The sequence below is a fragment of the Nocardioides gilvus genome (assembly GCF_003194605.1).
In the GTDB taxonomy this organism is placed as follows: Bacteria; Actinomycetota; Actinomycetes; order Propionibacteriales; family Nocardioidaceae; genus Nocardioides; species Nocardioides gilvus.
The window spans coordinates 854,035-908,905 of the sequence record NZ_QHKY01000001.1 but is presented as its reverse complement, the minus strand read 5'-3'; the positions used below and the strand labels follow the sequence as shown (position 1 = coordinate 908,905).

Annotated in this window: 56 protein-coding genes (1 of these 56 cut by a window edge); 32 read left to right on the top strand and 24 right to left on the bottom strand. The window is 69.9% G+C overall.

What is annotated here, in order from left to right; genetic code table 11:
• Positions 1 to 52: 52 nt before the first annotated feature.
• From DNK52_RS04420 to DNK52_RS04410, 3 genes are all read right to left on the bottom strand, one after another.
• On the bottom strand, positions 53 to 487 hold the full coding sequence (locus tag DNK52_RS04420) for a universal stress protein (protein WP_110239712.1): 435 nt from the start codon (positions 485 to 487) through the stop codon (positions 53 to 55).
• A 57-nt stretch (positions 488 to 544) separates the two neighbouring features.
• The gene (gene icmF, locus DNK52_RS04415) at positions 545 to 3,772 is read right to left on the bottom strand and encodes a fused isobutyryl-CoA mutase/GTPase IcmF (protein WP_110239711.1); all 3,228 of its coding nucleotides are present in this window, start codon (positions 3,770 to 3,772) and stop codon (positions 545 to 547) included.
• Between the two features lie 167 nt (positions 3,773 to 3,939).
• Positions 3,940 to 4,455, bottom strand: coding sequence for a MarR family winged helix-turn-helix transcriptional regulator (locus DNK52_RS04410; RefSeq protein ID WP_239455378.1), 516 nt, complete (start codon positions 4,453 to 4,455; stop codon positions 3,940 to 3,942).
• Between the two features lie 183 nt (positions 4,456 to 4,638).
• On the opposite strand from DNK52_RS04410, the gene DNK52_RS04405 reads away from it, so the two are divergent.
• A complete protein-coding gene (locus DNK52_RS04405; RefSeq protein WP_162598596.1) occupies positions 4,639 to 5,292 on the top strand; it encodes a hypothetical protein in 654 nt (217 codons plus the stop codon).
• A 52-nt stretch (positions 5,293 to 5,344) separates the two neighbouring features.
• Entirely contained in the window at positions 5,345 to 5,965 is a 621-nt protein-coding gene (locus tag DNK52_RS04400) for a rhomboid family intramembrane serine protease (protein WP_239455377.1), read from the top strand.
• Here the strand turns inward: DNK52_RS04400 and DNK52_RS04395 are convergent.
• Positions 5,959 to 6,657: a TetR/AcrR family transcriptional regulator gene (locus DNK52_RS04395; protein ID WP_110239708.1), complete on the bottom strand. Its 699-nt coding sequence runs from the start codon at positions 6,655 to 6,657 to the stop codon at positions 5,959 to 5,961. The genes DNK52_RS04400 and DNK52_RS04395 overlap by 7 nt on opposite strands.
• Positions 6,658 to 6,767: 110 nt before the next feature.
• Between DNK52_RS04395 and DNK52_RS04390 the strand changes: the two genes are divergently transcribed.
• The 4 genes from DNK52_RS04390 to DNK52_RS04375 all read left to right on the top strand — a co-directional run bounded on the left by DNK52_RS04390 (position 6,768) and on the right by DNK52_RS04375 (position 10,487).
• Positions 6,768 to 7,613 (top strand): 3-hydroxybutyryl-CoA dehydrogenase, encoded by an 846-nt coding sequence (locus DNK52_RS04390; RefSeq protein ID WP_110239707.1) that lies wholly within the window; start codon positions 6,768 to 6,770, stop codon positions 7,611 to 7,613.
• Positions 7,614 to 7,734: 121 nt separating this feature from the next.
• Positions 7,735 to 8,400, top strand: coding sequence for a nitroreductase (locus DNK52_RS04385; RefSeq protein WP_110239706.1), 666 nt, complete (start codon positions 7,735 to 7,737; stop codon positions 8,398 to 8,400).
• A 114-nt stretch (positions 8,401 to 8,514) separates the two neighbouring features.
• On the top strand, positions 8,515 to 9,693 hold the full coding sequence (locus DNK52_RS04380; protein ID WP_110239705.1) for a thiolase family protein: 1,179 nt from the start codon (positions 8,515 to 8,517) through the stop codon (positions 9,691 to 9,693).
• Positions 9,693 to 10,487, top strand: a complete 795-nt coding sequence (locus tag DNK52_RS04375; protein ID WP_110239704.1) for an enoyl-CoA hydratase/isomerase family protein — start codon at positions 9,693 to 9,695, stop codon at positions 10,485 to 10,487. The genes DNK52_RS04380 and DNK52_RS04375 overlap by 1 nt, the downstream gene beginning before the upstream one ends.
• 97 nt (positions 10,488 to 10,584) lie before the next feature.
• On the opposite strand, the gene DNK52_RS04370 is transcribed toward DNK52_RS04375, so the two are convergent.
• The gene (locus DNK52_RS04370) at positions 10,585 to 12,051 is read right to left on the bottom strand and encodes an HNH endonuclease signature motif containing protein (RefSeq protein WP_110239703.1); all 1,467 of its coding nucleotides are present in this window, start codon (positions 12,049 to 12,051) and stop codon (positions 10,585 to 10,587) included.
• Positions 12,052 to 12,181: 130 nt separating this feature from the next.
• Between DNK52_RS04370 and DNK52_RS04365 the strand changes: the two genes are divergently transcribed.
• Complete coding sequence (locus tag DNK52_RS04365; protein ID WP_110239702.1) at positions 12,182 to 13,273, top strand: winged helix DNA-binding domain-containing protein; 1,092 nt, start codon at positions 12,182 to 12,184, stop codon at positions 13,271 to 13,273.
• On the opposite strand, the gene DNK52_RS04360 is transcribed toward DNK52_RS04365, so the two are convergent.
• Genes DNK52_RS04360 through DNK52_RS04340 form a run of 5 tightly spaced genes read right to left on the bottom strand, consistent with a single transcriptional unit; the run spans position 13,252 to position 18,425 of the window.
• Complete coding sequence (locus DNK52_RS04360) at positions 13,252 to 13,935, bottom strand: ABC transporter ATP-binding protein (protein ID WP_110239701.1); 684 nt, start codon at positions 13,933 to 13,935, stop codon at positions 13,252 to 13,254. The two genes, DNK52_RS04365 and DNK52_RS04360, sit on opposite strands and share 22 nt — an antisense overlap.
• Complete coding sequence (locus DNK52_RS04355) at positions 13,929 to 14,810, bottom strand: ATP-binding cassette domain-containing protein (protein WP_239455376.1); 882 nt, start codon at positions 14,808 to 14,810, stop codon at positions 13,929 to 13,931. The genes DNK52_RS04360 and DNK52_RS04355 overlap by 7 nt, the downstream gene beginning before the upstream one ends.
• Positions 14,807 to 15,733 (bottom strand): ABC transporter permease, encoded by a 927-nt coding sequence (locus DNK52_RS04350; protein WP_110239700.1) that lies wholly within the window; start codon positions 15,731 to 15,733, stop codon positions 14,807 to 14,809. The genes DNK52_RS04355 and DNK52_RS04350 overlap by 4 nt, the downstream gene beginning before the upstream one ends.
• Positions 15,730 to 16,794, bottom strand: a complete 1,065-nt coding sequence (locus DNK52_RS04345; RefSeq protein ID WP_239455375.1) for an ABC transporter permease — start codon at positions 16,792 to 16,794, stop codon at positions 15,730 to 15,732. Before DNK52_RS04345 ends, DNK52_RS04350 begins: the two co-directional genes overlap by 4 nt.
• Positions 16,782 to 18,425, bottom strand: a complete 1,644-nt coding sequence (locus DNK52_RS04340; RefSeq protein ID WP_110239698.1) for an ABC transporter substrate-binding protein — start codon at positions 18,423 to 18,425, stop codon at positions 16,782 to 16,784. Before DNK52_RS04340 ends, DNK52_RS04345 begins: the two co-directional genes overlap by 13 nt.
• A gap of 148 nt (positions 18,426 to 18,573) precedes the next feature.
• On the opposite strand from DNK52_RS04340, the gene DNK52_RS04335 reads away from it, so the two are divergent.
• Positions 18,574 to 19,479, top strand: a complete 906-nt coding sequence (locus tag DNK52_RS04335; RefSeq protein WP_110239697.1) for a MerR family transcriptional regulator — start codon at positions 18,574 to 18,576, stop codon at positions 19,477 to 19,479.
• On the opposite strand, the gene DNK52_RS04330 is transcribed toward DNK52_RS04335, so the two are convergent.
• Both DNK52_RS04330 and DNK52_RS04325 read right to left on the bottom strand, forming a co-directional pair.
• On the bottom strand, positions 19,439 to 20,197 hold the full coding sequence (locus DNK52_RS04330) for an SDR family NAD(P)-dependent oxidoreductase (protein WP_110239696.1): 759 nt from the start codon (positions 20,195 to 20,197) through the stop codon (positions 19,439 to 19,441). The genes DNK52_RS04335 and DNK52_RS04330 overlap by 41 nt on opposite strands.
• Positions 20,198 to 20,258: 61 nt before the next feature.
• Complete coding sequence (locus DNK52_RS04325; RefSeq protein ID WP_110239976.1) at positions 20,259 to 21,428, bottom strand: acyl-CoA dehydrogenase family protein; 1,170 nt, start codon at positions 21,426 to 21,428, stop codon at positions 20,259 to 20,261.
• Between the two features lie 127 nt (positions 21,429 to 21,555).
• Here DNK52_RS04325 and npdG point away from each other — a divergent pair, with 127 nt between their 5' ends.
• From npdG to DNK52_RS04290, 7 genes are all read left to right on the top strand, one after another.
• Positions 21,556 to 22,221 (top strand): NADPH-dependent F420 reductase, encoded by a 666-nt coding sequence (gene npdG / locus DNK52_RS04320; protein ID WP_110239695.1) that lies wholly within the window; start codon positions 21,556 to 21,558, stop codon positions 22,219 to 22,221.
• 105 nt (positions 22,222 to 22,326) lie between these two features.
• Positions 22,327 to 22,998, top strand: coding sequence for a hypothetical protein (locus DNK52_RS04315; RefSeq protein WP_162598595.1), 672 nt, complete (start codon positions 22,327 to 22,329; stop codon positions 22,996 to 22,998).
• Positions 22,999 to 23,099: 101 nt separating this feature from the next.
• A complete protein-coding gene (locus tag DNK52_RS04310) occupies positions 23,100 to 23,477 on the top strand; it encodes a hypothetical protein (RefSeq protein ID WP_110239693.1) in 378 nt (125 codons plus the stop codon).
• Between the two features lie 138 nt (positions 23,478 to 23,615).
• Positions 23,616 to 25,874 (top strand): carbon starvation CstA family protein, encoded by a 2,259-nt coding sequence (locus DNK52_RS04305; protein ID WP_110239692.1) that lies wholly within the window; start codon positions 23,616 to 23,618, stop codon positions 25,872 to 25,874.
• Positions 25,871 to 26,074 carry a YbdD/YjiX family protein gene (locus DNK52_RS04300; RefSeq protein WP_110239691.1) on the top strand — a complete coding sequence of 68 codons (204 nt, stop codon included), beginning with the start codon at positions 25,871 to 25,873 and terminating at the stop codon, positions 26,072 to 26,074. The genes DNK52_RS04305 and DNK52_RS04300 overlap by 4 nt, the downstream gene beginning before the upstream one ends.
• A 43-nt stretch (positions 26,075 to 26,117) precedes the next feature.
• Positions 26,118 to 26,738, top strand: coding sequence for a class I SAM-dependent methyltransferase (locus DNK52_RS04295; RefSeq protein WP_110239690.1), 621 nt, complete (start codon positions 26,118 to 26,120; stop codon positions 26,736 to 26,738).
• Entirely contained in the window at positions 26,735 to 27,325 is a 591-nt protein-coding gene (locus DNK52_RS04290) for an MOSC domain-containing protein (protein ID WP_110239689.1), read from the top strand. Before DNK52_RS04295 ends, DNK52_RS04290 begins: the two co-directional genes overlap by 4 nt.
• A 5-nt stretch (positions 27,326 to 27,330) precedes the next feature.
• Here the strand turns inward: DNK52_RS04290 and DNK52_RS04285 are convergent, their stop codons facing one another.
• Positions 27,331 to 27,933 (bottom strand): TetR/AcrR family transcriptional regulator, encoded by a 603-nt coding sequence (locus DNK52_RS04285; protein ID WP_239455374.1) that lies wholly within the window; start codon positions 27,931 to 27,933, stop codon positions 27,331 to 27,333.
• Between the two features lie 101 nt (positions 27,934 to 28,034).
• Here DNK52_RS04285 and DNK52_RS04280 point away from each other — a divergent pair, with 101 nt between their 5' ends.
• Together DNK52_RS04280 and DNK52_RS04275 are read left to right on the top strand one after the other, a co-directional pair.
• Positions 28,035 to 28,586, top strand: a complete 552-nt coding sequence (locus DNK52_RS04280; RefSeq protein ID WP_110239687.1) for an NAD(P)H-dependent oxidoreductase — start codon at positions 28,035 to 28,037, stop codon at positions 28,584 to 28,586.
• A gap of 87 nt (positions 28,587 to 28,673) precedes the next feature.
• Entirely contained in the window at positions 28,674 to 29,627 is a 954-nt protein-coding gene (locus DNK52_RS04275; protein ID WP_110239686.1) for an ECF transporter S component family protein, read from the top strand.
• A 186-nt stretch (positions 29,628 to 29,813) separates the two neighbouring features.
• On the opposite strand, the gene typA is transcribed toward DNK52_RS04275, so the two are convergent.
• The gene (gene typA / locus DNK52_RS04270; RefSeq protein WP_110239685.1) at positions 29,814 to 31,706 is read right to left on the bottom strand and encodes a translational GTPase TypA; all 1,893 of its coding nucleotides are present in this window, start codon (positions 31,704 to 31,706) and stop codon (positions 29,814 to 29,816) included.
• A gap of 212 nt (positions 31,707 to 31,918) precedes the next feature.
• Between typA and DNK52_RS04265 the strand changes: the two genes are divergently transcribed.
• From DNK52_RS04265 to DNK52_RS04255, 3 genes are read left to right on the top strand one after another with little or no spacing between them, the layout of a single operon-like run.
• Positions 31,919 to 32,431: a ferritin gene (locus tag DNK52_RS04265; protein ID WP_110239684.1), complete on the top strand. Its 513-nt coding sequence runs from the start codon at positions 31,919 to 31,921 to the stop codon at positions 32,429 to 32,431.
• Positions 32,432 to 32,434: 3 nt separating this feature from the next.
• Positions 32,435 to 33,394 carry an MBL fold metallo-hydrolase gene (locus tag DNK52_RS04260; protein ID WP_110239683.1) on the top strand — a complete coding sequence of 320 codons (960 nt, stop codon included), beginning with the start codon at positions 32,435 to 32,437 and terminating at the stop codon, positions 33,392 to 33,394.
• 39 nt (positions 33,395 to 33,433) lie between these two features.
• Positions 33,434 to 34,057, top strand: a complete 624-nt coding sequence (locus DNK52_RS04255) for a DUF4126 domain-containing protein (protein ID WP_110239682.1) — start codon at positions 33,434 to 33,436, stop codon at positions 34,055 to 34,057.
• 21 nt (positions 34,058 to 34,078) lie between these two features.
• On the opposite strand, the gene DNK52_RS04250 is transcribed toward DNK52_RS04255, so the two are convergent.
• Together DNK52_RS04250 and DNK52_RS04245 are read right to left on the bottom strand one after the other, a co-directional pair.
• Positions 34,079 to 34,768 carry an aspartate/glutamate racemase family protein gene (locus tag DNK52_RS04250; RefSeq protein WP_110239681.1) on the bottom strand — a complete coding sequence of 230 codons (690 nt, stop codon included), beginning with the start codon at positions 34,766 to 34,768 and terminating at the stop codon, positions 34,079 to 34,081.
• A gap of 108 nt (positions 34,769 to 34,876) precedes the next feature.
• Positions 34,877 to 35,635 carry an SDR family oxidoreductase gene (locus tag DNK52_RS04245; RefSeq protein ID WP_110239975.1) on the bottom strand — a complete coding sequence of 253 codons (759 nt, stop codon included), beginning with the start codon at positions 35,633 to 35,635 and terminating at the stop codon, positions 34,877 to 34,879.
• Positions 35,636 to 35,675: 40 nt separating this feature from the next.
• Between DNK52_RS04245 and DNK52_RS04240 the strand changes: the two genes are divergently transcribed.
• From DNK52_RS04240 to DNK52_RS04225, 4 genes are all read left to right on the top strand, one after another.
• Positions 35,676 to 36,614 carry an RNase H family protein gene (locus tag DNK52_RS04240; protein WP_110239680.1) on the top strand — a complete coding sequence of 313 codons (939 nt, stop codon included), beginning with the start codon at positions 35,676 to 35,678 and terminating at the stop codon, positions 36,612 to 36,614.
• Between the two features lie 95 nt (positions 36,615 to 36,709).
• Positions 36,710 to 37,075, top strand: coding sequence for a hypothetical protein (locus tag DNK52_RS04235; RefSeq protein WP_110239679.1), 366 nt, complete (start codon positions 36,710 to 36,712; stop codon positions 37,073 to 37,075).
• 133 nt (positions 37,076 to 37,208) lie between these two features.
• Positions 37,209 to 38,450, top strand: a complete 1,242-nt coding sequence (gene mshA / locus DNK52_RS04230) for a D-inositol-3-phosphate glycosyltransferase (protein WP_110239678.1) — start codon at positions 37,209 to 37,211, stop codon at positions 38,448 to 38,450.
• Between the two features lie 44 nt (positions 38,451 to 38,494).
• Positions 38,495 to 39,049, top strand: a complete 555-nt coding sequence (locus tag DNK52_RS04225; protein ID WP_110239974.1) for a type III secretion system chaperone family protein — start codon at positions 38,495 to 38,497, stop codon at positions 39,047 to 39,049.
• A 3-nt stretch (positions 39,050 to 39,052) separates the two neighbouring features.
• Here DNK52_RS04225 and DNK52_RS04220 read toward each other — a convergent pair whose 3' ends face one another.
• Both DNK52_RS04220 and DNK52_RS04215 read right to left on the bottom strand, forming a co-directional pair.
• On the bottom strand, positions 39,053 to 39,730 hold the full coding sequence (locus tag DNK52_RS04220; RefSeq protein WP_110239677.1) for a response regulator transcription factor: 678 nt from the start codon (positions 39,728 to 39,730) through the stop codon (positions 39,053 to 39,055).
• Positions 39,727 to 40,863: a sensor histidine kinase gene (locus DNK52_RS04215; RefSeq protein WP_110239676.1), complete on the bottom strand. Its 1,137-nt coding sequence runs from the start codon at positions 40,861 to 40,863 to the stop codon at positions 39,727 to 39,729. The genes DNK52_RS04220 and DNK52_RS04215 overlap by 4 nt, the downstream gene beginning before the upstream one ends.
• Before the next feature lie 121 nt (positions 40,864 to 40,984).
• On the opposite strand from DNK52_RS04215, the gene phoU reads away from it, so the two are divergent.
• On the top strand, positions 40,985 to 41,635 hold the full coding sequence (phoU, locus tag DNK52_RS04210) for a phosphate signaling complex protein PhoU (protein ID WP_110239675.1): 651 nt from the start codon (positions 40,985 to 40,987) through the stop codon (positions 41,633 to 41,635).
• An 89-nt stretch (positions 41,636 to 41,724) separates the two neighbouring features.
• On the opposite strand, the gene DNK52_RS04205 is transcribed toward phoU, so the two are convergent.
• A complete protein-coding gene (locus DNK52_RS04205; RefSeq protein WP_110239674.1) occupies positions 41,725 to 42,468 on the bottom strand; it encodes a phosphoglyceromutase in 744 nt (247 codons plus the stop codon).
• A complete protein-coding gene (locus DNK52_RS04200; protein WP_110239673.1) occupies positions 42,468 to 43,004 on the bottom strand; it encodes a hypothetical protein in 537 nt (178 codons plus the stop codon). The genes DNK52_RS04205 and DNK52_RS04200 overlap by 1 nt, the downstream gene beginning before the upstream one ends.
• Positions 43,005 to 43,306: 302 nt before the next feature.
• Between DNK52_RS04200 and DNK52_RS04195 the strand changes: the two genes are divergently transcribed.
• Together DNK52_RS04195 and DNK52_RS04190 are read left to right on the top strand one after the other, a co-directional pair.
• Positions 43,307 to 43,792, top strand: a complete 486-nt coding sequence (locus DNK52_RS04195; RefSeq protein ID WP_110239672.1) for a CarD family transcriptional regulator — start codon at positions 43,307 to 43,309, stop codon at positions 43,790 to 43,792.
• A gap of 110 nt (positions 43,793 to 43,902) precedes the next feature.
• On the top strand, positions 43,903 to 44,475 hold the full coding sequence (locus DNK52_RS04190; RefSeq protein ID WP_110239671.1) for a 2-C-methyl-D-erythritol 4-phosphate cytidylyltransferase: 573 nt from the start codon (positions 43,903 to 43,905) through the stop codon (positions 44,473 to 44,475).
• Positions 44,476 to 44,569: 94 nt separating this feature from the next.
• Here the strand turns inward: DNK52_RS04190 and DNK52_RS04185 are convergent, their stop codons facing one another.
• Together DNK52_RS04185 and DNK52_RS04180 are read right to left on the bottom strand one after the other, a co-directional pair.
• Positions 44,570 to 46,216 carry a phospholipase D family protein gene (locus DNK52_RS04185; RefSeq protein ID WP_110239670.1) on the bottom strand — a complete coding sequence of 549 codons (1,647 nt, stop codon included), beginning with the start codon at positions 46,214 to 46,216 and terminating at the stop codon, positions 44,570 to 44,572.
• Complete coding sequence (locus tag DNK52_RS04180; RefSeq protein WP_239455373.1) at positions 46,213 to 47,001, bottom strand: IspD/TarI family cytidylyltransferase; 789 nt, start codon at positions 46,999 to 47,001, stop codon at positions 46,213 to 46,215. Before DNK52_RS04180 ends, DNK52_RS04185 begins: the two co-directional genes overlap by 4 nt.
• A 144-nt stretch (positions 47,002 to 47,145) precedes the next feature.
• Here DNK52_RS04180 and nirD point away from each other — a divergent pair, with 144 nt between their 5' ends.
• Positions 47,146 to 47,583, top strand: coding sequence for a nitrite reductase small subunit NirD (gene nirD, locus DNK52_RS04175; RefSeq protein ID WP_110239669.1), 438 nt, complete (start codon positions 47,146 to 47,148; stop codon positions 47,581 to 47,583).
• On the opposite strand, the gene ispF is transcribed toward nirD, so the two are convergent.
• Positions 47,504 to 47,941, bottom strand: coding sequence for a 2-C-methyl-D-erythritol 2,4-cyclodiphosphate synthase (gene ispF, locus DNK52_RS04170; protein WP_239455410.1), 438 nt, complete (start codon positions 47,939 to 47,941; stop codon positions 47,504 to 47,506). The two genes, nirD and ispF, sit on opposite strands and share 80 nt — an antisense overlap.
• Positions 47,942 to 48,063: 122 nt before the next feature.
• Between ispF and DNK52_RS04165 the strand changes: the two genes are divergently transcribed.
• Positions 48,064 to 49,590, top strand: coding sequence for a molybdopterin-dependent oxidoreductase (locus DNK52_RS04165; RefSeq protein ID WP_110239668.1), 1,527 nt, complete (start codon positions 48,064 to 48,066; stop codon positions 49,588 to 49,590).
• A 100-nt stretch (positions 49,591 to 49,690) separates the two neighbouring features.
• Here the strand turns inward: DNK52_RS04165 and DNK52_RS04160 are convergent, their stop codons facing one another.
• Positions 49,691 to 50,890 carry a peptidase C39 family protein gene (locus tag DNK52_RS04160; protein ID WP_110239667.1) on the bottom strand — a complete coding sequence of 400 codons (1,200 nt, stop codon included), beginning with the start codon at positions 50,888 to 50,890 and terminating at the stop codon, positions 49,691 to 49,693.
• Between the two features lie 151 nt (positions 50,891 to 51,041).
• On the opposite strand from DNK52_RS04160, the gene cysS reads away from it, so the two are divergent.
• The 3 genes in view from cysS to DNK52_RS04145 are tightly spaced (at most 29 nt apart) and all read left to right on the top strand, a layout consistent with a single transcriptional unit that may run on beyond the window.
• Entirely contained in the window at positions 51,042 to 52,502 is a 1,461-nt protein-coding gene (gene cysS / locus DNK52_RS04155; RefSeq protein ID WP_110239666.1) for a cysteine--tRNA ligase, read from the top strand.
• 7 nt (positions 52,503 to 52,509) lie between these two features.
• Positions 52,510 to 53,466 carry a 23S rRNA (guanosine(2251)-2'-O)-methyltransferase RlmB gene (gene rlmB / locus DNK52_RS04150; RefSeq protein ID WP_110239665.1) on the top strand — a complete coding sequence of 319 codons (957 nt, stop codon included), beginning with the start codon at positions 52,510 to 52,512 and terminating at the stop codon, positions 53,464 to 53,466.
• A 29-nt stretch (positions 53,467 to 53,495) separates the two neighbouring features.
• A protein-coding gene (locus DNK52_RS04145) for a metallophosphoesterase (RefSeq protein ID WP_239455372.1) crosses the window boundary here: on the top strand, positions 53,496 to 54,871 show its 5' portion. It continues 160 nt past the right edge of the window; 1,376 of the gene's 1,536 nt are visible here — the first part of the coding sequence; its start codon is at positions 53,496 to 53,498; the stop codon falls past the right edge of the window.

Here is a 54,871-nt window from a genome sequence, read left to right as displayed (position 1 = left end):
CACGATCAACAGCTCGGGGGCCGCCGGACGTCACACCGCTCGACGACGCGACTCAGCGTTCGTGGGTGTGGGCGACGTACACGTCGCACGGCGCGTGCCCCGCGACGTCGCGCGCGATGGAGCCGAGCATCCGGCCCAGACCCTGGACCCGCTTGTTGCCGACCACGATGAGGTCGGCGCCGATCTCCTCGGCGGCGGTGACCAGCGCGGCGGCAGGCTTGCCCTGCACGGACTCGGCACGGCTCGTCACTCCCGGGAACTCCTCGCGCACGATCGCGGCGCCCTGGGTGGCGGTCGTCAACGCCTCCTCCTCGGTGGAGAAGCGGAACTCCTCGTTGCCCGAGCGGACCGTGTCCACCTCCAACTTGGCGTAGGCGGAGACGACGACCAACTCTGCGCCCATTGCCTCTGCGAGCGCTGCTGCCTTGAGCGCAGCCGCCTCCGCGGTCTCGCTACCGTCGACTCCGACCACAATTTTCTTCGTCATGACCTCATGCTAAGTCGTCGTGATGTCAGGACCCGACCCCTCACCCCGGCCGACGCCTCAGACGTTCCTGCGGTACTGCCCACCCACCTCGAAGAACGCCTCGGTGACCTGCTGCAACGTGCACACCCGGGCCGCCTCCATCAGCACCGCGAAGACGTTCTCGCCGGCGACCGCAGCCTCCTTCAACCGGGTCAGCGCTTCTTGGGCCTCGCTTTGGTGGGCGGACTGGAAGGCGCGGACACGAGTGAGCTGCGACTGCTTCTCCTCCTCGGTGGCCCGGGCGAGCTCGATCTCCACCTGGTTGCGCCCGGCGCCCGGGTCGATGAAGGTGTTGACGCCGACGATCGGCAGCGAGCCGTCGTGCTTGCGGTGCTCGTAGCGCATCGACTCGTCCTGGATCCGGCCACGCTGGTAGCCGGTCTCCATCGCGCCCAGCACGCCGCCGCGTTCGTTGATCCGGTCGAACTCGGCCAGCACTGCCGCCTCCACCAGGTCGGTGAGCTCGTCGATGATGAACGAGCCCTGGTTCGGGTTCTCGTTCATCGCCATGCCCCACTCCTTGTTGATGATCAGCTGGATCGCCACCGCGCGGCGCACCGACTCCTCGGTCGGGGTGGTGACCGCTTCGTCGTACGCATTGGTGTGCAGGCTGTTGGCGTTGTCGTTGATCGCGATGAGCGCCTGCAGCGTGGTCCGGATGTCGTTGAAGTCCATCTCCTGGGCGTGCAGGGAGCGGCCCGACGTCTGGACGTGGTACTTCAGCTTCTGCGAGCGCTCCCCTGCGCCGTACTTCTCCTTCATCGCCACCGCCCAGATGCGGCGCGCGACCCGGCCGAGCACCGAGTACTCCGGGTCCATGCCGTTGGAGAAGAAGAAGGAGAGGTTGGGCGCGAAGTCGTCGATGTCCATGCCGCGAGCCAAGTAGGCCTCGACGTAGGTGAAGCCGTTGGCCAGCGTGAACGCGAGCTGGCTGATGGGGTTCGCCCCGGCCTCGGCGATGTGGTAGCCGGAGATCGAGACGGAGTAGAAGTTGCGGACGCCGCGCGAGATGAACCACTCCTGGATGTCGGCCATCATCCGCAGGCTGAACTCCGTGGAGAAGAGGCAGGTGTTCTGGCCCTGGTCCTCCTTGAGGATGTCGGCCTGCACGGTGCCGCGTACGTTCGCCAGCGCGTACGCCCGCAGTTCGGCGTGCTCGGCGGCGGACGGCTCGCGCCCCTCGCGCTCGCGGAACCTCTCGATCTGCTGGTCGATGACGGTGTTGAGGAAGAAGGCCAGCACGGTCGGCGCCGGGCCGTTGATCGTCATCGAGACCGAGGTCTTCGGGTCGACGAGGTCGAACCCGTCGTAGAGCGCCTTCATGTCCTCCAGCGTCGCCACCGAGACACCCGCGGTGCCGACCTTGCCGTAGACGTCGGGGCGCGGGTCGGGGTCGCGGCCGTAGAGGGTCACCGAGTCGAAGGCGGTGGAGAGCCGGGTGGCCTCGCCGTCGCCGGACAGCAGCTTGAAGCGCCGGTTCGTACGGAAGGGGTCACCCTCGCCGGCGAACATCCGGGCCGGGTCCTCACCGGCGCGCTTGAACGGGAAGACGCCGGCGGTGTAGGGGAAGTGGCCGGGCAGGTTCTCGTTGCGCCAGAACTTCACCAGCTCGCCGTGGTCGGTGTACCTCGGCAGCGCGACGCGCGGGATCAGGGTGCCCGAGAGCGACTCCCGCCTCAGCTGGGTGACGATCTCGCGGTCGCGCACCTTCGTGACCTGCTCCTCGCCGGCGTACGCCTCCACGACGGCCGGCCATCCGGCGATCTGCTCGGCGACCTCGTGCGGGACCTCCTGGCGGGCGGACTCCAGGAGAGCGGTGACGTTGGCGGCGTTCTCACCAGCCGCGACGAGTTCGCCGGCCACGAGGTCCAGGCGCTGCACCCGGCTGGCTGCCTGCGCGTACGCCTGGGTCGCCGCGTGGTAGCCGCGGACGGTCTCGGTGATCTCGGCCAGGTAGCGGACCCGCTCGGTCGGCACGACCTGGCGGATGGTCGACGAGTGGCGTACGTCGACGTGCGGCAGCTGACCCTCGGAGACCGGCAGCCCCATCGTCGCCAAGGTGTCGCGCAGGTGCTGGTAGAGCGCGGTGACGCCGTCGTCGTTGAAGGTCGCGGCGCTGGTGCCGAAGACCGGCATCTCCTCGAGGCGCTGGCCGAAGGCCTCGCGGTTGCGGACCATCTGACGCCCCACGTCGCGCAGCGCGTCCTTGGCGCCGCGGCGCTCGAACTTGTTGATGGCGACCGTCTCGGCGAAGTCGAGCATGTCGATCTTCTCGAGCTGGCTGGCGGCGCCGAACTCCGGCGTCATCACGTAGAGCGAGGTGTCGACGAAGGGCACGATCGCGGCGTCGCCCTGACCGATGCCGGGGGTCTCCACGATCACCAGGTCGAACCCGGCCGCCTTGACGACGTCGATCACCTCGGCCAGGTGGGCCGGGACCTCGTGGGCGCCGCGGGTGGCCAGCGAACGGAAGAAGGTGTGCGTCGGGTCCAGCGCGTTGGCGCGGATCCGGTCGCCGAGCAGCGCACCGCCGCCCTTGCGTCGGGTGGGGTCGATGGCGATCACGGCGATTCTCAACTTGTCGGCCTGGTCGACGCGGAAACGGCGGACGAGTTCATCGGTGAGGCTGGACTTGCCGGAGCCGCCGGTGCCGGTGATGCCCAGCACCGGGACGCCACTCGCGCTCGCTGCAGCGCGGACGCCAGCCAGCATCTCCGCGCTGAGCTGCCCGGTCTCGGCGCCGGTCAGGGCCCGGGCCACCGACGTACGCACGCCTGCGAGCACGCCGTCGAGGTCGGCCTGCCGGATCTCCCACGGATCAAAGTCGCAGTCGGCGACGACCTGGTTGACCATCCCGACGAGGCCGAGGCGTTGGCCGTCGGCGGGGGAGAAGATGGTGACGCCGGACTGTCGCAGCCGCTCGATCTCGGCGGGCACGATGACCCCGCCGCCACCCCCGACGACCTTGACGTGGCCGGCGCCGGCGGCGCGCAGGGACTCGACGAGGTACTCGAAGTACTCGACATGGCCACCCTGGTAGGAGGAGACGGCGACGCCCTGGGCGTCCTCCTCGAGCGCAGCGTCGACGACCTCGGCGACCGAACGGTTGTGACCGAGGTGGATCACCTCACAGCCCTGGGCCTGGAAGATTCGGCGCATGATGTTGATCGAGGCGTCGTGGCCGTCGAAGAGGCTGGAGGCGGTGACGATGCGCACCGGGTGGTGGGGCACGTGCAGCGGTGGCACGCCGTGTTCTGGTGCGGGGGCGGGTGCGAGTGGTGTGCCGGTGGGTGGTGTGCCTGTGGGTGCTGGGGGGCGCTGCTGCATCAGCTGACTCCGAGATATCTGGATGTCCAAGTAATTAGATGGTAGGACGTCCAAGCAATCTTCGGAAGGGGGAGGGGGTGCTCGGATCAGTGCGGTACGTCGTCACCCGCCGCCGCGCGCAGTGCGCCCAGCAGGGTGGTGAGCTGCACGGTCTCCTCCGGGCTGATCCCCGGGGAGGCGAAGACCTCGGCGTTGAGCCGCTCGGTGGCTTGTTCGACCACCTCGCGCCCGGCGTGCGTGATCGAGGCCAGTACGACGCGGCCGTCCTGGGCGCCACGCTCGCGGATGGCGTGCCCCTGCTTCACCAGGCGCGCGACCGCGCTGGTCGCGCTGGTCGGATGCACCTGCAGCAGTGAGCCCAGGCGGGTCATGGACATCGCTCCGTCGTGGGTGAAGGAGAGCAGGCGCAACACCTCGTACCGCGCGAAACTGAGGTCCAGCGGGCGCAGGACAGCGTCGATCCGCTCCATCAGCAGCTGGTGGGCCCTCACGAGTGACGTCACCAGCTCCATCCCGTCAGCGGCCTCGGCCCACCCGTGCGTGACCCACTGGCGCCGCGCCTCGGTGATCGGATCACGGCTGCGGGTGTCGTCCCTGGGCACGTCATGACTGGGCGCGTCATGATCGGGCGCGTCATGATCGGGCGCGTCATGATCGGGCGCGTCATGATTCGGAGGGGCAGGCATGGGGGAAGGGTAGCGATCTGTCACGCCGAACTGCTGCGAGTGTCGGCGCTAGGCTCCTACGCTCGAGGCACGAGACCAACCGCAGGAACAGGAGGGCTCATGGGGACTGGGCGACCGAGTGTGGAGCGACCGGAGGTGGAGGGTGTCTGGTACGACGCGATCCTGCTGCCCGACCACAACCTCGAGGTCGACGTCAGGGTGCGCTGGATCCGCGCGGCCAGCGACTACCGCGGGCTGGGCGTCGTCGACGACGTGGTCGTGGTGGTCGGCGACGACGTCCGGGCGTACGCCCTCGCGGACGGCCGCGAACGGTGGGTCACCGCCCTGCCGCGCAGCGGGGTCGACGAGGACCTCTACGAGTGGCACGACGACGGCTGGAAGTCGGACCAACCGCCACCCGTGCGCCCGACGGCCCTGGGGTTGGTGGGCGATGACGCGCTGCGCGTGTGGACCGCCCACGCCGACGACGTGGTGCTGAGCCGTTCGACGGGCGCGCTCCTCCATGCGGCCGAGGGTGGCCCGGAGCGACCGGCGGACTGGGTCGACCTCCCGCCGCTCCCCGGCAGCCTGGACGTCAGCGACGTCAGCAACGAGCCCTTCGCGACGCGCGGTGGCGGTGGCTGGGCGTTCGACTGGGACTACCAGGTGCCCCCGTCCGAGGTCCACGCGGTGCCCGGCGGCATGGTCCTGGTCAGCTCCGTGGGCTTCCTGGTGGCGCTCGACCGGGTGCCGAGCTGGCGGCCCTGGGGCTGAGCGGGCCCGCGCGTCCGGGTCGCGCTGGGATCGGCTGCGTACCGTTGCGCCTGTGAACTCCCCGCGACCATTCCCGCACTCCGGCGTCCGTCAGCCGCGCGCCAACTGGCTCGGCGCAGGCGTGTGGACCCTCGGCTTCGTGGCACTGCTGTGGGTGGTTGAGGGGTTCGACCAGTTGGTGATGTCCGGCGACCTCGACCGTGAGGGGATCCGGCCAGGCACTAGCGACGGGCTCATCGGCATCCTCCTGGCGCCGTTCCTGCACGGCGACTGGGATCACCTGGCCGCCAACTCGGGACCCCTGCTGGTGCTCGGCTTCCTGATCGCGCTGGCCGGCCTGAGCAAGTGGTGGGCCGTCACCCTCACCGTCTGGCTGGTCTCCGGCGTCGGCACCTGGATCCTCGGTGGGGCCGGGACGGTGCACATCGGCGCCTCCGGCCTGGTTTTCGGCTGGCTCGCCTACTTGGTGCTCCGTGGCTTCTTCACGCGTCGACCGCTGCAGATCCTGCTCGGCGTGGTCATCTTCCTCGTCTACGGCTCGATGCTCTGGGGAGTTCTCCCGACCACGGCCGGGATCTCCTGGCAGGGGCACCTCTTCGGCGCCATCGGCGGGGTGCTCGCGGCAGCGATGCTGGAGAAGGGCGAACGGCGCCGCCACCTCCAGGCCTACTGAGCCTGGTCGTCCGCCAGACGGCGCAGCGTGGGGAGCAGCTCCTCGAGCAGGGCAACGCTGCGACGTGCCGCCTCCGCGGTGACCTCGGGTGCGACCTCACCGTCGGGCGCCGACGTCTGGGGGGTGCGTACGGAAGTGGCAGTGGTGGCGCGCAACGGTTCGGTGGCTCGGGCCAGCGCCCGGTCGAACTCGGTCGTCGGCGTCTCGGTGACCCCGCGGAGCCAGCGTCGCAGCACCACGTTGTGGGCGGTGACCACGGCGTTGGCGATCAACTCGGCCTCCAGCTCGGCGTCGGGGTCAGTGCCGAGCTCGGCGCGGATCGCGGCGAGGAAGGCGCGCTGGTAGGCGCGATGGCCGGCGGTCTCGCGGGAGCGGATCGCCGGGACGCTGCCGGCCAGACGGTGCCGCAGACGAGCGCGTTCACCCTCGGCCAGGTAGTGGTCCAGGACCACCCGGGCGGCCTCGACGACCCGGGTGGCCAGGTGGTCCGACTGGGCCAACCGCTCCTCGACCTGGCTCAGGAGCCCGGCGTGGTCGGGCAGGACCGCGTCCTCCTTCGCGCGGAAGTGACGGAAGAAGGTCGTACGCCCCACGCCAGCACGCTGCACGACGTCATCGACCGTCGTCTCCTCGAAGCCCTGCTCGTCGAAGAGGGTGAAGGCGGCCTCGATGAGGCGGGCTCGGGTCGACATCGCGGCGGTTCTCCTTCGTTTCGGTCCGGCGAGGGGGAGGCTTTGGTTTACTGAGTGGTACTGAGTACCGTAACTCACGGTACTGAGTCCCAAACGCGAGAGGCAACAGCATGAAGAAGGTCGGAGTCGTCGGTGGCGGCTTGATGGGATCGGGCATTGCAGAGGTGAGCGCCCGAGCTGGACTCGACGTGATCGTAGTGGAGTCCAACGAGCAGGCAGCCGAAGCCGCCAGGGCTCGCATGACCAAGTCGCTGGAGCGCGCGGAGTCGAAGGGCAAGATCGACTCGGCCGCAGCCGTCCTGGAGTGCGTGCGCTTCGAGACCGACCTCAACGTGATGGCCGACCGTGACCTCGTCATCGAGGCGATCGTCGAGGACGAGGAAATCAAGACCCAGCTCTTCCGTGACCTCGACAAGATCGTGGAGAGCCGCGACGCGATCCTGGCCTCCAACACCTCCTCCATCCCGATCATGAAGCTCGGCGTCGTCACCTCCCGTCCCGAGAAGGTCATCGGCATCCACTTCTTCAACCCGGTCCCGGTGCTCAAGCTCGTCGAGCTCGTGCCGTCGATCGTCACCGACCCCGAGGTCACCGAGCAGGCCCGCGAGTTCGTGCAGGGGACCCTCGGCAAGGAGGCCATCGACTGCCAGGACCGCGCCGGCTTCGTCGTCAACTCGCTGCTCATCCCCTACGTGCTCTCCGCGATCCGGATGTTCGAGTCCGGCTTCGCCTCCGCCGAGGACATCGACCGCGGCATGGTGCTCGGTGCGGCCCACCCGCAGGGCCCGCTGGCGTTGGCTGACCTCATCGGTCTGGACACCACCAAGGCCGTCGCCGAGTCGCTCTACGAGGAGTTCAAGGAGCCCCTCTACTCGGCCCCGCCGCTGCTCAACCGGATGGTCGACGCCGGCCTGCTGGGTCGCAAGAGCGGTCGCGGCTTCTACACGTACGGCTGAAGCACCGCCACGCTGCCGGACGTCACCACCGCCGACGCCCAGGGCGTACGGCGGTGATGACGTTGCGGCGCAAGCGCGACATCTCGGGACCGGTCACGGCCCATGGGTCACACTTGACCCCGTGCCTTCGACCCTCAGTGACCTGCTCGCCAACCGCCACAGCGCCCGCGCCTTCACCGACGAGCCGGTGCCCCGTGCAGTGATCGACGAGGTGCTGGCCCGGGCCCAGCGCTCCCCGTCGTGGTGCAACACCCAGCCGTGGCAGGTCCACGTGCTCTCCGGGGCAGCCAAGGACCGCTTCTCCAAGACGCTCTCCGACGCCGTGCTCACCCAGCCGCAGAGTGCGGACCTCGGCCTGCCGACGTACGCCGGGGTCTCCGCGGAGCGTCGCCGGGAGTCCGGGTACGCCCTCTACGAGGCGCTGGGCATCGAGCGCGCGGACCGCGACGCCCGGGCCATGCAGTCGTTCAAGAACTTCTCGTTCTTCGGTGCTCCGCACGTGCTGGTGCTCACCACCGACGCCGATCTGGGCACTTACGGGGTGCTCGACTGCGGCGGGTGGATCACGGTCTTCACGCTCCTGCTGGCCGAGGCCGGGATCGGTTCGATCGCCCAGGGAGCCATCGCGATGTACTCCGACACGGTGCGTGACTTCCTCGACCTGCCCCAGGGGCGACAGGTGGTCTGCGCGATCTCCTTCGGGCACGAGGACGACAGCGACCCGGTCAACGCCTTCCGCACGGCGCGGGCACCGATGGCCGAGGTCGTGCACCACCTCACGGACTGACCTCTCGACCTCCCGCTGGCGCGCGGTAACGTCGATCGCGTTGCCCTGACTGACCCCGGCGGCCGACCACCCAGGCCGACCCTCGAGGTCGACCACCCTGCGAGGAGTTCCACCATGACCAACGACCGGATCGTCGTCCTCGACGGCGCCCGCACCCCCATCGGCAGCTTCGGTGGCGTCTTCAAGGACGTGCCGGGTTTCGAGCTCGGCGCCGCGGCGTCCGTCGAGGCGCTGAAGCGCGCCGGCGTCGAGGGCTCCGACATCTCCGAGGTCGTGATGGGCTGCATCGGCCAGGTCGGCCCTGACGCCTACAACGCGCGCCGGGTCGCGGTCACAGCTGGACTGCCGGTCAATGTGCCCGCCTACACGGTCAACCGCCTCTGTGGCTCGGGCCTGCAGGCGATCTGGTCGGCCGCGATGGAGATGCGCTGGAACGACCTCGACTTCACCCTCGCGGGTGGCAACGAGTCGATGTCGCGGATGCCGTTCTACGACTTCGGCGCCCGCAACGGCTACCGCCTCGGTGACCGGTCGCTGGTCGACGGCACCGTGATGATGCTGACCGACCCCTTCAGCAGCATCCACATGGGCGTCACCGCCGAGAACGTCGCCGACAAGTACGGCGTCTCCCGCACCGAGCAGGACGAGTTCGCCGCCGAGTCGCAGCGCCGCGCCGCCAGCCCGGAGGCCCAGGCCGCCTTCGCCGAGGAGATCGTCGCGTACGAGGTGGGGGGCCGGAAGCCGGTCACTGTCAGCACCGACGAACACCCGAAGCCGCAGACCACCGTCGAGACGCTCGCCGGTCTGCGCCCCGCCTTCAAGAAGGACGGGTCGGTCACCGCCGGCAACGCGTCCGGCATCAACGACGGTGGCGCCGCGGTCGTCCTGGCCCGCGAGTCCGCCGCCGCCGAGCGCGGCCTCACGCCGATGGTCGCCCTCGAGGCCGTGACCACCGCCGCGATGGACCCGACGCTGATGGGCTACGCGCCGACCCACGCGATCAACGCGCTGCTCGAGAAGACCGGCATGGCCGCGAGCGATGTCGACGTGGTCGAGCTGAACGAAGCCTTCGCCTCCCAGGCGGTTGCCGTGCGCCGCGACGTCGGTTTCACTCCCGAGCAGGTCAACCCGTACGGCGGCGCGATCGCGCTGGGTCACCCGGTCGGCGCCACCGGCGCGATCCTCACTGTGCGGATCGCCAAGGACATGGTCCGTCGTGACCTCGAGACCGGCATCGTCACCATGTGCATCGGTGGCGGCCAGGCGCTGGCTGCGATGTTCCGGAGGGTCTGATGGCCCAGGGGTCCGTGGCCGGGGGACCGACGTCGGAGGGTCCCGTGACCTACGACGTGGCCGACGGCGTGGCCCACCTCCAGCTGAACCGCCCCGACGCGGCCAACGCGCTCGACATGGCGCTGGCCACGGCGTTGCGTGAGGCAACGGAGTGGGCGCAGGGTGACGACGACGTACGCGCCGTCCTGCTGACCGGGGCGGGCAAGCGCTTCTGTGGTGGTGGGGACGTGGCGTCCTTCGCGGCCGCCGAGGACCAGGCCACCTTCCTGTACGCGCTGGCCGTGGAGGCGGACGCTGCCGTACGCGCGCTCGAGGCGCTCTCCAAGCCGGTCGTCGCCGCGGTGCAGGGTGCCGTGGCTGGTGCGGGTCTGGCCATCATGTTGGCGGCCGACGTGATCGTGGCTGCGGCGGGGACCAAGTTCGTCTTCGCCTACCCGGGGATAGGGCTCACGCCTGACTGTGGCGTCTCGTGGTTGCTGCCTCGGGCGATCGGTCAGCAGCGGGCACTCTCCTTCGCGTTGGCGAACAAGCCGATCGGTCCGGAGACCGCGCTCGAGTGGGGTCTGGTGGCAGAGGTCGTCGACGAGGGTGTCGATGCCTCGGTGCGTGCCGGTGAGATCGCGGCCGGTTTCGCGGCGGGTCCTGCGGGCGCGCTCGGTCAGGCCCGGCGCCTGCTGCGTGCCGGGTGGTCGCAGACCCGTGAGGAGATGGGCCTCGAGGAGGCGCGCACCATCTCCGCAATGGTGACCGGTGATGAGGCTCAGGGCCTGATCAACGCCTTCGTCTCGCGCTGACTGTCGCTCGAGCACACCGCGCTCACTGAGGCGCGCGCTGATGACCCCGTGCAGGCTGATGGCCTGTGCGGGGTCACGCGGTTCTGCAGCTCTGGGGTCAGTCGGACGCTGAGCGTGGCTCTGGGGGACGTGGCTCCGGAGGGAGCGGCTCGGTGCCGTGACGATCACGCCGGTACCGGTGCCCGTGAGGACTGGTCCATACGAAGACCCCGTTGGCCGGCGAGGTGACCTGCCAGGCGGTGTGAGTCTTGAGGCGGTGGTGCGACCTGCACAGTGCACCTAGGTTGCTGGTGGACGTCGGACCTGGTTGATCGCGACCCTCAGCCCGTGCGGAGTGGTCGTACGGCTCGACGTGGTCGGTGTCGCAGCGTGCGGCGGGTCGGGTGCACCACGGGAAGACACAGGTCTGGTCGCGGAGCTCGACCTGGCGTTCGAGGCGCCGTGACGGGCGGTAGGTCTCGCACTCGATCTCGGTGTTGAGGTCGATGACGGGCAGGATCCGGACTTCGGTGTGTGAGTCGCCCATCCAGGCCTTCACCTGCTCGAGCAGCAGCAGTCGCTGACCGCCTTCGAGGCGACCCGCGGGGGAGACACAGAGGCCGGTGTCGGGGCTGAACATCGCGTCGAAGTGCAGGTGCAGGTCGAGCCGACGAGCGGCAGTCCCGGCCAACCGCCGGTCGAACTCGCCCAGCGCGGCCCTACCTTCGTCAGCGGCAGGCGCCGTTCCACGTGCGCCCATCAGGTCGAGCGCGAGCTGGTGACGTCCGATGTGGCCGAGCGCCTTCGCGCGGCGCCCGCCGAGCGAGTCGGTGGATCCCAGCCTCTTCAGCTCCTCGGCGCCGCACCGCACCGCGTGGTCGAGGTCGAGCGCATCGACCAGCTCCAACGAACCGGTGATGTCGACGGTCCCGTCGGGGTTGAGTTGGCGGTGGTTGATGTGCACGTGACGGTTGTCCTGGTCGAGGCCGTCGTACGGGTCCTCGGGATTCGGCTCTGGTGTCGCAGCGAGGTCGAAGAGCTTCTTCGCCTGCTCGACGGTCCGCTCGATCTGGGCCTGGCCGACCTTGGTGAGGAAGGGCGCGACCTGCGCGTCGATCCACGCCGCTGCGTCACCCGTCAACGAGGGCGACGCGTGGATGGTCGCCTCTGCCACCAGTCGTGCCCGCCACGCGGGCACCTCGCCGGAGCGGACTCGAGACCAGATCCGCGGCAGGCGGTGGGCCAACTCCAAGGCATGGCCGATCATCTTCTTCGCAGCCGTGGTCGAGAGCCCCAGGGTCGTGCCGAACTCGGCGACGGAGAACTCCGCCACTCCTGGACACCCCGCCCCGCTGATCGGCTCCTCACCCGCTGGGTGGAAGAAGACGGCCGCGTCGTCCGCGTTCTGCGTACCGTCGGCCGATGGGTGCATGACCGCCCACTCGTACGCGCAGGCCAGGACGTTCGCCTCGGCGCGCTGCGCTGCGACCTGCTCAGCCCGAACCGCGTCCAACAGGTCCCGTGCAGAGGCACCCGCCGGGGGTGCCGCCGCGGCGGGTGCTGGGATCGTGGTCGCTTCGAGCATGTGTTCGACTCTAGCGAGCGGCACCGACAGTCGCCAGCGGAAAGTCGTGGCCTGTGGAGAGACGACTTCTTCGTTCTCGCAGGCCGCCAGGGCACCGCAGAGTGTCGGTCCACCGCGCCATACTGGCGCCATGCCCGACCCCACCCTCGCCCGCCAACGGCTCGTCGCCCAAGGTCTCCTGACGCGACCCTGGGCCACGCCCGCCGAGGCCGTGCGCGCGTTCGGAGCAATGCAGGGCCAGGACCTTCCCGGGGCGCTCGCCTCGGCCGCGCTGCGTACGACCTCGGGCAGTGTGGACGAGGTGGTCGCCGACCTCGACGCGGGAAGGCTCGTGCGGGGCTACCCCATGCGCGGCACCGTCTTCCTGATGGCCGCCGAGGACGTCACCTGGGTCACCCAGCTCTGTGCCGGGCCCGCGCTCCGAGCCTCCCGGGCGAGGCGCCCGCAGCTGGGGCTCGACGAGGCTGACGTCGACCGGGCCCGCGAGCTCGCGCACGAGTTGCTGGCAGGAGGCCCAGCCTCGCGCTCCGCCCTCTTCGCTCGCTGGGACGAGGCTGGTCCCGGCACGCACGAGGGCCGCGGCTACCACCTGCTCAGCGCGTTGATCCACGAGACCACGCTCTGCTACGGACCGTGGAACGGCTCCGACCAGGACGTCGTGCTCGCCGAGACCTGGCTCCCCGCAGACCGCTCCCTCGAGGACCGCTTCAACGGTGAGCGGGTGCCCGCAGTCGCCGACCTGCTGCGGCGCTATCTGTCCAGCCACGGGCCCGCCACCATCCGTGACTTCGCATGGTGGACCAAGCTGCCGCTCAAGGAGATCCGCGCGGCGCTCGCACTGGTGGCTGACGAGTTCGAGAGCGATGCGGCGACCACTGACGGTGAGCCGCGCTACTGGCGTCCCGGACTGCTCGACGAGGTGACCGCGTTGGGGCGTACGACCGCGGCGACCCTGCTGCTGCCGGGCTTCGACGAGTTCGTGCTCGGTTACGCAGACCGCCTCTTCGCGATGGACGAGAAGGAACACGCCGCGCTCGTGCCCGGCAACAACGGCGTCTTCAAGAAGTCGGTCGTGCGGGGCGGGCGGGTCGTCGGCACCTGGACCCGCAGCGGACGCGCTGGCAAACGCAAACTCGAGCTGACCGAGTTCGCGTCCCACTCACCGCGCCAGGGCGCCACCCTGAAGCGGCTCTTCACCGACTATCCGTGGGTGGCGCCCTGACGGGGCCGAGCGGGCTGGAACTCGATCACCTCGTCGGCCACCTGGGCCAGCAGCGGCCCGTCGTGCGACACGGCCAGCACCCCGAGTCCGCGCTCGTGGGCCTCGTGGTCCAGCCGGTGCCAGAGCACGGTCTGGGTGATGGCGTCCAGGCTCGAGGAGATCTCGTCGGCGACCAGGTAGGCAGGTGAGGTGAAGAGGGCCCGAGCGAGGTTGACCCGCTGCAGCTCACCCCCGGAGATCTCGTGCGGAAAGCGATCGAGCCACTCCGGTGAGACCAGTCCGTGGTGGGCGTCCCACTCGGACTCGACACGCTCGGTCGCCGCGACGCGGGCTGCGTCGCGTGACCCGGCGAACGCCTCGGCCAGCACGTCACGGATCTTCCAGCGAGGGTTCATCGCACGCTCGGGGTGCTGCAGCACGAGCTGCACCGGACGGGGACCACTGCCGGGACTGCCGTCGCCGAGCGGGACCCCGTCGACCTCGACCGTGCCGGCGGCCGGGCTCCGGAGACCAGCCAGCACGGCAGCCAGGGTCGACTTGCCGCAACCGCTCGGCCCGCGCAGTCCGAGCACCCGGCCCGCCGCGACCTCGACGTCGTGGTCGCGCAGCACCCATGGCCCGCGCCGCGAGTACCGGTAGGAGAGGCCGCGGCCGATCAGCACGCCAGGTCCTCGCCGCGCATCCCCGCGCCCACCCGGGTGTGGTCGTCCGCCATCCGGAAGCCGTTGGCGGGCAGCGCCTGCCACAACGCGCGGCTGTACGGGTGGGCCAACCGTTCGCCGTCAGCGGTGAACGCCTCGACCGGCGACTCCTCCAGGGTGCGGCCGCGATCCACCACGACCACGCGGTCGGCCACTGCGAGCGCGCCGGTGATCTCATGGGTGATCAGCAGGACCCCCGCGCCACCCTCGGCGATCGAGCGCAAGCGACGGAGCACCGCCGTGACGCTCTCCGGGGCGAGGCCGGGCGTGGGTTCGTCGGCGATCACCAGCGACGGGTTGCCGAGCAGCGCGATGGCGGTGAGGACGCGCCGCCCCATCCCGCCGGAGAGCTGGTGCGGGTAGAGCTTCAGGACCGACTCGTCGAGTCCTTGGGCCACGACGGCTTCGCGTGCCACCGCCCGCGCCCCCGCCCGGGAGGCTCCGGTGAGGCGCGCCGCTCGGCGCAGCTGGGCACCGACGCTGGCGGTCGGATCGAGGTGGCTCAGAGACTGGGGCAACAGGGCCACCTCACGGCCGGCGAGGCGTCGCAGGGCCTGTACGTCGGTCTCCTCACCGCGCCAGCGGATGCTGCCGGCAGGGGTGGCATTGGGCGGCAGCATGCCGAGCACGGCGTGGCCCAGCAGGCTCTTGCCGGCGCCGCTCGCGCCGACCAGGGCCACGACCTCACCCGCGCGTACGTCGAGGGAGATGTCGGTGACCGGGGTGACCGTACGCCGTCGGAGGCCGCGCTCGTACTGGGTGAAGGAGACCGCGAGGTGCTCCACCGCGAGCAGGGCCGGAGCCGGGTTCACCGGGCGCAGGGGAGAGGTGGTCACAGCTGGGCACTCCTCGGGTCGACGAGCAGACGGAGGTCCTCACCGATGCGGTCGATGAGCTTCACGACCACCAGGAGGCAGAGACCGGGCAGGGCGGCGAGCCACCAGTGACCGGCCGAGAGGGAACGCATCGAGTCCGAGAGCAGGATGCCGATCGCGGGGAGACCGGGGTCGATGCCCAGGCCGAGGAACGACAGCGCGGCCTCGTGCAGGATCGCGTGCGGGAACATCAGGATCACCCCGACCGAGAAGTGCGGGACCAGGTGCGGGGCGAGATGGCGCCGCGCGATGTGGAACCGGCTGCGCCCCAGCGCGCGCGAGAGGGCGACGTAGTCGGCGCTGGTGGTCTCTGCGCCCTTGGCCATCAGGACACGGGTCAGCCGCGGCCAGTGGGTCAGGCCGACGGCGAGGATCACGGCCTCGGTGCCGCCGCCGAGCGCGAAGGCCAGCAGGATCAGCAGCACCAGGTGCGGCAGCGCCAGGAAGAGGTCGACGAGCCAGTTCACGACTGCCCGGGCGACCGGTCCACCGACGGTCGCGAAGAGCGAGAGCACGAGGGCGATCGCTCCGGACATCACCGCGGCGACGGTGCCGACGACCAGGCTCAGGCGCAGACCCACCAACGTACGTTGGAAGAGGTCGCGGCCATAGCGGTCGGTGCCGAAGAGGTGGTCCCACGACGGGCCTTCATTGCGGGCCGCCAGGTCGGTGATCCCGGCAGGACCGTTCGCCCAGGTGCCGGCGACAGCAACCGCGATGACGGCGAGCAGGGCGACGACGAGGCTGGTCATCGTGCGGGTGCGGCGGTCGCGCCACCGGGCCGTACGCGGGCCCGCGCCCTGCTCGGCGGGCTCGTCGGCCGCTGAGCCGTTCGGGCCGTTCGCGCCGTTCGGGCCGTTGGGGGAGCGGACATCGAGGCTCATGGTGTCACCTGCTCCCGGGCCAGGTCCCGCAGCTCGCCCCGGGACTCACTACGGGACGCGTCCCCACCTTGCTCACGAGTCTGCGGAGCAACGGCGCGGTGGGCGAGGTCGCCGAGCAGGTTGCCGATGAAGACGAGGATCGCCGTGAAGAGCGCGATGCCCAACAGCAACGGGATGTCCTGGCGCATGGCGGCAGTGGTCGTGGCCTGCCCGAGGCCGGGATAGGTGAAGACCTGTTCGGCCAGCACAGCGCCACCGATCAACTCTCCGACGCCAGCGAACTGCAGCATCAGGGCCGGGGCCGCGGCGTTGCGTGCCACCCGGTGCAGGACCAGGCCGGGGAGGCGTTCGCCCCGGGACCGGGCAAACGCGACGTGGTCGCTGGCCAGCGTCTCGATGGTCGACTGCCGGGTGTGCAGCAGGACCGGGGAGATGCCGACGACGCTCAGCGTGAGCGCGGGGAGGATCAGGTGGTGCAACCGGTCGAGCAGGCTGATCTCCCCGGGCAGGGCACCGATCGGGCCGGCGCAGCAGACCGGGGTCCACTGCAGCGAGACGGAGAAGACGTACAGGAGCAGCAGGCCGATCCAGAAGGTCGGCGCCGAGGCCAGGGTGTAGGCCCACCAGGTGAGGGTGCGGTCCAGCCACGTGCCGCGCCTCGCGCCGGCGAGCAGACCGAGCGCGAAACCCAGGACGCCGGAGAGGAGCCAGGCCAGCACCAACAACGAGAGGCTGGCCATGAAGCGGTCGGCGATCACGTCGATCACCGGCTCGTTGAAGACCTGGGACGTGCCGAGGTCGCCGGTGACGACGTTGCCGGCCCACGCGGTGAAGCGCTGCAGCGGGGGCTCGTCGAGACCCCAACGCTCGGCGATCTGGTCACGCTGCTCGGTGCCGATGGAGGCGCTGTCGGCGCCGACGTACGCCTCGATCGGGTCGATGGGCGAGGCCGCCAGCAGCACGAAGGTGCCGATGGCGACGGCCACCAGCAGGCTGAGGAGTCGCGCGAGGCGACCGGCCAGCCTGCCGACGGTCAGGGGCGGGCCGTTCAGCAGTCCCACCGCCACTGGGTCAGGCTGGAGGTGATCGGCCAGCCGTGGCCGTGCGGTTCGATGTGCAGCTCGCCCAGGTCGAGGCACTGGTCCACGAAGTACGTGTGCTCGAGGTTGACCAGCCACGCCCAGGCGGCGTCGGCGGGGGCGGTGAAGCCGTTGCCGTCGGTGTCGAGCTGGGCATCCTTCCAGTGCTGGTTGGCGACCTCGGGGTCGGTGGCCGCCAGGGCGGCGTCGAGGTGCTCGTCGACGATCTCGTTGCTGTAGAAGCCGGCGTTGAAGAGGTCGGTCCCGGCCATCGAGGAGTGGTAGAGGTTGTACATCTCGGTCGGGTCGTGACTGCCCCAGCCGAAGAGGACGGCGTCGGTGTGCAGCCGCTTGTCGATCTCGTCCCAGCTGACGCCTTCGGTCGTGATCTCGATGCCGGCGGGCCTGACCATGTCGACGACGCTGAGCGCGAGGCCCTGGCGCAGCGTGTCGCCGGCCGGGTAGAGGAGGTTGAAGGTGGCCTTCACTCCGTCCTTCTCGCGGACGCCGTCGTCGTCGGAGTCGATCCAGCCGGCCTGCTCGAGCTCGGCGACGGCACCGTCGGGGTCGTTGTCGTCGATGGCGGACCTGGGCTCGTACCAGGGCGCGCCGTCGACCGGGCCGGTGGCCGGGGAGCCGAAGCCCTCCAGCACGCCGTCGACGAGGCCCTGGCGGTCGATCACCAGGTTGATCGCGCGGCGTACGGCCACGTCCGAGGTGACGTCGTTGCCGATCGGGGCACCGGACTCGCTCTTCTTGCCCTCGTCGGCGACTGCCGGCAGGGACATGCCGCGGTTGTCGATGGAGGTGACGGCCTCGAGCTCCATCCCGTCGATCTCGTCGGTGGCAAGGGAGGAGGGGAGCGCGACGAGGTCGACCTCGCCGGTGCGGGCCGCAGCCAGGCTGGCGTCCTCGTCGGTGAAGACGAAGACGAGGCGCTCGAAGTCAGGCTTGGTGCCGTAGTAGTCGTCGTTGCGCTCGACGATCAGCTGCTGCCCCTTCTGCCAGTCGACGAAGGTGAACGGGCCAGAGCCGATCGGCTCCTGGGCGTACGCGTCACCCTGGCCGGCGTGGGCGTGCTCGGGCACGATGCCGAGGCTGATCAGGCGGTTCACGAAGGTCGAGCGCGGCTCGACGAGGCGCATCTCGACGGTGTCCTCGTCGATCGCCACGGCCTCGTCGAGCCCGGTGACGTCGGTCAGTCCGCCGGCCTTCGCCGCGGTGTTGAAGGTGTAGGCGACGTCCGCAGACGTCACCGGCTCGCCGTCGGAGAAGACGGCGTCGGTGCGGATGTCGACGGTCCAGGTGAGGCCGTCCTTGCTCACCGAGTAGTCGGTGGCGAGGTCGTTCTCGACGCCGAGGTCGGCGGTGCGCGTCAGCAGGGTCGACTGGAAGAGCGGGGCGCCGTAGCGACCCCATCCGGTGGTGGGGTCGTACCCCTCCTCCGACTCGCCGCCGATCGCGAGCCGCAGCTCCGTCGGCTTCTCGCCCGAGGTCGCCTCGGAATCGGAGGAACAGGCGACGAGCGTGCTGGCCGCGAGCGCCAGGACGGCAGCCGTGCCGGTGCGGCGCAGGCGGTTGCGGCGGCTGGCCAGGGGGAGGCGAGGCGTCATGTCACTCCTATTGCGAACGATTGGCAATAAGCCTACGCGACCGAACTGACGAATGGGGCGTCGGGGGCGAGATTACGCTACACAATGTCTCATTTAGCGGGCTCGCCTATCGTGGAGACCCACGACCCACGAAGTTCTGGACTGGTACATGCACACGATCAAGAGGGCCTCCGAGATGATCGGTGTCCAGATGGCCACCCTGCGGGCTTGGGAACGGCGCTACGAGATCGCCGTCCCGCGCCGCTCATCCGACGGACACCGCCTGTACGACGACGAGGCGGTCCGCGCCTGGGGCACGATGAACTCGCTGGTCCTGGAGGGCTGGACGCCACAGCAGGCCGCCGAGGAGACCCGTCGTCGTCTGGGCGCCGAGGCCGGGCAGGACAGGGCAACCGGGGGCGATCCTCAGGTTGCCGGCGGGTGCGAGGAGTTGTTGCACGCCGCCGAACGACTCGACGTCGCCGCGGTGACGCGGGTGGTCGATGCGCAGTTCGCCTCGGCACCTCCCGAGGACGCGATCGACAACTGGTTGATGCCCTCGCTGCGGGAGCTCGGGCTGGCCTGGGCCTCGGGCCGGGTCACCGTCGCGGGCGAGCACATGGTCGCCCACGCCGTCGTACGGCGTCTGTGGTCGGCCTACGAGGACGCGGAGCCGGAGCGCCCGGGGCCGAAGGTCATCATCGGGTTGCCGCCGAAGTCCCGCCACGAGCTCGGTCTGCTGGGCTTCGCCGTCGCCGCCCGTCGGGCCGGCCTCGACACCACGTACGTCGGCGCCGACCTCCCGGCTGAGGACTGGGCCCGAGCGGTCGAGGCCAGGGAGCCCGCCGCGCTCGTGCTGGCCGCCAGCATGAACCGTGACCTGACCCATCTCTCCCGCGTGGTGGAGGTCCTGGACGGGGCTCGCCCCGACCTGCTCATCGCGGTCGGCGGCGGCCTCCAGGACCGTACGCCCGAGCAGTGCGTACGCCTCGGCCACCGCGTCGGGGACGCGGCGGCCGAGTTGGTGCGTCAGCTCAGCGCGGCGCCATCCGCAACGCGCCGTCCATCCGGATGACCTCACCGTTGAGGTAGTCGTGGTCGATGAGTGCGAGCGCCAGCTGCGCGTACTCGTCGGGGCGACCGAGGCGCTGCGGGAACGGGATCCCGGCGGCGAGTCCGGCGCGGAACTCCTCGGAGACGGTGGCCAGCATCGGGGTCTCGATGATGCCGGGGGCGATCGTGAGCACGCGGATGCCGTACTGGGCGAGGTCGCGGGCTGCCGGCAGGTTGAGGCCGACGACGCCGCCCTTGGAGGAGGCGTACGCGGCCTGGCCGACCTGACCGTCGTAGGCGGCCACCGAGGCGGTGTTGATGATGACGCCGCGCGCGTCGTCGGCGAGAGGCTCGGTCGCGGCGATCTTCTCGGCGGCCAGCGTCATGACGTTGAAGGTGCCGATCAGGTTGACCTGGACGACCTTGGCGAAGAAGGCGAGGTCGTGCGTGCCCTTGCGGCCCAGGATCCGCTGGGACGGGCCGATGCCGGCGCAGTTGACGACCGTGCGCAGCGGGGAGGGCGACTCGGAGGCGATGTCGACGCCGGCCGCGACCTGCAGCGGGTCCGTCACGTCGACCGGCACGTAGGTGACGCCGTCGACGTCGGGCGCACCTTCGATCGAGGAGGGGAGGTCGAAGGCGAAGACGTGCGCGCCCTTGGCTGCGAGCGCGGCGGCGGTGGCGGCACCCAGTCCGGAGGCTCCTCCGGTGACGATGGCGGCGGTGTCGTTGACCTGCATGGTGTTCCTTCTCTGTGGTGGTCTGCTGCGTGTGACTGGGGTGGACTCAGGCTGGTGGGGCTCAGGGAGCCTGGGTGATCGTGCCTTCGCCGCTCTTGTCGAGCGAGCGGCTGATCACCATTCGCTGGATCTGGTTGGTGCCCTCGAAGATCTGCATCACCTTGGCCTCGCGCATGTAGCGCTCGACCGGGAAGTCACGGGTGTAGCCGTAACCACCGAAGACCTGCACGGCGTCGGTGGTCACCTTCATCGCGTGGTCGGTGGCCACCATCTTGGCAATGCTGGCCTCGCGGCCGAACGGCAGCCCGGCATCCTTGAGACGCGCGGCGTGCAGTGTCGTGGCCCGCGCAGACTGCACGGCCGCCTCCATGTCGGCGAGCACGAAGGCCAGGCCCTGGTGGTCGATGATCCGTTGGCCGAACGTCTCGCGCTCCTGGGCGTAGGCGACTGCCTGGTCGAGCGCGCCCTGGGCGAGTCCGGTGGCGACCGCGGCGATCCCGAGGCGTCCGGAGTCGAGGCCGGCCAGCGCGATCTTGAGACCGTCGCCCTCGTTGCCCAGGCGCCGCTCGACGGGGACGCGTACGTCGGTGAAGAGCATGGTGGCCGTGGTCGAGCCGGTCAGCCCCATCTTCTTCTCGGGGGTGTCGGCGACCAGCCCCGGGGTGTCGGCATCGACGAGGAAGCAGGAGATGCCATTGCGGTCGTCGGAGGTGCGGGCCATCACCTTGTAGAAGTCGGCCTCGCCGCCGTGGGTGGTCCATGCCTTCGCGCCGTTGAGGACGTACTCGTCACCCTCGCGCCGTGCGGTCGTACGCATCGCTGCGGGGTCGGAGCCGGCGTGCGCCTCGGAGAGGCAGTAGGCGCCGAGCAGACCGCCGCCCAGCATCTCGGGCAGCAGCGTCTGCTTCTGCTCGTCGGTCCCGAAGTTGGCCAGGCCGAAGCAGGAGAGTGCGTGCACGCTGACCCCGACGCCGACCGACGACCAGACGGCGCCGATCTCCTCCAGCACCTGCAGGTAGACCTCGTACGGCTGTCCGCCGCCGCCGAACTCCTCGGGGTAGGGGAGCCCGAGGACGCCGACCTCCCCGAGCATCCGGAACACGTCGCGGGGGAACGTCTCGCTGGCTTCCGCCTCGGCGCTGCGAGGGGCGAGCTCGTCCTTCGCCAAGGTCCGCACCAGGCGCAACAGGTCGACTGCCTCGCTGGTGGGCAACATCCTGCGTGCGCTCACGTCCACATCTCCTCAGTACCGGAATCGAGTACGGGGTGACTCTATCGACGCTCACCTCCGGCCTCGACGGCGCCGAGGCGTACGCTCGTGCCCGGCCACACCCCCCAAGAAGCACAGGAGCGCAGACGTGAGTGACCTCGCCGGCAAGACCATCGCCGTCCTCGGAGGAACAGGACCCCAGGGACGCGGGCTCGCCCGCCGTTTCGCGACCGCAGGACTCTCCGTCGTGCTCGGTTCGCGCGGCGCGGAGAAGGCCGAGGCTGCTGCTGCGGAGCTCGCCGAAGCAACCGGTGGCGCCGTGAGGGGAGCCTCCAACGCGGACGCCGCCGCGTCGGCCGACATCGTCCTGGTGGTCGTGCCCTGGGACGGTCACAAGGAGTTGCTCACCGAGCTCAAGCCGGTGCTCGACGGCAAGATCGTCGTCGACTGCGTCAACCCGCTCGGCTTCGACAAGCAGGGCCCGTACGCGCTGGTGGTCGAGGAGGGCTCCGCCACCCAGCAGGCCGCCGCGATCCTGACGGAGTCCATGGTCGTGGGTGCCTTCCACAACGTCTCCGCCGTGCTGCTCGAGGACCCGGAGGTCGCCTCGATCGAGACCGACGTGCTGGTCCTCGGTGACGAGCGCGAGGCCACCGACCTCGTCCAGGCGCTCGCCGACGCTGTGCCCGGCATGCGCGGCGTCTACGCCGGTCGTCGTCGCAACGCCCACCAGGTGGAGGCGCTGACCGCCAACCTCATCGCCATGAACCGCCGCTACAAGGCGCACGCAGGTGTCCGGATCACCGACATCTGAGCCCTGCACGTGCTGACCGGGTCGCCCTCGCGGTGGCCCGGTCGACGGCATTTCAGGGGGTGCAGAACTGCCCAGTAGGGGCGGCGAGGGGGATAGGTTGTCGCTGTGCGCAGCGAATGGATGGCGGTCTCGGCGGCGGCCCTCGTCATCGGTGTCACCGCGCTCTTCTTCGGATCCCACCTGATCCCTCGGCCGACCGGCAGCGGTGAGGTGCTGGCCTTGACCACCGCGAGCCCCGAGCTCTGGATGGCCGCGTCGCTGATCCTCGTGGTCGCCTCGCTCGGACTGCTCCTGGGCATTTCGTCGCTCAGCCCCCTGCTGCGCGGGCGCGGCTTCGGGTTCGGGGTGCTGGGCATGGTCCTGATCGTGCTGGCTGCGGTGATCCTCTTCGGCTTCGCGCAGCAGTTGATCCTGCTGCGGGCGCTCAGCATGGAAGCCGGTGTCGACGAGGACCTGTTGACGGCTGCCATGCAGGAGCCGGTCCAGCGTTCCCTGCTGGTCGGCGGGTTCCTCTTCTTCTACACCGGCGAGATCTGTCTGGGCATCGGTCTGCTGATGGCTCGGGCGACGCCACGTTGGGTCTCCTGGGCGTTGATCGCCCACGTCGTGCTCGCGGTCTCCCTGGCGCAGCTCGAGACCCCCGACCTGCAGAGTCTGCCCTCGCTGCTGATGGTGGCGGGCTTCCTGGGAGCGGCGATCGCCGCGAACCGGGCAGGCATGAGAGGTGGGGTCGACCGGCGACCGGTCACCTCGAGGCCGGGACTGGCCAGACGCTGATCGCTCGGTGGCTCCTGGGGACGGATTGCTCCGTTCTGCTCCGCGCGGCGAGATTTTTTCGTACGGTCGAAGGACACCCAGTCGTCCATCAGGAGCCCGCCGTGCAGTACCTCGAGTTGCCGGAGCAGATTCGTCTTTCGTTGGTGCGCGGCTTCGTGGAGCGTTCCTGGCGCCGTCCTGGCGTGACGGCCGAGGAGGCCGCCTGCTCGGAAGCACGCATCGCCGACGAGCGGGCCCACACGGACGGGATGCGGCTGCGCAGCGCTCTCGACGCCGTGATCGCAGCCGGCACCTTCGCCGAGCTGAACGCCGCCGAGCTCGCGTACGACGACGTGGCGGGTGAGCTGAATCTCCGCTACGGCTCCGGACTGATCGTGATGAGCGACGAGGCTGAGGAGCTGGGCATCCGTGGCTTCCGCGGTCAGGGCTTCGCCACCCGTTCCTGCGTGCTCGTGGGCGAGGACCTCGTCGCCAGCTGAGCTGGCCGGAATCCTCCACCGGACCTCCACCCTCGCTCGCTTCGGCCAGCAGCGTCGCGACCCTTGCGGTGGCTCTCCTGCGGGTCAAAGATCGACACATGGCCCGCGCCATGACGGGTCCCGTCGGCAGGAGGCCCCATGTCCAACGTGCAGAGCAGTCCAGCCCAGACGCCCTCCCCGCACCGCCGCCGGGCGTCTCCCCTCTCGCTCATCGTCTGGATCGGCGTGGCGGTCCTCGGCGCCGTCTGTTGGTCGGTCCTGGCGCTGTCGCGCGACGAGGAGATCTCGGCGCTGTGGGTCCTCTTCGCAGCGCTGGCCTCGTACGCGATCGCGTACCGCTTCTACGCCAGGTTCATCGCGCGCCGGGTGCTGGAGGTCGACGCCGACCGGGCGACGCCAGCTGAACGGCTCGAGAACGGGCGCGACTTCGACGTCACGGATCGTCGAGTTCTCTTCGGTCACCACTTCGCTGCCATCGCCGGAGCGGGTCCGCTGGTGGGACCGGTGCTGGCCGCGCAGATGGGCTACCTGCCGGGCACGATCTGGATCATCGTCGGCGTCATCTTCGCCGGGGCGGTGCAGGACATGGTCGTCCTCTTCTTCTCGATGCGCCGCGACGGCAAGAGCCTGGGCCAGATGGTCCGCGAGGAGATCGGGATCGTCGGTGGCATCGCGGCCCTGATCGCGGTCTTCGCGATCATGATCATCATCCTGGCGGTGCTGGCGCTGGTGGTCGTCAACGCGTTGGCAGAGTCGCCCTGGGGCGTCTTCTCGATCGGCCTGACCATCCCGATCGCCCTCTTCATGGGCTTCTACCTGCGGGTCATCCGTCCCGGCCGGGTCATGGAGGTCACCGCGATCGGTGTGGTCCTGCTGCTGCTCGCGATCATCGGTGGCGGCTACGTCGAGCAGTGGGGACTGGCCGAGGCGTTGACCCTGTCGAAGGAACAGCTGACCCTCGCCCTGGTCGTGTACGGCTTCGTCGCCTCCATCCTGCCGGTGTGGATGCTGCTCACCCCACGCGACTACCTCTCCACCTTCATGAAGGTCGGGGTCATCGTGCTCCTGGGCATCGGGTTGGTGGTGGCTTCTCCGATGCTGCAGAACGACTCGGTGACCTCGTTCGCGCTGGAGGGTGACGGACCGGTCTTCGCCGGGAAGCTCTTCCCCTTCGTCTTCATCACGATTGCCTGCGGCGCGCTGTCGGGGTTCCACGCGTTGATCGCCTCAGGCACCACCCCCAAGATGGTGGCGAAGGAGACCCAGGTCCAGATGATCGGCTACGGCGGCATGCTGATGGAGTCGTTCGTCGCGATCTCCGCCCTGATCGCCGCCAGTGTCATCGACCCCGGTCTCTACTTCGCGATCAACAGCCCCGCGGGTGCGACCGGAGGAGACCCGACCAGCGCGGCCGAGTTCGTCGCGAACCTCGGCTTCACGATCAGCGCGGCTGACCTCCAGGGAGCCGCGGACGCGGTGGAGGAGTCCAGCTTGATCTCGCGCACCGGCGGTGCCCCGACGTTGGCCTTCGGCATGTCGCTGGTCTTCACCGAGGCCTTCGGCGGTGGGTTGGCCGCCTTCTGGTACCACTTCGCGATCATGTTCGAGGCGCTCTTCATCCTCACCGCCGTCGACGCCGGCACCCGGGTGGGTCGATTCATGTTGCAGGACACGATCGGCAACTTCTGGCCCCGCTACGGTGACCTCTCCTGGCTCCCGGCCTCCTGGTCGGCCAGTGCGGTCGTAGTGGGGTTGTGGGGCTACATGTTGTACGTCGGGGTCACCGACCCGCTGGGCGGCATCAACCAGCTCTTCCCGCTCTTCGGCATCTCCAACCAGTTGCTGGCGGCGATCGCGCTCACGCTCTGCGTGACCCTGTTGATCAAGCACGGCAAGGTGAAGTGGGCGTGGGTCCCCGGGATCGGTCTGGTCTGGGACCTGGTCGTGACCATGACCGCGAGCTGGCAGAAGGTCTTCTCCGACAACCCGGCCATCGGCTACTTCAGCCAACGCAGCCGTTACCGCGACGCGCAGGACGCCGGCGAGTTGTTGGCTCCTGCGACCGACCAGGGAGAGATGGACCAGATCATCTACAACTCCACCCTCAACGGCACCCTGCAGGCGCTCTTCGCGGTACTGGTGATCGTGATCGTCCTCAACGCCCTGTACATCTGGTTCAAGGCCGTCCGGGCTGGTGGCCTGCCGACGACCGAAGTGCCGAAGGCCCGGTCCGCGCTCGTGGCGCCGGCTGACTTCTTCGCCACCAAGGAGGAGAAGGAGGCCGTCGCTCGGTGGGAGGCCGAGCACCGGGAGCTCGCCAGTGCGGCCCGGGGTGCCGGGCGGGGCGGTGGGCCCGGTGAGTCCGGTGGGCCTGGTGGACAGGGAGCCCAGCGGTGAACCGCGCGGCGGTGATCGCCGGCGTACGTGCGAAGGCCCGCGGCCTGCGCTGGTACCTGCGGCAGGTGAGCGGTGAGGCGAAGTGGGACGAGTACCTCGCCCGGTGCCGCGCCGAGGGTCGGGACCCGATGACGCGACGTGAGTTCGAACGGCACCGGGACGCCCACCGGGAGGAGTCGGCGCGGTCGAGTTGCTGTTGAGGGGTCGGTGTGCCGCGCTTGGCGCCTGGGACAGGATGGGGCCATGACTGACGCTGCACGCCCCCGTCCCCGCTGGTTCACCGAGACCAAGGACGGCCATTCCCAGTGGTACGTCGACCGTTTCCGTACGCTCGCCGCCGAGGGCGCGGACCTGCACGGTGAGGCCCGGTTCGTGGATGCGATGGTCGAGCGCGGGTCCCGGATCCTCGATGCCGGCTGCGGCGCCGGACGGATGGCGGGGGAGTTGGCTGCCCGCGGGCACGACGTCATCGGGCTGGACGCCGACCCGGTGCTCATCGAGGCCGCGAAGGCCGACCACCCAGGACCCACGTACGCGGTGGTCGACCTCAGCGAGCTGACCCTGGCCGACGTCGGCGGTGAGCCGGTCGACCTCGTGGTCTGTGCCGGCAACGTGATGGTCTTCGTCGCCCCGGGCACCGAGCGCGCCGTGCTGGCGAACCTCTGCGCGGTCGTACGCCCCGGTGGTCGGGTCGTGATCGGCTTCCGCCGCGACGAGGCCTACCCGATCGAGCGGTACGACGCCGACCTCGCCGACCTGACCGAGAAGGGCGTGGCGCGGGTCGAGCAGCGGTTCTCCACCTGGCACCTCGACCCCTTCACCGACGAGTCCGACTTCGCCGTGACGGTGCTGCGGGTCGCATGAGCACGCCCCGTGTCGTCGCCGTGAGCCGCGACGAGACCCATCGCTTCAGCAAGGTGCCCGCCGAGTCGATCACCCTCGTCGCCGGGATCGGGGTACTCGGCGACGCCCACGCGGGGACGCTGGTGCAGCACCGCTTCGACTCGCGCCGCGACCCCACCCAGCCCAACCTGCGCCAGGTGCACCTGATCGGCTCGGAACTCTTCGCCGACGCACGCGAGATGGGGTACGACCTCGGCCCCGGCGATCTCGGCGAGAACGTCCTGACCGCGGGGCTGGACCTCCATGCGCTGCCGACCGATACTTTGCTCGACCTCGGTGGGCCCGTCGTACGGCTGACCGGACAGCGCAACCCGTGCGTGCTGATCAACCGCTTCCGACCGGGTCTGCTCAAGGTGGTGCTGGCGCGGGCGGACGGGACGCCGTTGGGCAGAGCCGTGTCGAGCGCGTCACCGGATGCTGCGACGGCTCCCGTGATCCGCAGGGCCGGGGTGATGTCGGTCGTGGAGCGCGGGGGAGAGGTCGTCCCGGGGCAGTCGATCACGGTGACCCTCCCGGACGAGCCGCACGTTCCGCTCGTGGCGATGTAGGGCGCTCAGTCGCGCACGATCCGCCTGACCAGATCCGTCCAACCCGCGTTGATGCGCGCAGTCGTGACGCCGTCGACGCGGGTCTGCTGCTCGAGGATGTGCACCTCGAATGGCGCCATGATCGCGGTGGCGAGCAGGGGCAGGTCACCGCGCACCCCGATCTCCTGCAACAGGTGTCGCACGTGCATGACTGCGAAGACGTACGGCGGACGCGAGCGTCCACCGCGGCCGGCGGTCGCGTGACGGATCAGGTCGAGGTTGGACAGGGTCGTCTCGAGGCGCGAAGGTCCGAAGGCGAGCAGGCGCTCCAGGGGATCACCGTCGGGGCCGAGCGGAGGAGGGCCGAAGAGGACCGCTCCCTGCCAGGCCATCTCGGAGTGGTCCAGGAGAGCAGCCATCAGGCCCTGGCGTGACTCGAAGCGGCGGAAGACGGTGCCCTTGCCGACGTTGGCCTCGGTTGCCACCGCCTCCATGGTGACCGCGTCGATCCCGTCGCGGTCGATGAGGCGTCGGGTGGCCTCCAGGATGGCGATCCGGTTGCGTGCTGCGTCCCGGCGCTCGACGGGGGGTTCGCCGAGCAGTGGGAGGGAACGGCGCTTCTCGGTCACGGGGGTGACTGTACGGAAAAAGTTCTGCCCAGATCGGGAATGAAATCGGACCATGGTCCGTTTTGGCTCCTGATCCCATCGCCACCACTCCAGGAGAACTCATGTCCCAGACCCGCGTCGCCATCCTCGTCGGAAGCCTCCGCGCCGACTCCCTGAACCGCAAGCTCGCCGAGAAGCTGCGCGACCAGGCTCCTGACGGTGTGACCGTCGACATCGTCGACGGCCTCGAGCACCTGCCCTTCTACAACGAGGACGACGACAACGGCTCTGCCCCGGAGGCTGCTGACCACGTGCGTCGCCAGGTTGCCCTGGCCGACCGGGTCCTGGCCGTCACCCCCGAGTACAACGGCACCATGCCGGCCGTGCTGAACAACGCCATCGACTGGCTCTCCCGCCCGTACGGCCAGGGCGCGCTCTCTGCAAAGCCGTTCGCCGTCGTCGGCACCACGCCCACCCCGTACGGCGGCAAGTGGGCGCACGCCGATGCTGCCCGCTCGGCCAACGTCGCCGGTGCCGTGGTGCTGGAGGACGTCACGGTCTCCCAGTCCGGCATCGACGTCGACGTGCTCGGCGACCCTGAGGTCTTCGGTGCGCTCGAGGCCGCGCTCGTCAAGCTGGTCAACTACGAAGGCGTCCCCTCCTCGGCTGCCTGAGCCTTCCCTGCCCCCACCTTGGGGAGACGCTGACCGCTCCGTCCCGCCTCGGGGCGGAGCGGTCTCCGGCGTTGCTACCCTCGACCGATGAGCCCGAGCCAGCCTGACGAGGAGCCGAGGACGGGCTGCGTCGAGGCGACCTACTGGGACCGGGTGGCCCTCGAGCTCCAGGCGTACCGAGCGAGCGTCGGGAACCCGTCGTACGCGGAGATCGCCCAGCGCATCACCGCGCGCCGCGTCGCGCAGGGAGCGACTCGCGAGGCGGCTCGGATCGCCCGTACGACCGTGTACGACGCCTGTCGCCCGGGCCGCAAGCGGTTGGACCTCGACCTGCACCGTGAGATCGCCGCTGCCCTGGGCGCCAGCCACGACGAGGTGGAGGCCTGGCTGCGGCGCGCTCGTCTCGTCGACGCGCCCACAGCCGAAGTGCCCGTCCCCGTGGAGCCGGCGTCCGTACGCTCCGTCCTGGGCCTCCTGGTGGGCGGCGTGATGCTGAATCTCCTCGGCCGCGAACTGGTCGACGTGCTCCATCTACCGCTCTACCTGGACATGGCCGGGACAGCGATCGCAGCGATGGCCCTGGGCCCGTGGCGAGGGGCGGCCGTCGGGGCGACAACCAACGCGCTCGGCGTGCTCGGCAGCGGGTGGGTCTCCTTGCCCTTCGCGATCGTCAACGTGGTGGGGGCGCTCGCGTGGGGCTACGGCGTACGACGTTGGGGTCTGGGGCGGACGCTGCCGCGCTTCCTGGGCCTGAACGTGTTGGTCGCCCTGCTCTGCTCGCTCATCGCGGTCCCGATCCTGTTGGCGCTCGGCGACGCGGTCGACCACGGTCTGGGAGACATCACCGACAACCTAGGTGAATTCACCGACCGAGTGGGCGTGGCCCTCGGTCTCGCCAACGTGATGAGCTCGGTGGGGGACAAGGTGCTCAGCGGATTCGTCGCGCTGGTCGTCATCTCCGTGCTGCCTGCTGCGCTCCGCAGGGGGAGCGGTCTGGTGCTGGTGGAGTCGGGCCCCGAGTCCCCGGCGCACGGGGCCTGACCCCCCAACGACCTGAGGCCAGTCAACCCGTTCTGCAAGGCCCCCTGCGTCAGATCTCCCGTCTCCGGAGGAACCCGGACAGTTCCCGGACGCCCCAGGACTCGCGTGGTGCGAGAAGGCCGTGAAATGCGGGGAGGGTTCCAGTCACCAGGTGACCGGAACCCTCCACGCAGGAGCCTGCGGAGATCAGCTCTTGTTGGCCTTGCGGGCGCGCGACGCGGTCTTGGCGCGCTCACCGGCGTTGAGGACGACCTTGCGGATGCGCACGAAGTCGGGGGTGACCTCGACGCACTCGTCGTCGCGGCAGAACTCCAGGCTCTGCTCGAGCGAGAGATTCTTGGCCGGGATCAGCTTCTCGAAGTTGTCGGAGGTGGCGGAGCGGATGTTGGTCTGCTGCTTCTCCTTGGTGATGTTGACGTCCATGTCGTCGGCGCGCGAGTTCTCGCCGACGATCATGCCCTCGTAGACCTCAGTGGTCGGCTCGAGGAACATCGTGCCGCGCTCCTGGAGCGAGGTCATCGCGTACGCGGTGGCCGCGCCGGGGCGGTCAGCAACCAGCGAACCGGAGTTGCGCGAACGGATCTCACCGGCCCAGCGCTCGTACTTCTCGAAGACGTGGGCGGCCATGCCGGTGCCCCGGGTGTCGGTCATGAACTCGGTGCGGAAGCCGATCAGGCCACGGGCCGGGACCAGGAACTCCATCCGGACCCAACCGGTGCCGTGGTTGGTCATCGACTCCATGCGGCCCTTGCGGACGGCGAGGAGCTCGGTGATCGGGCCGAGGTACTCCTCGGGGGCGTCGATGGTCAGGCGCTCGACGGGCTCGTGGATCTTGCCGTCGATCTCCTTGGTGACCACCTGCGGCTTGCCGACGGTGAGCTCGAAGCCCTCGCGACGCATCTGCTCGACCAGGATGGCCAGCGCGAGCTCGCCACGACCCTGGACCTCCCAGGCGTCGGGACGCTCGGTCGGGAGGATCCGCAGGGACACGTTGCCGATGAGCTCGGCGTCGAGGCGGTCCTTCACCAGGCGGGCGGTGACCTTGGAGCCCTTGACCCGACCGGCGAGCGGCGAGGTGTTGGTGCCGATGGTCATGGAGATCGCGGGCTCGTCGACCGTGATCAGCGGGAGCGCGACCGGGTTCTCGGCGTCCGCGAGGGTCTCACCGATCATGATGTCGGGGATGCCGGCGATGGCGACGATGTCGCCGGGCCCGGCACTCTGGCCGGGGACGCGCTCGAGGCCCTCGGTGACGAGGAGCTCGGTGATCTTGACGTTCTTGACGGTGCCGTCGGTCTTCATCCAGGCGACCGTCTGACCCTTGTTGAGCTCACCCTGGTGGATGCGCATCAGGGCGAGACGGCCCAGGAACGGCGAGGAGTCGAGGTTGGTGACGTGGGCCTGCAGCGGCGCACCCTCGTTGTAGGTCGGAGCCGGGATCGTCTCCAGGATCGTCTTGAAGAGCGGCTCGAGGTTGTCGCCCTCGGGCATCGTCGCGTTCTCGGGCTTCGTCAGCGACGCGATGCCGGCGCGACCCGAGGCGTACACGACCGGGAAGTCGAGGGCGTCGGCGGCGTGGCTGTCGTCGAGCAGGTCCATGAAGAGCTCGTACGTCTCGTCGACGACCTCGTCGATCCGGGCGTCGCCGCGGTCGACCTTGTTGACGACGAGCACGACGGGCATGTTGCGGTTCAGGGCCTTGCGGAGCACGAAGCGGGTCTGGGGGAGCGGGCCCTCGGACGCGTCGACCAGCAGCACGATGCCGTCGACCATCGAGAGGCCACGCTCGACCTCGCCACCGAAGTCGGCGTGACCGGGGGTGTCGATGATGTTGATGACCATGCCCTCGGGGGCGCTGGGACCGGCGTAGCGCACCGCGGTGTTCTTCGCGAGGATCGTGATGCCCTTCTCGCGCTCGAGGTCGCCCGAGTCCATGACGCGCTCTGCCACGTTGGCGGCTTCGCGTTCGGAGAACGCGCCGGCCTGACGGAGCATGGCGTCGACCAGCGTGGTCTTGCCGTGGTCGACGTGGGCGACGATGGCGACGTTGCGCAGGTCATTCCTGCGGAGAGCAGTCATGTTCGGTGTGGCATCACTTTCGGTTGGGTCACCACCCCGAAACGGGTAGCCGAAGCATCTTACTTTGCGCAGGGGAAAAGTCTTTCCTCGTGGACACGTGCGATACGTCTCCTCCGCCGCCCACACTGCGACCCACACTGGGGCGGGCCGCGGGGGTGAGGGAAGACTGGCCTTGGGTGCGGCGGTCGGTGGGCTGACCTAGGGTTGCGAGCATGAAGATGACAGCCACCCTCGAAGACGCCTTCAACGACCAGATCACGTTGGAGTTCCACGCCTCGCTGGTCTACCGCCAGTTGGCGATCGAGATGGACCTCCACGACCTTCCCGGCATGGCGGCCTGGCTGCGTGCCCAGGCGGACGAGGAGATCGTCCACGCCAACAAGTTCATCGACCACGTCGCCGCGCGTGACAACCACCCGCGCATCGGCACGCTGCCCTCGCCCGCGGTCAGCGCCTCCTCGCCGTTGGAGGTGTTCAACGCCGCACTGGCCCACGAGCAGAAGGTCTCGGAGTCGATCCGCGGCCTCTACCGCCTGGCCGAGTCCGAGGGCGACCTCGACTCCCGCCCGCTGCTCAACTTCTTCATCGAGGAGCAGGTCGAGGAAGAGGCCGTCGTGCGCGAAGTCATCGGGCGACTGACGATGATCAACGACGACGGCCCGGGCCTGCTCCGTCTCGACGCCGAGCTGGCCGCGCGCCAGTCCGGCGGCACCGAGGCGGCCTGACCCGTGCGACTGAAGGTCGGCCGACCGGACCTGGCCCGGTGGGCCGACCTCGCCGACGTCCCCGCTGCCCCCGTCGTGGGCGCCGGGACGTCCGCCGAGGCTGGGACTGGATCACCCGTACGCCTCTCCTGGCTGGGCGTCAGCACGGTCCTGGTCACCGACGGCGAGACGTCGCTGCTGACCGACGGCTTCTTCTCGCGGCCCAGCCTGCTCAGGGTGGCCTCGGGGCGGATGCGACCCGACGTGGCCCGGATCGACGAGGCCCTGCTGCTGGCCGACATCGACCGACTCGACGCGGTCCTGCCGGTGCACAGCCACTTCGACCACGTGATGGACTCGGCCACGGTCGCGCTGCGCACGGGGGCCCGGGTCATCGGCGGCACGTCCACCGCCAACGTCGCGCGCGGCCACGGCCTGCCCGAGCACCGCATCACGGTGGCCACACCCGGCGAGGTCATCACGATCGGCACGTTCGAGGTCACCCTGGTGGCCGGCGAGCACTGCCCGCCGGACCGTTATCCCGGCACCATCGACGCACCGCTGCCCCGGACGGCGGGCACCCGGGCCTACCGCTGTGGTGAGGCGTGGTCGACGCATCTCCACCACGTCCCGAGCGGGCGCCGACTGCTGGTGCAGGGCAGTGCGGGGTGCCGGCCGGGCGCGTTGGAGGGCCACCGGGCGGAGGTGGCGTACCTCGGTGTCGGTCAGTTGGGCCTGATGAGCCAGACCTACGTCGAGCAGTACTGGGACGAGACGGTCGGCCGGGTCGGGGCGAAGGCGGTCGTGATCGTGCACCACGACGACTTCTTCCGTCCGCTCACCAGCCCCCAGCGGGCGTTGCCGTACGCCGGTGATGACCTCGACGTGACGATGGTGCGGTTGACGCGGCTCGCGGAGCGCGACGGGGTGCAGTTGAGACTGCCGACCTTGTGGGAGCGCAGCGACCCGTGGAAGATGCTCTGACCTGACCCGTCGGCGGGACAGCGGAGAGGGGGGATCGCCGTGCTCGCAGCCCTGACCGGTGTGGGGCTCTCGGCCGCTGCCGGGCTCAACGCCTACATCCCGTTCCTGGTGGTGGCCGTCATCGCGCGGTTCACCGACGTCATCGAGCTGCCCTCGGCGTACGCCTGGATCGAGTCGTGGTGGGCGATCGGCGTCGGCGCGGTGCTGCTGCTGACCGAGGTGGTCCTCGACAAGATCCCCCTCGTCGACTCGTTCAACGACGCCGTCCAGACCGCCATCCGTCCTGCGAGCGCCGGTGTCGTCTTCGCCGCCACCAGCGCCGCCCAGGACGTCGAGGACTCCTGGACCTGGCTCGACGACAACACGTGGGTCGGGGTGGTGCTGGGCGTCGTCGTCGCGCTGGTGGTGCACGGCCTCAAGGCGGGCGTACGTCCGCTGATCAACGCCGGCACCCTGGGCGCGGGGGCCCCGCTGGTCTCCACGGCAGAGGACACCGCCTCGGTGAGCCTGGCCCTGGTCGCGATCTTCCTGCCCGTGCTGGTGGTGGTCGCCCTCGTCGCCCTGGCGGTGCTGACCTACGTCGTCCTCAGCGCCGTGGTGCGACGCGGGAGGGCCCGACGGAGCAGAGCGCGCGGAGCAGAGGAAGGACGCCGTACCGGCTGACGCCGCGTCCCCGGGAGGTGCTCAGGCGAGCGCGCGGTCGAGGGCAGCCTCGACGTGCAGCGAGGTGCTGGCGAAGACCGGGATCTCGACGTCCGACTGGCGCACGAGCAACTCCAACTCGGTGCACCCCAGGATCACGCCACCGACGCCGGCGTCCCAGAGGGACTCGATGATGGCGACGACCTCGCGGCGGGACTGGTCGGTGACGTTGCCGTGCACGAGCTCGTCGTAGATGATCCGGTCGAGGGTGTCCTGCTGCTCCTCGGTCGGGACCTTGACGTCGAGGCCGTGCGAGGCGATGCGGTCGGTGAAGAAGACCCGCGAGGTGGAGAACTTCGTGCCGATGAGTCCGACCGACTCCATCCGGTGCTCCTTGGCGGCCTCGGCGACCACGTCACCGAGGTGCACGAGCGGCACGTCGACGGAGTCAGCGACCTGGTCGGCGACCCGGTGGAAGGCAGTGGTGCACATCAGGATGAACTCGGCGCCCGCCCGTTCGACCGCCTGCGCAGCCTCGGAGAGGATCACGGCGACCGCGTCCCAGTCCTCGGCCAGCTGGAGGGCGGTGACCTCCGCGAAGTCGACCGAGACCATCACGCTCTTCGCCGAGGCGAACCCGCCGAGGCGTTCCTGGACGCCCTCGTTGAGCAGCCGGTAGTACACCGCGCTGGATTCCCAGCCCATCCCACCTACAAGTCCGATGATCTGCACGCGGCCAGTCTGACAGGTGAACGGCAGGGGTCAATGATGACCCTCGACAAACAGCTGATTCACGGGTCACACGGTCCCTGTTGGAGCAGAGCTGCAGCGACGCACCGCTCAGGACTTCGTGCGATGCACCTTGTGGGCGGCGGCCTGGGCGCGGGGGCGCACGACGAGCTCGTCGATGTTGACGTGGCTGGGACGGGTGGCGATCCAGGCCACGACGTCGGCGATGTCCTCGGCCAGCAGGGGCTCGTCGACGCCCGCGTAGACCGCATCCGCCGCGCCCTGGTCGCCGCCCATCCTGACCAGCGAGAACTCCGGGGTGTGGACCATGCCGGGGGCCACCTCGGAGATCCGGATCGGCTCGCCGCACAGCTCGAGACGCAGCGTGTTCATCACGGCCCGCGCTCCGTGCTTGGCCGCGACGTAGCCGCCGCCCTTCTCGTACGCCACCCGGCCGGCGACCGAGCCGATGGTGACGACGAGCCCGTCGCCACTGGCGCGCAGCGCCGGCAGGAAGGCGGTGACGACGCGTTGCAGGCCGACGACGTTGACGTCGTACATCTGCTTCCACTGCTCCGGGTCGGCCTCCTCGACGGTGTCGTTGCCGAAGGCGCCGCCGGCGTTGTTGACCACCACGTGGACGACGGGACCGACCGCCTCGGCCAGCGCAGTCACGGAGTCGGCGTCGGTGACGTCGCAGACCACGGCGGTGCCGCCGATCTCCTCGGCGACCTCGGTGATCCGGTCCAGGCGGCGCGCAGCGCAGAAGACATGGAAGCCTTCGGCCGCCAGCGCGCGGGCGGTTGCTGCACCGATGCCGCTGCCGGCGCCGGTGACCACGGCGTACCTGGGGGCGTACTGGGGGGTCATGGCCACCATTCTGGCACCGGCGGTGGCAGGATCTGCACCCGTGACGATCATTGCGGCAGCAGACGGCTCAGCGCTCGGCAACCCCGGACCGGCCGGGTGGGGTTGGTACAGCGACGACGACCACTGGGCCTGTGGTGGATGGCCCAACGGCACCAACAACATGGGCGAGTTGATGGCGGTCCTGGACCTGCTGCAGCAGACCGCCCACCTCGACGAGCCGCTGCACGTCATCTGTGACAGCACCTACGTCATCAACTCGATCACCAAGTGGATGAAGGGCTGGAAGCGCAAGGGCTGGAAGAAGGGCGACGGCAAGCCGGTCATGAACGTCGAGATCATGAAGGCCCTCGACGCCGCGATGCAGGGCCGCCAGGTCACCTTCGAATGGGTCAAGGGCCACTCCGGCCACCGGCTGAACGAGGAGGCGGACCGTCTCGCCACCACCGCTGCCGAGGCCTGGAAGGCCGGCGGCGCCCCCGATCCCGGCCCCGGTTTCCGGGTGGGGCGCGACGAGGCGCCGGCCCCGGGCGCGGCACACCCGCGAGCCGTGCCGGGCCAGGTCGAGACCGAGGACGACCTCTTCTCATTCCTCGACGCCGATGACTCCGCACCCGGCACTGCGGCCCCCACCGACCCGGTGGCCCAGGTCCTCATCGCCGAGCAGGCGCTGCTCAGTGACGACGTACGCACGGACCGGGCGTCGGTCGCTGCCCTCCTGCACCCGCAGTGGAGCGAGGTCGGCGCCTCGGGGCGGATCTGGACGCGTGAGGAGTTCCTCGCCGAGGTCGGACCCCTCGGTGCAGTGACCTTCGACGTGGTCCAGGCTGAGGAGGTCGACGCCGACACGGTGCTGCTCGTGTGGCGCGGCTCAAGGGGGGCCGGCGCGGGCGCGGACCACGTACTGCGCAGCTCCTGGTGGGTCCGGGTGCAGGGCCGGTGGGTGCAACGTTTCCACCACGCCTCGCTAGTTGCTGGCTAGAGTGGACGTCCTGCGCTGCACGAAGGCCGGCGCCCGGCGTCGGCCGCACGAGGGTGTCATGGGGGCGTGCGCGCGGTTCGACTGAGGGAGCTGCGATGACGATTCGACAACTGGGAGGACTGCTCGGGGTGGCCGGAGGGGCGGCCTGGGTCGTTCGCTGGATGCTCGTCTCGGCGGAGTCGGACGCCGCCGGACTGCTGCGCGTCGGGGGGTTGATCCTCATCCTCCTCGGCCTGGTCTGCGTGGGTCTCACGCTCGTGAAGGGGCAGGCGCTTTGGCTCGACGTCGTCGTCGGTTTCGCAGCGCCGGCGCTCTTCTGGGCGCTCTACGAGGTGGTGCACACCGAGGTGGGCGCGAGCCTCCTGGCCCACGGCGTCATCGGCGTCGTCTGGGCCGGCGTCGGTGGACTGCTCTACGCGCGCGGCGGTCACTCCCTCGAGGACGAGTACGAAGAGGCCTGAGTCGTGCCCTCGGCCCCGGTGCCGGGAGTGGTGCGGGACGCGGGGAAGAATCTGGCCCGGTGGCTGGTTGACGTCCCGGTGACCTGACCGAGGTGGCCGAACGAGAAAGGGCCCTGGCGTGCGACGTGTGGCGATGATCAGCCTGCACACCTCCCCCCTGGACCAACCGGGGACGGGTGACGCGGGCGGCATGAACGTCTACGTGATCGAGCTGGCCCGACGCCTCGCCCAGCGTGGCGTCGGGGTCGACATCTTCACCCGCGCCACCGACTCACGTCTGAGCCCGGTCGTCGAGGCCGCCGACGGGGTGCTCGTACGCCACGTCGCGGCAGGCCCGTACGAAGGTCTCGGCAAGGCGGAACTGCCCGGCCAGCTCTGTACGTTCGCCCGTGAGGTCCTGCGCACCGAGGTGCTGCACCCGGTCGGACACTACGACGTCGTGCACTCCCACTACTGGCTCTCCGGGCAGGTGGGCGCTCTGGCCCGCGACCGCTGGAACGTGCCCCTGGTCCACTCGATGCACACCATGGCCAAGGTCAAGAACGCCGCGCTGGCCGCCGGGGACAGCCCGGAGCCGACGTCGCGGGTGATCGGTGAGGAGCAGGTCGTCGAGGCCGCCGACATGCTGATCGCCAACACGGTCCTGGAGGCTGACCAGCTCGTCAGCCTCTACGGCGCCGACCCCGACCGGGTCCGCGTCGTGCATCCCGGGGTCGACCTGAGTGTCTTCGGTCAGCACGACAAGGCCCAGGTACGCCGCGAGCTCGGGCTGCCGATCGATGCCTCGGTCCTCCTCTTCGCCGGTCGGATCCAGCCGCTCAAGGCGCCCGACGTGTTGTTGCGGGCGGTCGCGGTGCTCCTGGAACGCGACCCGCAACTGCGCAGCCAACTCGTGGTGCCGATCGTCGGCGGGCCCTCGGGCTCGGGGTTGGCCCACCCGGAGTCGCTCGCGTCGCTGTCGGCCGAGCTCGGCCTCGACGACGTCGTACGTTTCGTCCCGCCGGTCGGTCAGGCACAGCTCGCCAAGTGGTACGCCGCGGCCACGCTGGTCGCGGTGCCGTCGTACAACGAGTCGTTCGGTCTGGTGGCCGCCGAGGCCCAGGCGGCCGGTACGCCCGTGGTGGCCGCCGCCGTCGGGGGCCTGACCACCGTCGTGGTGGACGAGGTGAGTGGCCTGCTGGTCGACACCCACACACCCCAGGACTGGGCCGACGCGCTGCGCCGGATCGTGACCGACCCGGACCTGCGGTCGCGGCTGGCGGCGGGGGCGACGCGACAGGCGGCGACCTTCGCCTGGGAGCGTACTGCTGAACTGACCCTGGAGGCCTACGATCTGGCCCGGTGCGCGATGACGACGACGGAGGTGGCCCTGTGAGTGATGCCGTGAGTGATGCCGTGAACGATGCTGCGACTGACCCGATGAGTGACAGCGACTCCCGCTGGGAGGGTGACGCGCCGCGCGGGGCCTTCGACGAGAGGGCGGCAGCGGTCGTACGCACGCACCTCACGGAGCTCGAGATCGCGTACGAGGAGGAGAGCCCGGGGTCGTTCTCGTTCGCCCTGCCCGGCGAGCGCAAGCTGCAGATCCCGCTCCGCATCGACATCGGTCCGCACGCGTTGGGCATCCATGCCTTCGTGTGCCGCAATCCCGACGAGAACCACGAGCGGGTCTACCGCTGGCTGCTGGAACGCAACCTGCGGCTCTTCGCGGTGGCCTTCGCCGTCGACGCGAGCGGCGACATCTACCTCGATGCCCGGTTGCCGCTGACCGCAGTGACCCCCGGCGACCTCGACGCCCTGCTGGGCTCGGTGCTGACCTATGCCGACGAGTCCTTCAACACGTTGCTCGAACTCGGCTTCGCCTCGGCGATCCGCAAGGAGTGGGAGTGGCGCACGTCGAAGGGTGAGTCCACCGCCAACCTGGAGGCCTTCCGCGGGTGGCTCGAGTCGGGCGACGAGCCGAAGATCGACTGAGATTCAGAGGTCGAGCTTGTAGCCCAGCCCGCGCACCGTCACGAGGTACTTCGGCTCGCCGGGGTCGGGCTCGATCTTGGCGCGGAGCCGCTTGACGTGGACGTCGAGGGTCTTGGTGTCGCCGACGTAGTCCGAGCCCCAGACCCGGTCGATCAACTGCCCGCGGGTGAGGACCCGGCCGGGGTTGCGCAGGAACATCTCGAGCAGCTCGAACTCCTTGAGCGGCAGTTTCTGCTGGGTGCCGTCGACGGTGACGACGTGGCGTTCGACGTCCATCCGTACGGGCCCGGCCTCGAGGGTGTCCTGGGTGACCTCGGCCTCCTGGCCGCGTCGCAGGACGGCACGGATCCGGGCGACGAGCTCGCGCGGTGAGTAGGGCTTGGTGACGTAGTCGTCGGCGCCCAGCTCGAGCCCCACCACCTTGTCTACCTCGTCGTCCTTGGCGCTGACCATGATCACCGGGACGCTGGAGGTGGCGCGGATCTGGCGGCAGACCTCGGTGCCGGGCAGCCCGGGCAGCATCAGGTCGAGCAGCACGATGTCGGCGCCGTGACGCTCGAACTCGACCAGCGCGTCCGGGCCGGTGGCGGCGATCGCCACCTCGTAGCCCTCCTTGCGGAGCATGTAGGCCAGGGCGTCGCTGTAGCTCTCTTCGTCCTCGACCACGAGTACGCGGGTCATTGGTTGGTGCCTTCCTGCTCTGTGATGCGGGGGAGGATCAGGGTGAAGGTCGATCCCTGGCCCTCGACGGACCAGACTCGCACGTCGCCGCCGTGGGTGGCAGCAACGTGCTTCACGATGGAGAGCCCGAGCCCGTTGCCACCGGTCGAACGGTGCCGCGCCGGGTCGACGCGGTAGAAGCGTTCGAAGATCCGGTCGATCTCGGTCGCCGAGATGCCGATGCCCTGGTCGATCACGGAGATCTCGACGCAGGCCTCGTCGCAGGTGACGTCCAGCACCACGGAGGTGTTGTCGCTGGAGTAGGCGACGGCATTGGCGACCAGGTTGCTCACGGCGGCCGAGACCAGTTTGCGATCCCCACGGACCGACACTCCGGACTCGCCGCGCACGATCACGTTGATCCCTCGCTCCTGGGCGTCGAGCGCCGAGGTGTCCACGGCCTCTGCGACGACGGGGTCGAGCGGCACCACGTGCTGGATCTCGACCGGGTCGGTGTCCTGGAGGCGGGAGAGCTCGATGACCTGGTGGACCAGGTCGACGAGGCGGTCCGACTCGACGCGCATGCGGGACGCGAAGCGGCGTACGGCCTCGGGGTCGTCGGCGGCGTCCTCGACGGCCTCGGCCAGGATCTTGATCGCACCGACGGGGGTCTTGAGCTCGTGGCTGACGTTGGCGACGAAGTCGCGCCGTACGGCCTCGACGCGCCGCTCGCGGGTCCGGTCCTCGAGCAGGGCGAGCACCAGGCGGGAGCTCAGGGGGGCGACGCGGGCGTTGACGGTCAGGGGAGCGGCGAGGGGGCGTTCGATCGTCATCTCGCGCTCGAGGATCTGTCCGTCGCGGCGCACCTGGCGCACCATCTCGGCCAACTCCTCGCTCACCAGTTGGTCCTCACGCACGAGACCCAGCTTGTACGCCGGTGCGGAGGCCTTGAGGACCACGTCGTGCTCGTCCACGACGACGCCGCTGGAGCGCAGCGTGGAGAGCACGGTGGCGACGCCGGCCGGCACGACCGGCGCCTCGAGCTCGGACTCGCGGCGCTGGATCTGGTCGCTCATGTGCCAGGTCAGCACGCCGACAGCGCCGACCACGACGCCGATCAGTGCGGCGACCGCGGCCTGGATGGTTGGGTCCACAAGAGGATCGTACGACTCCGCGGGGGTACCCCTGACCAGCGCGGACCTACGTCAGGCACTGTTCACCCGGCGTTCACTCCGTGTCGTCCGGGGGTCATTGCGGGCTCGTTACGGTCGCTGCATGCGCGCCGTGTTCATTGACGAACTTGAATCAGTCCATGCCGACCTCGCCGACATCTGTGGGCTGGTGAAGGTGTCCGTACGTGACGCCACGACCGCCCTGGTGGAAGGCAACGCCCCGCTGGCCGAGCAGGTGATCTCCGCCGACGAGAGGGTCGACCGTGCGCGTGACCACTTGGAGGAGAAGGCCTTTGCCCTGCTCTCCCTGCAGGCTCCGGTCGCGGGAGACCTACGACTGGTGGTGGCGGCGCTGCGCATCGTCAGCGACCTCGAGCGGATGGGTGACCTGTCGGTGCACGTCGCCAAGATCGCCCGCCTCCGGGTGCCCCAGACCGCCGTGCCGCCGAGCATGGTGCCCACGATCAGCCGGATGGCAGAGATCGCCGAGGACATGGTCGGACAGTTGCAGACGATCATCACCGGGCGCGACGTAGCGGCCATCGAGGAGCTCAAGGTGGACGAGGAGGAGATGGACCAGCTGCGTCGCTCGCTCTTCACGGTGATGCTCGCCGACAGCTGGCAGCACGGGGTCGAGGCGGCGGTCGACATCGCCCTGCTGGGTCGCTACTACGAGCGGATCGCTGACCATGCGGTCTCGATCGCCAACCGGATCGTCTACGTCGTCACCGGCGAGGTGGCGCTGCCCGGCTGACCTGCGCCTCCCACCTGCGGGGGACGCAGAAGGGGCCGTACGCGAATGCGTACGGCCCCTTCTGCGTGCGTGGAGTGTGGGTGCCTGGCTCAGCGACCCTGGTTGGCCACGGCGGCAGCTGCTGCTGCAGCGGCCTCGGGGTCCAGGTACTCGCCACCGGGGACCAGGGGTGAGAGGTCCTCGTCGAGGCGGTAGACCAGCGGCATCCCGGTGGGGATGTTGAGGCCGGCGATGGCTTCGTCGCTGATGCCGTCGAGGTGCTTGACGATGCCGCGCAGCGAGTTGCCGTGGGCGGCGATGAGGACGGTCTTGCCGGCCTTCAGGTCGGGCACGATCTCGCCGTCGTAGTACGGGAGCATGCGCTCGATGACGTCCTTGAGGCACTCGGTGCGGGGGAGGTCGTCACCCAGGTCGGCGTAACGCGGGTCGTGCGCCTGGGAGTACTCGTCGTCGTCGGCCAGCGGCGGCGGCGGGACGTCGAAGGAACGGCGCCAGGTCATAAACTTCTCCTCGCCGAACTCGGCGAGCGTCTGCTTCTTGTCCTTGCCCTGGAGGGCGCCGTAGTGACGCTCGTTGAGGCGCCAGCTGCGCTTCACCGGGATCCAGTGACGGTCAGCGGCGTCGAGGGAGAGCGCAGCCGTGGTGATCGCGCGGCGCTGCAGGGAGGTGTGCACGATGTCGGGCAGCACGCCAGCCTCGACCATCAGCTGGCCCCCGCGGACGGCTTCGGCGCGCCCCTTCTCGGTGAGGTTGACGTCGACCCAACCGGTGAAGAGGTTCTTCGCGTTCCACTCGCTCTCGCCGTGGCGGAGCAGGATCAGGGTGTAGCTCATCAGTGCTCGCTGTCCTTCTCCAGGTCATTGCCGCTCGGGCAGAGCTCCGGACCGTCGGGCAGTCCAGCGACCGAGGCGTAGTCACCGCAGTTGTTCACGACCGGGACCTTGAGGGAGATGTCCTCACCGTTGGAGAAGGAGACCGTCACCGGCACGAAGTTGCCGGGATCGAAGTCGCCGTTCACCTGCACGGGCGACTCGGTGGTCGCGAGGTTGTGGAAGCCCTCCGGCGCCAGCTCGATCGGCTCGAGACCACTGAAGGTCGCGCCGCTCTCACTGCGCATCGCCTCGACGGTGATGGGGTCGTCGACGTTGTTGTTGGAGAACGACGCGACGAAGACGCCGGAACCGGCCGTGGCGTCGTCGGCGACGATGACGCCGGCGAGGACGTCGACCTCACCGTCGCGGTTGTTGGCGCCCACGCCGGGCGTGTAGTCACGGTCCGTGGCGTTGGAGAACCCACAGGAGCTCAGCACAGGGGCGAGAACGAGCGCGAAAGCGGCAAGCGCGGTCTTGCGGCGGTGGGGCATCTGCATGGGCAACAGGGTAGCGGTCGGGCTGCTCGCGCGCGGCTCCGGGCCACGATGAGAACAGTGGGGGTGTACGCGTGGTCCGGTCGGGCCTGCCCTCGCTCGTCCTCGGGTGCCGGCGCGCGCCCTCGTGGGGCAAAGTGTCGCGTCGTGTGTCACCCAAAGTGACACATGGTGTGTTCCTGACCGCTCCACGGCACAGGCTGCCGGGTCTGTCAAGAGGCAAATACGCCTCTGACCTGCGGAAACGCACTTTTCCTGAAGAGTGTGACGTGATACACTTCCGCCGGAAAGAGGGGAACAAATACATGACTTACACCGTCGGCGAAACGGTCGTCTACCCGAATCATGGTGCGGCCGTCATCGAGGACATCGAGACACGGACGGTCAAGGGTGAGGACCTGCAGTACCTCGTCCTGAGGATCATCGCCCAGCAGGACCTCGTGGTGCGGATCCCGTCCATCAACCTCGACCTCGTGGGCGTCCGCGACGTGGTTGACCAGGCTGGTCTCGACCAGGTCTTCGACATCCTGCGCGCGTCGCAGGTGGAGGAGCCCACCAACTGGTCGCGGCGCTACAAGGCCAACCTGGAGAAGCTGCACAGCGGCAACGTCAACAAGGTCTCCGAGGTCGTCCGCGACCTGTGGCGCCGTGAGCGCGACCGCGGGCTCTCTGCCGGAGAGAAGCGGATGCTTGCGAAGGCCCGCCAGATCCTGGTCTCCGAGCTCGCGCTCGCCGAGAAGACCAACGAGGACAAGGCCGAGGCCATGCTCGAAGAGGTCCTGGCCTCCTAGCCGCTCCACGATCGACCCCGCCGGTCGCCACTGCACCGGCCGCACGAGGCCCCCGGATGATCCGGGGGCCTCGTCGCGTCCGTGGCTGAGGGCATACCGTGGGCGATGACATGAGCCAGACACCGGACTTCTTCGACCTCGACGATCTGCAGCCGCTCGGCCTCCTCCTCGAGGAGGGGCGTGGGTCGCTGCCGTTCGCGCTCCTGCACGGCGAGGCCCTGGTCGCCTGCGCCGCCTGGGCGCTGGGTGAGGCCGGGGTGCACCCGATCGACAGCGGGATCGGGTGGGAGGAGATCGCCTACACCGGGGAGCCCGTGGTCCTGCACGACCCGCTCTGCCCGATGACCCCGGCCGAGTTCATCGCCGCCTGCGTGGTCCGGGCAGTCACCGAGGACGTCGTGGTGGTCGCGGTCCGTCCGGTCACCGACACCGTCAAGGTTGTCGCCGACGGGGTGGTCGGCGAGACCGTCGACCGCGAGGGGCTGCGTACGATCTGTTCCCCGATCGTGCTTCCCGCCTCCGTGGTCGCGGCACTCCCGAGTCTGCCGAGCGTGCACTTCGAGGAGCTGGTCCCGATGCTGCGCGAGCACTTCAAGGTCGAGTTGGTGCCGGCTCCGGCCGAGGCCCGTCGGGTCACCAGCGTCGAGGACGTCGCGGTGCTCGAGGCGCTCACCCGCCGCTGAGAGTGTCGTCCAGGGAGCAGTTGGCGAGTCCGCGACAACTGTCAGACGAATCTGCGCCCACCGACCGGTAGGCGCGCGCTGGCTCGGGCAGCCCTCAGAACTGCTTGCGCAACCTCATCGGCCACGGTCGACCGTCCGGGTCGTGGAGGAAGCGGTACCACGGCGCAGCCGCGAGTTGGCGTCCCACCGAGAGGGTGGGCTCCGGGAGTCGGCGCAGACGTCCGGGTGGGCGTAGGCCCACGCGACCTCCGGCATGCCAGGTCTCGAGCGCATCCGCGCTCTTGGCGAACGCCTCGAACATCTCCACGGGATCGACACAGTCCGCCATCACCTCGAGCAGGTCTGCGTCGTCCATCGCGGCCACTGACGTCAACTGGTCAGGGTCGAGGCGGTCGAGGTGCTCGGCCGCCAGAGTGAGCCGCAGGCGCCGGGCAAAGCTCGTACGCCCTTCGGCTGCGGTGTCGACGACGGCTGCGGACAGCTCGGAGTCGTTGGTCCACGAACGGCGACAGAAGTTGTCCGAACCGATCGAGGCCCAGGTGTCGTCGAGCACGCACACCTTGGCATGCACGTAGACGGGCGTCCCGGCGTGGTTCTCCAGGCCGTAGAAGGCGACTCGGTCCGGGGCGGTCAGCAGCACCCGTTGCACCCCGCGGAGACGTCCGAGCATCTGCGGGTCCCGGGCGAACCAGCCATCGTGGTCGGGGAACTGCGGCAGCACGGCCACGAGGTGCAGGTCCGGGTTCTCCTCCAGTGCCCGCACCAGCACCGTACTCATCTCGCCGCCCCACAGGAACTGGTCCTCGACGTAGATGAGCTTCTTCGTCCGCGCGAGCGCCCGGGTGTAGCCACGTGCCACGGAGCGTTCGCCGGTCGGGGCGAAGTCGTGGGCCCAGCCGATCCCGAGCCGCGGGTAGGTCCGCAACAACTGCACGGCGTGGTCGCTGTCGGGCACGCGCGGTGGCGGGGGCGCCTGGGGAGGGAGCGGACGACGCTCCTCGTCCAGGCCGTCGCGGGCGTCGCGCAGGCGGCGTACGGGGTTGCGGGTCGTCGGGGCCGAATCGTCCCAGCGTTCGCGGAAGACGGTCTCGACGTCGTGGACCACCGGACCCTGCAGCGCCACCTGGACGTCGTGCCACGGCGGCAGGTCCCCGTACTCCTGCGCGATCGGTTCGGCCTGGGGGTCACCGCCGTGCCGCGAGTCGTCGCGGCGGCCGTGGCACAGGTCGAGGCCACCGACGAAGGCGATGTCCCGGCTGGGGTCGTCGCGGTGGCGGACGACGCAGAATTTCTGGTGGTGGGCGCCGTTGCGGCGCACCCGCATGTCGATCACGACGTCGGCCCCGCGCTCCTGGAGCAGGGCGCCGAGGTCGCGGTGGTCCTCGTGGGCGTAGCCGAGCAGCCGGGACTGCGAGCGCCAGACCAGCGCCCGCACGTCAGCGCCCCGCGCCAGGGCGCGCCCGAGGACCTCGACGACCGTGCTGTCGGGGTCGTCGGTCAGCTGCTGGTCCGGATGGGACTGCCAGTCGGTGAACCAGACCAGGTCACCCTCGCCGGCTGCCTCGACGACTCGGTGGAGCTCGGCGAAGTAGGTGTCGCCGTGGATCAACGGCCGGGCCAGGTTGCCGGTGGTGAAGGCGGTGCCGGCGTCGGGACCGGTGTGGGCGTCGTCGATCCGGGTGGCGTTGTTGCCGCGGGCGCGCCGGGAGAGGAACCAGTCGCTCGGGCGGGCGACCGTCATGAGGCGTCGCCGGACGGGCCCAGCAGAGCCTCGGCCAGGGCGAGGTCCTCGGCGAAGGTGACCTTCAGGTTGCGTGGGGTGGAAGGTACGGCGGCGATCACCGTGTCCGGGGCGTAGCGCTCGATGCAGCTGGCCGTGTCGGTGCCGACGAAGCCGTCGCGCTCGGCCTGCCCGTACGCCCTCAGCAGGACGCCGGCGCGGAAGGCCTGGGGCGTCTGCACCCCGACCAGGTCGGCGGGGGCGCGCTGACCTTCGACGCTCAGCAGGTGGGTCGCGGGCACCACCGGGATGGCGCCACCGTGGGTCGCCGCGCTGGCCACCGTGGCCGCGAAGAGGGAGGCGTCGGCCAGTGGACGTGCCCCGTCGTGGATCGCGACCACCGCGATCTCCCCGGCCGCGACCCACGGTGTCAGCGTGCGCAGAGCCGCCCACTCCGAGTCGTGGCGGGTCTCGCCACCGGTCACCAGGACGACCTCGGGGCTGTCGGGCTCCTCCGTGCCTTCCGCCGGCAGGGAGGGGACGATCGCGTCGGCGACCAACGACTCCTCGCCGGGACGTGCGACGACGACCACCCGGCGTACGCCCGGGGTGGCCAGGGCAGTGAGCACGGAGTGGGTCAGCACCGCGATGCCGTCGAGGGGGAGCAGCACCTTGTTGAACGGCTCACCGGCGAACGTGGCGCCCACCCGGGAGCCGGATCCGGCGGCCAGCACCACGACGGCGCAGGGGATCGCGGGAGGAGTCGCGGAAGGAGCCACGGGGGAGGTGAGGGGCGCTGCGGTCATGGTCGAAGGGTAATCGCGGCATCGGTGCGCCCTGAGGTGGGCAGTGAGGGAGCGTTTTCATTCACGAAACATGACGCGCACCTGTCGTCAACACGCGACTCCTAGCCTCGAAGACGCCAACGGGGGTCTGAACAAAGGAGTTCCATGACCGGCGAGACCTGGCAGGCGGTGTGTGACCTCGACGACCTCGAGGTCGATCGAGGAGTGGCGGCGCTCGTGCACGGCCAGGCGGTGGCGCTCTTCCGCACGGCCCGCGACGACCTCTTCGCGATCGGCAACCAGGATCCCTTCCACCGGGCCTCGATGCTCGCCCGGGGCATCGTCGGGCGCAAGGGGCGGATCGACTTCGTGGCCTCTCCGCTGCACCGGCGGTCGTTCGACCTGGCGACCGGGCTGTGCCTCGAGGATCCCGGCGTCCAGGTCACGACCTACGACGTGCGGGTCACCGAAGGTGTGGTGCAGGTCGGCGCCCGACGCGAACGCGCCCCGTCCGTACGCCGGCTCAGGCGGACGCGGAAGGTGGTGCCACCAAGACGACCAGAGCTGTCGCGATGGCCGCCACTCCTTCGCCGCGCCCGGTGAGGCCCAACCCGTCGGTGGTGGTCGCGGAGACGGTGACCGGCGCGTCGACCGCGGCCGTGAGGGCCGCCTCCGCCTCGGCGCGGCGCGGGCCCAGGCGCGGACGGTTGCCGATCACCTGGATGGCCACGTTGCCGATCTCGAATCCGGCCGCCCGGACCCGGCGCGCCGTCTCGCGCAGCAGGGTGGTGCCCGCCGCTCCGGCCCACTGGGGCTCGGAGGTGCCGAAGTTGGTCCCGAGGTCACCCAGTCCGCAGGCCGCCAGCAGGGCGTCGCAGGCGGCGTGGGCGGCGACGTCGCCGTCGGAGTGACCCTCGAGCCCCTGCGCCTCCTCGGGCCAGCTCAGACCAGCAAGATGCATCGCGACACCGTCCGCGAGTCGGTGCACGTCGGTGCCCGTCGCGACACGTGGCAGGGCCTGGGGCTGGGGGCGGCGGAGGTGGTCAGTCACACCCCGATCATGCCTTGAGGGAGAATCCCCCCATGACGTCGATGCGTGGGTGGGGCCCGGCCGGTGTGGTCACCGGTCTCACCGGCCTCGCGGTGAGCCAGCTCGTCGCGGCGTTGCTCTCCGTGCGCGAAGGGCCGTTCGTGGCCGTGGTCGAGAGCATCATCACCCTGGTGCCGGGCCCGGTGGCGAGCTGGGCGATCGACTTCCTGGGCAGTCGCGGCAAGCCCGTGCTCGTGGTCCTGATGACGCTGAGCATGCTCGTGCTCTTCTCGGTGGCCGGGTGGTTGTGGCCGCGGGTCCGCTGGGCCTCAACCCTGATCTGGGTCTCCCTCAGCGCCGTGGGCCTGGCGGCCGTCGTGGCCCGCAACGGCACCGGAAGGACCGAGACCCTGCCGATCGGCGTGGGTCTGGTCGTCTGGCTGCTGGCAATGACCGTGCTCTCCTGGGTGGCTGGTCGCGCGAAGCCGTCGGAGACCGGATCCGGCGCGACGGCGGGGCCGAGTCGCAGGGGTTTTGCTGTCGCCGTGGGCGTCGTCGCTGCCCTGGGTCTCGGGTCGGGTGTCGGTGCCCGGTTGACGAGCGGCCGCAAGGCGGCGATCAAGGAGTCCCGACGGCTGCTGAGGATCCCCGGGGTCACCGCCCGCAAGTCCCCCGCGCGCGCCAGGATCGGAGTGCCGGGGGTGCAGCCGTGGCGCACCCGCAACGACGACTTCTACCAGGTCCACACCGCGCTGGTGATCCCGGCGATCGAGCCGGCGCAGTGGCGTCTGCGGATCCACGGCATGGTCGAACGAGAGATCGTGCTGACCTACGACGACCTCATTGCCCGCGGTCTCACCGAGGCCTGGATGACGCTCAGCTGCGTCTCCAACGAGGTCGGAGGCCAACTGGTCGGCAACGCCTGGTGGAGTGGCGTACTGACCAGCGAACTGCTCGCCGAGGCGCGACCGATGCGCGGGGCTGACGCGGTGCTCCAGACCTCCGAGGACGGGTGGACCTGCTCCACTCCGCTCAGCGCCATGACGGACGACCGGAACTCGATGTTCGCCGTCGCGATGAACGGCCAACCCTTGCCGTTGGAGCACGGTTTTCCGGTGCGTACGGTCGTCCCCGGTCTCTACGGCTACACCTCGGCCTGCAAGTGGCTGGTGGACGTCGAGGTGACCCGGTTCGCGGACGTCGAGGCCTACTGGACCGAGCGTGGGTGGGCGGAGCAGGCGCCGGTGCGTCTGACCTCGCGCATCGACGTGCCACGTCCCGACGACGAGGTCGAGGCGGGAGTGCTGACCGTCGGCGGCTCCGCGTGGCGCCAGAACACCGGGATCGAGGCGGTCGAGGTCGCTCTCGACGGGGGAGCCTGGCGACGGGCCCGCGTCGCCCAGGTCAACACGGCGGACACATGGGTGCAGTGGGCAGCCGCGTTCGACGTGGAGCCCGGCCCGCACGTCGTACGGGTGCGAGCCATCGACCGGGACGGCGAGGTGCAGACCGGTGTGGTCCGCGACGTGCTGCCCGACGGTGCGACCGGGTGGCACGCGGTCGAGTTCACCGCGGTCTGACCTCCCGACATCGAGCCCCCCGCGGGAGGTCATCATGAGCGGTCGTGGGGGCGATCGCTGGTGATGACGTCCCGGGCTCGTCCGGTGGAGGAGTGTCGGCTCAGTCCTCGTAGACGTAGGTGAGGCCGCCCGACTTCGTCAGCCAGGCCTTCTCGAACTGGGCCCGGTCGTAGATCCGGCGCACCTGGGAATTCTTGGCGGCGGCGGGGTCATTGACCACCGGGTTGCCGAGGGGGTCGAAGCCCACGAGCACCACCAGGTGGCCGGCGGTCGCGGAGATCGGTGCGCCGCGCAACTGCCCGCGGGCGAACGAGATCGAGACGATGAGTGGGGTGCCGGCCTTGATGTACTTCTCGGCGGCGCGCAGCGTGGGCAGGCGGGTGACGTGGGTGCGGCGCAACCGGGTCCCGGCGTGCGCGGCGTTGAAGGACCAGTTGCCGGTGCCCTTGAAGCGGTGGTCGTAGGTCCGGCTGGCGGTCCAGTCGACGATGCCGTCGCGGTGCCCCTTGCCCTTGAACCGGTGGCCCACCTTCGGGTTGGCCCCGTAGTACTCCAGGACCATCGCGGTCGAGGTCGGGGAGCACCAGGCCTCGCCGCCGTTGCCCCACTCGGGGTGGTGGCCGCGGTGGATCATCTGGGAGTAGCGCGGCACGTCGAGGACGGTGCCGCGGACCTTCCCGGGCTTCGAGGTGGCGGTGCGAGCCACGACGTGACTGGTCATCGCACCGATCCGGGTGACCTTGGGCAGCGCCTTCGAGCCGACCCGACGGGCGAACACGACCTTGATCTGCCAGCCGGTGGCACCGGCCGAGGAGTTGGTCTTCACGGTGTCGACCGCCACCCGGGCCAGGTCGTCGGCGCCGGCGGTGTGGCTCTTGCGCTGGTACCAGGTGGTCTTCTTCGACCAACGGGCCACGGTGTCCCAGCTGCCGGTCTGGGTGCGTCCGCCCGCGCGGTTGCGCAGCCGCACCTGCACCTCGACCAGGCTCTGCCCGGGGGTGCTGGCCTGCCACGACGGGATCAACTCGTCGAAGGAGTACGACTCGTCCACCCACGGGGAGCTCCACGTGGCGAGCTGGTAGGTCCGCCCAGCCATCCGGCGGGTCTTGCGCGGCTGCGAGAGACGTACGGCGTCGCCCTTGACGACCGCACCGCTGACCCGGCCGCTGGAGAAGTCCGCGGCGCTGTCGAAGGAGGTGTGGGCGATCTTGGTCTTCGCGGCCCGGGCCTGTGCCGGCGCACCGAGCAGCCCGGTCATCAGCAGGGCCAGGACGAGGAGAACAGGAGTGGTGGGGCGCACCGACCGACCATAAGTCACACCAGTCACAAGCGTCACAGGAACGAGTTCAACTGCCCCTGACGACCGTCTGGTCGACCCCTTGTCCGACCCCTGTCCGACCCTCTGGGCGACGATGCGCGGCCGCGCGCGCCGCCCCTCTAGACTCGCGAGCGTGAACTTCCGTATCTACGACACTGCGACCCGCGAAGTCCGTGACTTCGTTCCCCTCGAGGAGGGGAAGGCGGGTCTCTACGTCTGCGGTCTCACCGTGCAGTCGGAGCCTCACGTGGGCCACGTACGCTCCGGGGTCAACTTCGACGTCCTGCAGCGCTGGTTGCGCGCGCTGGGCCACGAGGTGACGTTCATCCGCAACACCACCGACATCGACGACAAGATCCTCGCCAAGGCCGCCGAGCAGGGCAGGCCCTGGTACAACCTCGCCTACGACATGCACCGCGAGCTGGACCGGGCGTACGCCGCCCTCAACGTCGCGCCGCCGACCTACGAGCCCGCTGCCACCGGCCACGTGCCCGAGATGGTCGAGCTGATCGAGACGTTGATCTCCCGCGGGCACGCGTACGCCGCCGAGGACGGGTCCGGCGACGTCTACTTCGACGTCCGCTCCTTCCCCGACTACGGCCAGCTCACCCGCCAGAAGGTCGAGGACATGGAGGCCGCTGCCGACGCGGATCCCCGTGGCAAGCGGGACCCCCGCGACTTCGCCCTGTGGAAGGGCTGGAAGTCGGAGAAGGAACCGCGCACCGCTTCCTGGCCCTCTCCGTGGGGCCGAGGTCGACCCGGCTGGCACATCGAGTGCTCGGCGATGGCCGGCAAGTACCTCGGCGACGCCTTCGACATCCACGGCGGCGGCATGGACCTGCGCTTCCCGCACCACGAGAACGAGCAGGCCCAGTCCCGCGCCGCCGGTCAGGGGTTCGCCTCCTACTGGATGCACAACGCCTGGATCACCACCGCGGGCGAGAAGATGAGCAAGTCGCTCGGCAACAGCCTCACCATCCCTGCCGTGCTCTCCGAGTACCGCGGGATCGAGCTGCGTTACTACCTGGTGGGCGCGCACTACCGCAGCCACGTCGAGTTCTCGTTCGAGGCGCTCGACGAGGCCGCCACGGGCCTGCGTCGCGTCGAGTCCTTCCTGGAGCGCGCAGGCGTCACCACCGAGGCCGGGACAGCCGAGCTGGCTGACCTCCCGGCCGACTTCGTGGCGGCGATGAACGAGGACCTCGGCACGTCCGCCGCGCTGGCCGTCCTGCACGACACGGTGCGCGAGGGCAACCGTGCGCTCGCCGACGACGGCACTGCCGGCGTCGCGAGTGAGTCGGCGCAGAGCTCTGCACGTCACGTGCTGGCGATGCTCGACGTGCTCGGACTGCACCCGCACGACCCGGCCTGGGCCACCGGCGCCAGCGACGTGACCGGACGCCTCGAGGGGGCCGTCGACGGACTCGTCGCCGCCCTGCTCGAGCAGCGTACGCAAGCCCGCGCCGACAAGGACTTCGCCACCGCCGACGCGATCCGTGATCGCATCAAGGCGGCCGGCATCGAGATCGAGGACACCCCTGCGGGACCGCGTTGGTCCCTGGGTGCGCCTCCCGCTGACACCAGAGGAAAGTAGTACAGACATGGCAGGCAATTCCCAGCGCAAGGGATCCATCCGCAAGGGCAAGAAGGGCGCAACCGTCGGATCCGGCGGTCAGGTCCGACGCGGCCTCGAGGGCCGGGGGCCGACCCCGAAGGCCTCCGAACGGCCGTACCACAAGCAGTACAAGAGCAAGGCGAAGGCCGAGCGGGTCGCGGGCTCCCGTCCGCGCAAGACGACGAAGTCGACCGAGGCCGAGTGGGCTGCCGGACGCAACAGCGTCGTCGAGGTGCTGCGCGCCAACATCCCCGTCGCCGGCATCTACGTCGCCGAGGGCGCCGAGCGCGACGGTCGCCTCCGCGAGGCCTTCAAGCTGGCTGCCGAGCAGGGCCTGACCATGCTCGAGGTCACCCGCGGAGAGATGGACCGGATGACCGGTGGCGCCGTCCACCAGGGACTCGCGGCCCGTCTCCCCTCGTACCAGTACGCCCACCCGGACGACCTGCTCGACCGCGCGGACGAGCAGAAGGAGCCGCCGCTGATCGTGGCGCTCGACTCGATCACCGACCCCCGCAACCTGGGTGCCGTGGTGCGCTCGGCCTCCGGCTTCGGCGCGCACGGCGTGCTGATCCCCGAGCGTCGTGCCGCCGGCATGACCGCCTCGGCGTGGAAGACCTCGGCCGGTGCTGCCGCGCGTCTCCCGATCGCGCAGACGGTCAACCTGGTTCGCCAGCTCAAGGCGTACAAGGAGGCCGGCATCATGGTGATCGGCCTGGACGCCGACGGTGAGCTCACGCTGCCCGAGTTGGTCGCCCCCGACGGTCTCGCCGAGGGTCCGTTGGTGGTCGTGGTCGGCTCCGAGGGCAAGGGCCTGTCCCGGCTCGTCGCCGAGACCTGCGACCAGCTGGTCTCGATCCCGATGGCCAACGACCTCGAGTCGCTCAACGCCGGCGTGGCCGCCTCGGTCACCCTCTACGCGATCAACCAGGCCCGGGCCTGACCTCCCGCCCGCCGCCAGTGGAGCAGGAGGTGACGACCCCGGCGACGGGCCGTCCCCTGCGCCCACGGCTGGTGCGGTGGGCGATCCTCCTCGCGGTCTGGCTCGTGGTCGCCGTACTGGTCGGCTCAGCCCTCTTCCTGAACTCCTCGCGCACGACTGCCCTGGCTGGCCACGACGCCGAGGTCCACCCGACGCTCGACGGTCACGCCTCGCTCTCCACCGGGCCGGTGCTGCCGGACGTACGCATGCCGCTGGACGTGCCGCTCGGCGTCGAGATCGTGCTGGGCAAGACCGAGGTCGAGTCGACCGAGGAGCTCTTCAGCCGCTATGCGCTGATCGCGTCCAACTCCGAGGCGCAGGCGGCCAAGGTGCGTGACGTGGTGGTCGAGATGGCGCTCGCCTCGGCGCTGCGGGGCCTGGCGGCGGGTGCGGTGCCCGTGCTGCTCTACCTGATCCTCGGTCCGGTCCGCCGGCGAGAGATGTGGGAAGAGGTGCGGACCCTGCGTCCGCGCCCCCTGCTCGCGGTGGTGCTCGTCGGGGCCGTCGGACTCTCGCTCTGGCAGCCGTGGTCCGGCGAGGAGCCCGAGATCTCCAACGCCCGTGAGTGGATCCCGTTGGCCGAGTTCCTGGGTGACGAGGTCCCGGTGCCGCCCGAGGCCCGGACCATCCAGGTCCGGGTGGACACCACCTCGACCGGCACCCGGCGGCTGATCGGCAGCGCGTTGGACACGTACTCCAAGTCCCAGGTCTTCTACGACACCGCAGCGCAGCAGGCGGGCGAGCTGGAGCTGCGGGAGCCCGGCGAGGACGAGACGGTCGTGCTGCTCGTCTCGGACCGGCACGACAACGTCGGCATGGACCGTGTCGCGCGGGCCGTGGCCGAGCGCGCCGGGGCCAACGCGATCTTCGGTGGCGGTGACGACACCTCGACCGGCGCGGCCTGGGAGGCGTTCTCCCTGGACTCCCTCGACGAGACCTTCAACGACTTCGACCGGTGGTTCGTCACCGGCAACCACGACCACGGCGCGTTCGTCCCCGACCACCTCAACGACCGCGACTGGACCGAGCTGACCGGCGATGTCGTGGAGGGCCCTGCCGGAGGCACCTTGTTGGGCATCCCGGACCCCCGCAGCAGCGGCCTGGGCAACTGGCGCGACGAGGTGGACATGACCTTCGCCGAGGCCACCGAGCTGGTCGCCGAGAGGGCGTGCGCCGCCGAGGAACGGGTCAACACGATCCTCGTCCACGACGCCAACCTGGCGAAGAAGGCGCTCGAGCAGGGCTGTGCCGACCTCGCCGTGGGCGGTCACACCCACGTGCAGAGCGGCCCGACGCTCTTCGAGTCGCCCGAGGGAGACCTCGGCTACTCCTGGACCAACGGCACGACCGGCGGGGCGGCGTACGC

What these genes read in the sequence shown, in the direction of transcription:
- DNK52_RS04280 (WP_110239687.1), top strand. Translation starts at nt 28,035, where the DNA reads ATGTCCCAGACCCGCGTCGCCATCCTCGTCGGAAGCCTCCGCGCCGAC.
- DNK52_RS04330 (WP_110239696.1), bottom strand. Translation starts at nt 20,197, where the DNA reads ATGCAGGTCAACGACACCGCCGCCATCGTCACCGGAGGAGCCTCCGGA.
- DNK52_RS04205 (WP_110239674.1), bottom strand. Translation starts at nt 42,468, where the DNA reads ATGAGCTACACCCTGATCCTGCTCCGCCACGGCGAGAGCGAGTGGAAC.
- DNK52_RS04335 (WP_110239697.1), top strand. Translation starts at nt 18,574, where the DNA reads ATGCACACGATCAAGAGGGCCTCCGAGATGATCGGTGTCCAGATGGCC.
- ispF (WP_239455410.1), bottom strand. Translation starts at nt 47,941, where the DNA reads ATGCATCTTGCTGGTCTGAGCTGGCCCGAGGAGGCGCAGGGGCTCGAG.
- DNK52_RS04365 (WP_110239702.1), top strand. Translation starts at nt 12,182, where the DNA reads ATGCCCGACCCCACCCTCGCCCGCCAACGGCTCGTCGCCCAAGGTCTC.
- DNK52_RS04195 (WP_110239672.1), top strand. Translation starts at nt 43,307, where the DNA reads ATGACTTACACCGTCGGCGAAACGGTCGTCTACCCGAATCATGGTGCG.
- DNK52_RS04290 (WP_110239689.1), top strand. Translation starts at nt 26,735, where the DNA reads ATGAGCACGCCCCGTGTCGTCGCCGTGAGCCGCGACGAGACCCATCGC.
- DNK52_RS04225 (WP_110239974.1), top strand. Translation starts at nt 38,495, where the DNA reads ATGAGTGACAGCGACTCCCGCTGGGAGGGTGACGCGCCGCGCGGGGCC.
- DNK52_RS04180 (WP_239455373.1), bottom strand. Translation starts at nt 47,001, where the DNA reads ATGACCGCAGCGCCCCTCACCTCCCCCGTGGCTCCTTCCGCGACTCCT.
- DNK52_RS04370 (WP_110239703.1), bottom strand. Translation starts at nt 12,051, where the DNA reads ATGCTCGAAGCGACCACGATCCCAGCACCCGCCGCGGCGGCACCCCCG.
- DNK52_RS04420 (WP_110239712.1), bottom strand. Translation starts at nt 487, where the DNA reads ATGACGAAGAAAATTGTGGTCGGAGTCGACGGTAGCGAGACCGCGGAG.
- DNK52_RS04245 (WP_110239975.1), bottom strand. Translation starts at nt 35,635, where the DNA reads ATGACCCCCCAGTACGCCCCCAGGTACGCCGTGGTCACCGGCGCCGGC.
- DNK52_RS04190 (WP_110239671.1), top strand. Translation starts at nt 43,903, where the DNA reads ATGAGCCAGACACCGGACTTCTTCGACCTCGACGATCTGCAGCCGCTC.
- DNK52_RS04220 (WP_110239677.1), bottom strand. Translation starts at nt 39,730, where the DNA reads ATGACCCGCGTACTCGTGGTCGAGGACGAAGAGAGCTACAGCGACGCC.
- DNK52_RS04390 (WP_110239707.1), top strand. Translation starts at nt 6,768, where the DNA reads ATGAAGAAGGTCGGAGTCGTCGGTGGCGGCTTGATGGGATCGGGCATT.
- DNK52_RS04405 (WP_162598596.1), top strand. Translation starts at nt 4,639, where the DNA reads ATGGGGACTGGGCGACCGAGTGTGGAGCGACCGGAGGTGGAGGGTGTC.
- DNK52_RS04165 (WP_110239668.1), top strand. Translation starts at nt 48,064, where the DNA reads ATGACGTCGATGCGTGGGTGGGGCCCGGCCGGTGTGGTCACCGGTCTC.
- DNK52_RS04375 (WP_110239704.1), top strand. Translation starts at nt 9,693, where the DNA reads ATGGCCCAGGGGTCCGTGGCCGGGGGACCGACGTCGGAGGGTCCCGTG.
- phoU (WP_110239675.1), top strand. Translation starts at nt 40,985, where the DNA reads ATGCGCGCCGTGTTCATTGACGAACTTGAATCAGTCCATGCCGACCTC.
- typA (WP_110239685.1), bottom strand. Translation starts at nt 31,706, where the DNA reads ATGACTGCTCTCCGCAGGAATGACCTGCGCAACGTCGCCATCGTCGCC.
- DNK52_RS04265 (WP_110239684.1), top strand. Translation starts at nt 31,919, where the DNA reads ATGAAGATGACAGCCACCCTCGAAGACGCCTTCAACGACCAGATCACG.
- DNK52_RS04395 (WP_110239708.1), bottom strand. Translation starts at nt 6,657, where the DNA reads ATGTCGACCCGAGCCCGCCTCATCGAGGCCGCCTTCACCCTCTTCGAC.
- DNK52_RS04235 (WP_110239679.1), top strand. Translation starts at nt 36,710, where the DNA reads ATGACGATTCGACAACTGGGAGGACTGCTCGGGGTGGCCGGAGGGGCG.
- nirD (WP_110239669.1), top strand. Translation starts at nt 47,146, where the DNA reads ATGACCGGCGAGACCTGGCAGGCGGTGTGTGACCTCGACGACCTCGAG.
- rlmB (WP_110239665.1), top strand. Translation starts at nt 52,510, where the DNA reads ATGGCAGGCAATTCCCAGCGCAAGGGATCCATCCGCAAGGGCAAGAAG.
- DNK52_RS04295 (WP_110239690.1), top strand. Translation starts at nt 26,118, where the DNA reads ATGACTGACGCTGCACGCCCCCGTCCCCGCTGGTTCACCGAGACCAAG.
- DNK52_RS04340 (WP_110239698.1), bottom strand. Translation starts at nt 18,425, where the DNA reads ATGACGCCTCGCCTCCCCCTGGCCAGCCGCCGCAACCGCCTGCGCCGC.
- DNK52_RS04185 (WP_110239670.1), bottom strand. Translation starts at nt 46,216, where the DNA reads ATGACGGTCGCCCGCCCGAGCGACTGGTTCCTCTCCCGGCGCGCCCGC.
- DNK52_RS04305 (WP_110239692.1), top strand. Translation starts at nt 23,616, where the DNA reads ATGTCCAACGTGCAGAGCAGTCCAGCCCAGACGCCCTCCCCGCACCGC.
- mshA (WP_110239678.1), top strand. Translation starts at nt 37,209, where the DNA reads ATGATCAGCCTGCACACCTCCCCCCTGGACCAACCGGGGACGGGTGAC.
- DNK52_RS04200 (WP_110239673.1), bottom strand. Translation starts at nt 43,004, where the DNA reads ATGCAGATGCCCCACCGCCGCAAGACCGCGCTTGCCGCTTTCGCGCTC.
- DNK52_RS04350 (WP_110239700.1), bottom strand. Translation starts at nt 15,733, where the DNA reads ATGAGCCTCGATGTCCGCTCCCCCAACGGCCCGAACGGCGCGAACGGC.
- DNK52_RS04380 (WP_110239705.1), top strand. Translation starts at nt 8,515, where the DNA reads ATGACCAACGACCGGATCGTCGTCCTCGACGGCGCCCGCACCCCCATC.
- DNK52_RS04275 (WP_110239686.1), top strand. Translation starts at nt 28,674, where the DNA reads ATGAGCCCGAGCCAGCCTGACGAGGAGCCGAGGACGGGCTGCGTCGAG.